The 57,671-nt window shown below is 50.8% G+C and carries 28 protein-coding genes (2 of these 28 cut by a window edge); 27 read left to right on the top strand and 1 reads right to left on the bottom strand.

The genetic code is table 11. From position 1 onward, the window contains the following. On the bottom strand, positions 1-592 hold the start of the coding sequence (gene ltrA / locus O3276_RS02805) for a group II intron reverse transcriptase/maturase (protein ID WP_269673230.1). 794 nt of this gene lie to the left of the window's left edge; only the first 592 of its 1,386 coding nucleotides appear in the window; the start codon lies at positions 590-592; its stop codon lies off the left edge, out of view. Positions 593-1,026: 434 nt separating this feature from the next. On the opposite strand from ltrA (O3276_RS02805), the gene O3276_RS02800 reads away from it, so the two are divergent. From O3276_RS02800 to O3276_RS02670, 27 genes are all read left to right on the top strand, one after another. Beyond that, positions 1,027-2,586, top strand: a complete 1,560-nt coding sequence (locus tag O3276_RS02800; protein ID WP_269674271.1) for a DUF1601 domain-containing protein — start codon at positions 1,027-1,029, stop codon at positions 2,584-2,586. Next, the gene (locus tag O3276_RS02795; protein WP_269674270.1) at positions 2,570-3,325 is read left to right on the top strand and encodes an RAP domain-containing protein; all 756 of its coding nucleotides are present in this window, start codon (positions 2,570-2,572) and stop codon (positions 3,323-3,325) included. The genes O3276_RS02800 and O3276_RS02795 overlap by 17 nt, the downstream gene beginning before the upstream one ends. A 141-nt stretch (positions 3,326-3,466) precedes the next feature. Beyond that, positions 3,467-5,830: a DUF1601 domain-containing protein gene (locus O3276_RS02790; protein WP_269674269.1), complete on the top strand. Its 2,364-nt coding sequence runs from the start codon at positions 3,467-3,469 to the stop codon at positions 5,828-5,830. 233 nt (positions 5,831-6,063) lie between these two features. Beyond that, positions 6,064-9,342 carry a DUF1601 domain-containing protein gene (locus tag O3276_RS02785; RefSeq protein ID WP_269674268.1) on the top strand — a complete coding sequence of 1,093 codons (3,279 nt, stop codon included), beginning with the start codon at positions 6,064-6,066 and terminating at the stop codon, positions 9,340-9,342. A 237-nt stretch (positions 9,343-9,579) separates the two neighbouring features. Further along, positions 9,580-12,858 carry a DUF1601 domain-containing protein gene (locus O3276_RS02780; protein WP_269674267.1) on the top strand — a complete coding sequence of 1,093 codons (3,279 nt, stop codon included), beginning with the start codon at positions 9,580-9,582 and terminating at the stop codon, positions 12,856-12,858. 106 nt (positions 12,859-12,964) lie between these two features. Then, a complete protein-coding gene (locus tag O3276_RS02775; protein ID WP_269674266.1) occupies positions 12,965-15,586 on the top strand; it encodes an RAP domain-containing protein in 2,622 nt (873 codons plus the stop codon). A gap of 107 nt (positions 15,587-15,693) precedes the next feature. Then, positions 15,694-15,855 (top strand): hypothetical protein, encoded by a 162-nt coding sequence (locus tag O3276_RS02770; RefSeq protein WP_269674265.1) that lies wholly within the window; start codon positions 15,694-15,696, stop codon positions 15,853-15,855. A 109-nt stretch (positions 15,856-15,964) separates the two neighbouring features. Beyond that, a complete protein-coding gene (locus O3276_RS02765; RefSeq protein WP_269674264.1) occupies positions 15,965-18,982 on the top strand; it encodes an RAP domain-containing protein in 3,018 nt (1,005 codons plus the stop codon). A gap of 234 nt (positions 18,983-19,216) precedes the next feature. After that, positions 19,217-22,363: an RAP domain-containing protein gene (locus O3276_RS02760; protein ID WP_269674263.1), complete on the top strand. Its 3,147-nt coding sequence runs from the start codon at positions 19,217-19,219 to the stop codon at positions 22,361-22,363. A 230-nt stretch (positions 22,364-22,593) separates the two neighbouring features. After that, entirely contained in the window at positions 22,594-25,242 is a 2,649-nt protein-coding gene (locus O3276_RS02755; protein ID WP_269674262.1) for a DUF1601 domain-containing protein, read from the top strand. Beyond that, positions 25,181-25,717, top strand: a complete 537-nt coding sequence (locus O3276_RS02750) for an RAP domain-containing protein (protein WP_269674261.1) — start codon at positions 25,181-25,183, stop codon at positions 25,715-25,717. The genes O3276_RS02755 and O3276_RS02750 overlap by 62 nt, the downstream gene beginning before the upstream one ends. Positions 25,718-26,109: 392 nt before the next feature. Beyond that, complete coding sequence (locus O3276_RS02745; RefSeq protein WP_269674260.1) at positions 26,110-29,022, top strand: RAP domain-containing protein; 2,913 nt, start codon at positions 26,110-26,112, stop codon at positions 29,020-29,022. Positions 29,023-29,081: 59 nt separating this feature from the next. Then, a complete protein-coding gene (locus tag O3276_RS02740; protein WP_269674259.1) occupies positions 29,082-31,967 on the top strand; it encodes an RAP domain-containing protein in 2,886 nt (961 codons plus the stop codon). Between the two features lie 151 nt (positions 31,968-32,118). Further along, a complete protein-coding gene (locus O3276_RS02735) occupies positions 32,119-34,866 on the top strand; it encodes a DUF1601 domain-containing protein (RefSeq protein WP_269674258.1) in 2,748 nt (915 codons plus the stop codon). A 233-nt stretch (positions 34,867-35,099) separates the two neighbouring features. Continuing rightward, positions 35,100-35,600, top strand: coding sequence for a hypothetical protein (locus O3276_RS02730; RefSeq protein WP_269674257.1), 501 nt, complete (start codon positions 35,100-35,102; stop codon positions 35,598-35,600). Next, on the top strand, positions 35,569-37,128 hold the full coding sequence (locus O3276_RS02725) for a DUF1601 domain-containing protein (RefSeq protein WP_269674256.1): 1,560 nt from the start codon (positions 35,569-35,571) through the stop codon (positions 37,126-37,128). The genes O3276_RS02730 and O3276_RS02725 overlap by 32 nt, the downstream gene beginning before the upstream one ends. Next, complete coding sequence (locus O3276_RS02720; RefSeq protein ID WP_269674255.1) at positions 37,053-37,979, top strand: RAP domain-containing protein; 927 nt, start codon at positions 37,053-37,055, stop codon at positions 37,977-37,979. Before O3276_RS02725 ends, O3276_RS02720 begins: the two co-directional genes overlap by 76 nt. Positions 37,980-38,130: 151 nt before the next feature. Next, positions 38,131-41,937, top strand: a complete 3,807-nt coding sequence (locus tag O3276_RS02715) for an RAP domain-containing protein (protein ID WP_269674254.1) — start codon at positions 38,131-38,133, stop codon at positions 41,935-41,937. Positions 41,938-42,044: 107 nt separating this feature from the next. After that, the gene (locus O3276_RS02710; RefSeq protein WP_269674253.1) at positions 42,045-44,294 is read left to right on the top strand and encodes an RAP domain-containing protein; all 2,250 of its coding nucleotides are present in this window, start codon (positions 42,045-42,047) and stop codon (positions 44,292-44,294) included. 64 nt (positions 44,295-44,358) lie between these two features. Beyond that, positions 44,359-45,135, top strand: coding sequence for an IS5 family transposase (locus O3276_RS02705; protein WP_269671653.1), 777 nt, complete (start codon positions 44,359-44,361; stop codon positions 45,133-45,135). A gap of 103 nt (positions 45,136-45,238) precedes the next feature. Further along, positions 45,239-48,031: a DUF1601 domain-containing protein gene (locus tag O3276_RS02700; protein WP_269674252.1), complete on the top strand. Its 2,793-nt coding sequence runs from the start codon at positions 45,239-45,241 to the stop codon at positions 48,029-48,031. Between the two features lie 59 nt (positions 48,032-48,090). Further along, complete coding sequence (locus O3276_RS02695; protein ID WP_269674251.1) at positions 48,091-48,249, top strand: hypothetical protein; 159 nt, start codon at positions 48,091-48,093, stop codon at positions 48,247-48,249. Between the two features lie 96 nt (positions 48,250-48,345). After that, a complete protein-coding gene (locus O3276_RS02690) occupies positions 48,346-50,445 on the top strand; it encodes a DUF1601 domain-containing protein (RefSeq protein ID WP_269674250.1) in 2,100 nt (699 codons plus the stop codon). A 580-nt stretch (positions 50,446-51,025) separates the two neighbouring features. Next, a complete protein-coding gene (ltrA, locus tag O3276_RS02685) occupies positions 51,026-52,288 on the top strand; it encodes a group II intron reverse transcriptase/maturase (RefSeq protein WP_269672318.1) in 1,263 nt (420 codons plus the stop codon). 27 nt (positions 52,289-52,315) lie between these two features. After that, positions 52,316-53,224 (top strand): RAP domain-containing protein, encoded by a 909-nt coding sequence (locus O3276_RS02680; protein ID WP_269674249.1) that lies wholly within the window; start codon positions 52,316-52,318, stop codon positions 53,222-53,224. A gap of 51 nt (positions 53,225-53,275) precedes the next feature. Then, positions 53,276-56,797, top strand: coding sequence for an RAP domain-containing protein (locus O3276_RS02675; RefSeq protein ID WP_269674248.1), 3,522 nt, complete (start codon positions 53,276-53,278; stop codon positions 56,795-56,797). Positions 56,798-56,856: 59 nt separating this feature from the next. After that, positions 56,857-57,671, top strand: partial view of an RAP domain-containing protein gene (locus O3276_RS02670; RefSeq protein ID WP_269674247.1) — the 5' end (the start) only. The gene runs 2,773 nt beyond the window's last position; 815 of the gene's 3,588 nt are visible here — the first part of the coding sequence; it begins with the start codon at positions 56,857-56,859; the stop codon falls past the right edge of the window.

Genomic DNA, 57,671 nt, shown 5'->3' with positions numbered 1-57,671 from the left:
TCACCCGATGCTCTAAAAACATGATCAGCCACTCATGTTCGACCTGTTCGAAGAATTTCCGAATATCCAGATCCAGCACCCAGTTCACCGGATTACGTTTGATTCCCACCGTCAGAGCATCCAATGCATCATGTTGGCTTTTCAAAGGTCGGTAACCGTAAGAAAAACCACGGAAATCATTCTCGTAAATCCCCTCCAATACCTTGACTACTGCCTGCTGGACTATCTTATCTTCCAGACAGAATACACTGATCGGACGCTCACCACCGTCAGCCTTCGGAATCATTATCCTTCTGGCCGCTCGGGGGCGATAGCTTCCTTTATGTAATCGTTCGTGCAAGGATGCCAGCCGGTTATCCAAATCCCGCTGATAGGTTTGCCATGTAACACCATCTACCCCCGCTGCCGACCTCCGTTTCAATTGAAAGAAACAGTCTTTCAACAGATAAGGTGTAATATGGTGAAACAAGGCCGTGAACTGTAAACGACGATCCTTTGCCGCAGCCTGACGTATACCCAACAGATTGGACATAGTGCTATTCCCGCGCTGAGTCGGGTCACGGACATCCTGTTGGATATTCCTCTTGGTCAAACCCCTTTCCTCCACAACCTCCGCCACAGATCTCTCTGCTTTGTTCGGCGCTTCTCAGGTACTATGGGCTTGTCCGACTTCCTGCCGACGACAATAGGCGTATGGCTATTAACCTTCCCTACTGCGTCTCCTATGGCTAAACAGGAGAAACCAGCAGGATCTCCCGAGTTCCGCACAAGATGCGTACCTGCATGCACAAGGTCTCCGACTGCGCGAGGCCCACAGGTCACTTGCGGTGTAGTGCAACCTGCAATATTGCTTTCTGCATCGCTTAACAACATCAGCACCTCGGATTATTGGATTTCGCAGCTCAATACTTAGCCTACAGGCTCCCCTGTCAACGCTTCACCGGATACCTTACGATATACGGCGCATGACTCGAGGCTGGGGCGACCCGCCAGTCTTACCCCACAGGGACTTTCACCCTTAACATCTTGCCGATTTATCTCGGCACACTAAACGTACAAAAAGCTCATTTTAAACCCCAGGAAATCGCCAGCCTGCTGTGGGCCATGGCGAAACTGGTGGACATTGGCCAGCAGCACACACCAGGGTTCAACGAGCCCGTGGCCGCGCTGTTGCCCTACGTGAATGCACAAAAAAACCAATTTAACCCTCAGCATATCGTCAACCTGCTGTGGGCCATGGCGAAATTGGTGGACAACGGCCAGCAGCAGAAACCAGCGTTCAACGAGGCCGTAGTTGCGCTGTTGCCCCAGGTAAAAGCACATAAAGACCGGTTTAATACCCAGAGTATTGCCAACCTGCTGTGTGCCATGGCGAAATTGGTGGACAACGGCCAGCGGCAGACACCAGGGCTCAAAGAGGCTGTGGCCGTGCTGTTGACCAACGTGAACGCACAGAATGACCAATTTAATGTCCAGAGTGTCGCCAAGCTGCTGTGGGCCATGGCGAAACTGGTGGACAACGGGCAGGAGCAGACACCAGAGCTCAAAGTGGCCGTGGCCGCGCTGTTGCCCCAAGTAAAAGTACATAAAGACCGGTTTAATGCCCAGGGTATTGCCAACCTGCTGTGGGCCATGGCGAAACTGGTGGACAACGGGCAGGAGCAAACACCAGAACTCAAAGAGGCCGTGGCCGCGCTGTTGCCCCACGTGAACGCACAAAAAGACCAATTTATTCCTCAGGGTATCGCCAACCTGCTGTGGGCCATGGCGAAACTGGTGGACAAAGTGCAGGAGCCGACACCAGGGCTCAAAGAGGCTGTGGCCGCGCTGTTGCCCCACGTGAACGCACAGAAAGACCAATTTAATGCCCTGGCTATTGCCAACCTGCTGTGTGCCATGGCGAAACTGGTGGACAACGGGCAACAGCAAACACCAGGGCTCAACGAGACCGTGGCCGCGCTGCTGCCCCTCGTGAACGCACAGAAAGCAAACTTTAAACCACGGGGTATCGCCAACCTGCTGTGGGCCATGGCGAAATTGGTGGACAACGGGCAAAAGCAAACACCAGGGCTCAACGAGACCGTGGCCGCGCTGCTGCCCCTCGTGAACGCAAAGAAAGACCAATTTAAAGCCCAGGGAATCACCAACCTGCTGTGGGCCATGGCGAAACTGGTGGACAACGGGCTGGAGCAAACACCAGAGCGCAAAGAGGCCGTGGCCTCACTATTGCCTTACGTGAACGCAGCGAAAGCTAACTTTAAACCACAAGAAATCGCCAACCTGCTGTGGGCCATGGCAAAACTGGTGGCCAACGGGCAGGAGCGAACACCAGAGTTTAACGAGGCCGTGGCCGCGCTGTTGTCACACGTGAACACACAAAAAGACCAATTTATTCCTCAGCATATCACCAACCTGCTATGGGCCATGGCGAAACTGGGTGAACTCCTTGAGCTGAACGTGGTTATCTCTGCGTTTGAATCGCTTGTCTACCGAATCAGTGAAAATCCTCAGCTCTCTCAGCAGGTCATATCAATGTCTCTATGGGGGGGTAATGGTATGCTGTGCCAGATTGTCTCTGGTCTCTGATGCCAATAACAATAACGTGCTTGAAAAGCACATGGATGACCTGTTTACTCGTCTGGAAAATACATTCCCAGACAATGAAGAGGAACAATCCGTTATTGCCATGGCCGCAAGTTGGCTTGGGAGATCGTGTCCGTTCGTCCCCCATTACCAGACCACCATGTCAAAACGTCAATCCGACTTTCGCGATCAACTCCGGTCATGCTTTCCCTCTTTGAGGATTGAAGAAGAAAAGAGTCTGAACTCATTGCCTCCGGTTGACCTGCTACTGCCAGATTACAATATGGTGATTGAAGTTCAGGGACCGTCTCATTACGTGGGTGGTGATTTCAACACCAGGAATGGTTCGACTCTGCTGAAAATCGCACTGTGGCAAAAAGCAGGATTTGAGGTCATTGAAGTTCCGGTTAACAGGCTTTGGAGTCAGGATTTAATGAAACCATACATTGATCAAATAAAGAGCAGGACAGGCTTATCGCCACGGGGGCATGGCTCCGTACCACTTAAAAGAAGGTGGGCAGATGATTCATACGTTAATGCTGATAAAGGCAGGCAACCCTCAGATCATTTTTACTTAACTGCTGAAGAACATTCAAAAGAGCAAACCGGCAAACCAGCAAAACGGAGAAAACAACCAGCCAGTAATCGCCTTCCTCCCATCATGACTCAAGAACCGTTTTCACATTCCGGGAAGGAATGTCAGTGTTCAACACCTGTTGCCCATACATCTTGCCCCGGATGATTTGAAAATAATGGATTAGGAGCATCATGAGTAGATGTATTTCCCCCAACTGTTTACGTTTATAAACGTTTCAACAAAATGAACTTCTGAACAAAACAGCAGTCTGCTTTTTATATTTTCATGAATTAATGAAATGTAACTATGGATAGAAGCTATGCTGGTATCAGTGGTCAATGCACAAGATCAAATAATGATTACAACCAACCGAATGACCATGCCGATTCTTCAAGGCGTGTGCAATATAGACATGGCACAGTCAGACAGTGGGATAATACCCTACGCACTACCCCGGGGCGTAATAAATTTTACCGTTCTTCTGACGCATGCCCCTCTCAACATTTACAGCACCGTTCCGTAAACTTTGCTCAGGATTTTAATACGCTCATCAAGCAGGAAATAATGGATGATCTGGTGAGTAAATCTTATCGTTTCGGTCATCGCTATGATGGGAGGCATCACGGTCGATATGCCAGTTCAATTAAAAAATACACGTCAGCTTCTAAAAGACCATTAAATCAAGCCGAACAAAGCCAGCTGATACGTTTACTGCAAAATTTTTCCGTAACACGGAGCTGGAATTGGCTAAGCCTGACGACAACACTTCATTCATTGACTTCAGCAGGTGTTTTTACCCCTCATAAACCCATGGATGAGCGTGTAAAGCTTACTCAAGCTAACTTATTGTCAACGCTACTGGATGCAATAATATTTAACTGCAACCAAAAACCTGAAGCCAGGGATATTGATGCCCGGGGAATCGCCAACCTGCTGTGGGCCATGGCGAAACTGGTTGACAACGGGAAAAATCGGACTCCAGAGCTCAACGAGGCCGTGGCTGCGCTGTTGCCCCACGTGCACGAACAGAAAGACCAACTTAATGCCCAGGGAATCACCAACCTGTTATGGGCCATGGCGAAACTGGTGGACAACGGGCAGGAGTTGACACCAGAGTTCAACGGGGCTGTGGTCGCTCTGCTAGCCCACGTGCACGCACAGAAAGCTAATTTTAACCCACAGGAAATCGCCAACCTGCTGTGGGCCATGGCAAAACTGGTGGACAACGGGCAGGAGCCGACACCAGAGCTCAAAGAGGCCGTAGCTGCGCTGTTGCCCCATGTGAACGCACAGAAGGACCAATTTGATGCCCAGGGTATCGCCAACCTGCTGTGGGCCATGGCGAAACTGGTGGACAACGGGCACGAGCAGACACCAGAACTCAACGAGACCGTGGCCGCACTGTTGCCCCACGTGAACGCACAGAAAGACCAATTTAATCATCAACATATTGCCAACCTGCTGTGGGCCATGGCAAAACTGGTGGACAACGGGCAGGAGCCGACACCAGGGCTCAAAGAGGCCGTGGCCGCGCTGTTGCCCCATGTAAACGCACAGAAAGCCAACTTTAAACCACAGGAAATCGCCAACCTGCTGTGGGCCATGGCAAAACTGGTGGACAACGGACAGAAGTGGTCACCAGGGCTCAACGATGTCGTGGCCGCGCTGTTGCCCCACGTGAACGCACAGAAAGGCCAATTTAATGCCCAGGCTATTGCCAACCTGCTGTGGGCCATGGCGAAACTGTTGGACCACGGGCAGGAGCAGACACCAGAGCTCAAAGAGGCCCTGACCACGCTGTTGTCCCTCGTGAACGCACAGAAAGGCCAATTTAATGCCCAGGCTATTGCCAACCTGCTGTGGGCCATGGCGAAACTGGGTGAGCTCGTTGAGTTGAACGTGGTGACATCCACGTTCGAGTCGCTGGTCTACCGAATCAGTGAAAACCCTCAGCTCTCTCAGAAAACCATATTGATGTCTCTCTGGGGAGTAGTGGTCTGCTGTGCCAGGCTGTCCCTGGTCTCCACTGCCAATAAAAATCACATGCTTGAAAAGCACATGGATGACCTGTTTACTCGTCTGGAAAATACATTCCTGCACAATGAAGAGAATCAACGCACCATTGCCCAGGCCGCAAGTTGGCTTGGCAGAGCGTGTCCGGTCGTCCCCCATTACCACACAAACATTTCAAACACGCAGGTCGACTTTCGCGATCAACTCAAATCTTCTATTCCATCTTTGAGGATTGAAGAAGAAAAGAGTCTGATCTCATTACCTCCGGTTGACCTGCTACTGCCAGATTACAATATGGTGATTGAAGTTCAGGGACCGTCTCATTACGTGGGTGGTGATTTCAACACCAGGAATGGTTCAACTCTGCTGAAAATCGCACTGTTGCAAAAAGCAGGATTTGAGGTCATTGAAGTTCCGGTTAACAGGCTTTGGAGTCAGGATTTAATGAAACCATACATTGATCAAATAAAGAGCAGGACAGGCTTCCCGCCACGGGGGCATGGCTCCGTACCACTTAAAAGAAGGTGGGCACATGAAGCATACGTTACGGCTGATAAAGGCGGACAACCCTCAGATCACGGTTGCTTGACTGCCGAAGAACATTCAGAGGAGCAGGCCGGCAAACCAGCCAAGAGGAAGAAAACAAACAACCAGTAATTACCTTCCTCGTATCATGACGCAAGAACCTTTTTCCCATAACGGGAAAGAATGACAGTGTTGAACACCTGTTGCCCATACATCTCGCCCCGGATGATTTGCAAATAACGGATTGATGGCATCAGGAGTAGATGTGTTTCCCCGTTTACATTTATATACATTTCAGCAAAGTGAACTTCTGAACAAAACAGCAGTCTGCTTTTTATATTCTCATGAATTAATGAAATATAATTATGAACAGCAGCTCTACTGGTATCAGTGGTCAATACCCAAGATCAGATAATGATTATAACCAACCGAATAACCATGCTGCTTCTTCAGGGCGCGGACGATATAGACATACCACAGTCAGACAATGGGATAATCCCCCCCGCACTGCCCCGGGGCGTAATGAATTTTACCATTCTTCAGCTGCACGTTCTTCTCAATATTTACTGTGCCGTTCAATAAACAATGCTCGAGATTTTAATGCTCTCATCAAACAGGAGATAATGGATGGTCTGGTGAGTAAATCGGAACGTTTCGGTCATCGCTATGATGGGAAAGATCACGGTCTATATGCCAGTTCAATTAAAAAATACACGTCAGCTGCTAAAAGACCGTTAAATCGAGCGGAACAAAGCCAGCTAATGCGTTTGCTGCAAAATTTCACAGCAACGCGGAGCTGGAATTGGCGAAGCCTGACGACAACACTGCACTCATTTACTTCAGCGGGTGTTTTTACCCCTCATAGACCCTTGGATGAGCGTGTTAAGCATACTCAAACTGCCTTATTGTCAACACTGCTTGATGCAATAATATTCAAGTGCCACCAAAAACCTGAAGCCAGCTATATTGGTGCCCAGGGTGTCGCCAACCTGCTGTGGGCCATGGCGAAACTGATAGACAGCGGGCAGGAGCGAAAACCAGGGCTCAACGAGGCTGTCGCCGCACTGTTGCCCCACATGCACGCACAAAAAGACCAATTTATTCCTCAGCATATTGCCAACCTGCTGTGGGCCATGGCGAAACTGGTGGACAACGGGCAGGAGCGGACCCCGGGGCTCAATGAGGCCGTGGCCGCGCTGTTGTCCCAGGTAAACGCACATAAAGACCGATTTAATGCACAGGGTATTACCAACCTGCTGTGGGCCATGGCGAAATTGGTGGACAACGGCCAGCAGCTGACACCAGGGCCCAACAAGGCCCTGGCCTCGCTGTTGCCCCACGTGAACGCACAGAAAGACCAATTTAATGCCCAGGGTGTCACCAACCTGCTGTGGGCCATGGCAAAACTGGTGGATAACGGGCAGGAGCAGACGCTAGAGCTCAACGAGGCTGTGGTTGCGCTGTTGCCCTGCGTGAACGCACAGAAAGCTCACTTTAACCCACAGGAAATCACCAACCTGCTGTGGGCCATGGCGAAACTGGTGGACAACGGGCAGGACCGAACACCCGGGCTCAACAAGACCGTGGCCGTGCTGTTACCCCAAGTGAACGCACAGAAAAACCAATTTAATGCCCAGGGTATCGCCAACCTGCTGTGGGCCATGGCGAAACTGGTGGACAACGGGCAGGAACAAACACCAGAGTTCAAAGAGGCTCTGGCCGCGCTGTTGCCCCTCGTGATTGCACAGAAGGCTAATTTTAAACCACGGGAAATCGCCAACCTGCTGTGGGCCATGGCGAAACTGGTGGATAACGGGCAGGAGCAGACGCCAGAGCTGAACGAAGCTGTGGTTGCGCTGTTGCCCTGCGTGAACGCACAGAAAGCTCACTTTAAACCACAGGAAATCACCAATCTGCTATGGGCCATGGCGAAACTGGTGGACAACGGGCAGGAACGGACGCCAGAGCTCAATGATGTAGTGGCTGCCCTGTTGCCCCATGTAAACGCACAAAAAGCTCATTTTAAACCCCAGGAAATCGCCAACCTGCTGTGGGCCATGGCGAAACTGATGGATAACGGGCAAAAGCAGACGCCAGAGCTCAACGAGGCTGTGGTTGCGCTGTTGCCCTGCGTGAACGCACAGAAAGCTCACTTTAAACCACAGGAAATCACCAGCCTGCTGTGGGCCATGGCGAAACTGGTGGACAGCGGACAGGAGCAAACACCGGGGCTCAACAGGGCCGAGGCCGCACTGTTGCCCCACGTGAGCGCACAGAAAGCTAACTTTACAGCACAGGGTATCGCCAACCTGCTGTGGGCCATGGCGAAGCTGGTGGACAACGGGCAAAAGCGAACACCAGAGTTCAACGAGGCGATGGCTGCGCTGTTGCCTCACGTGAGCGCACAGAAAGCAAACTTTAAACCACAGGGTATCGCCAACCTGCTGTGGGCCATGGCGAAACTGGTGGACAACGGGCAGGAGCGCACCCCAGAGTTCCAGGAGGCCGTGGCCGCGCTGTTGCCCCTCGTGAACGCACAGAAAGACCAATTTATTCCTCTGCATATCGCCAACCTGCTGTGGGCCATCGCGAAACTGGTGGACAACGGGGAGTGGATACCAGAGCTCAACGAGGCCGCGACCGCGCTGTTGCCACACGTCAACACAGAGAAAGCTAACTTTAAACCACAAGAAATCGCCAACCTGCTGTGGGCCATGGCGAAACTGGTGGACAACGGGCAGGAGCAGACACCGGGACTCAAACAGACTGTGGCCGCACTGTTGCTCCTCGTGAACACACAGAAAACCAACTTTAAACCACAGGAAATCGCCAATCTGCTGTGGGCCTCTGCGAAACTGGGTGAGTTCGTTGAGCTGAACGTGGTTACCTCTATGTTTGAATCGCTTGTTTACCGAATCAGTGAAAACCCTCAGCTCTCACAGCAAGACCTATTGATTTCTCTCTGGGGAGTGATGGTTTGCTGTGCCAGATTGTCTCTGGTTTCCATTAACAATAACTGGCTTGAAAAGCAAATGGATGCCCTGTTTACTCGTCTGGAAAATACATCCTCAGACAATGAAGAGAATCAACGCATCATTGCCATGGCCGCAAGTTGGCTTGGGAGAGCGTGCCCGGTCGTCCCCCATTACCAGACTATCAGGTCAAAACGTCAATCCGACTTTCGCGATCAACTCCAGTCACGCTTTCCCTCCTTGAGGATTGAAGAAGAAAAGAGTCTGAACTCATTGCCTCCGGTTGACCTGCTTCTACCAGATCACAACATGGTGATTGAAGTTCAGGGACCGTCTCATTACGTGGGTGGTGATTTCAACACCAGGAATGGTTCAACTCTGCTGAAAATCGCACTGTTGCAAAAAGCAGGATTTGAGGTCATTGAAGTTCCGGTTAACAGGCTTTGGAGTCAGGATTTAATGAAACCATACATTGATCAAATAAAGACCAGGATAGGTTTCCCGCCACAGGGTCATGGCTCTGTATCACTTAAAAGAAGGTGGGCAGATGCTGCATACGTTACTGCTGATAACGGCAGGCAACCCTCAGATCATGGATACTTAACCGCCGAAAAGCATTCAAAAGAGCCAACCGGCAGACCAGGAAAGAGGAAGAAAACAAACAGCCAGTAATCGCCTTCCTCCCATCATGACTCAAGAACCTTTTTCACATTCCGGGAAGGAATGCCAGCGTTGAACACCTGTTGCCCATACATCTTGCCCCGGATGAGGTGAAAATAATGGATGGGTGGTATCATGAGTAGATGTATTTCCCCAACTGTTTACGTTTATAAACGTTTCAGCAAAATGAACTTCTGAACAGAACAGTAGTCTGCTTTTTATATTCTCATGAATTAATGAAATATAGTTATGGATAGAAGCTCTGCTGGTGTCAGTGGTCAATACGCAAGATCAGGCAATGATTACAACCAAACAGATGACCAGGCCGCTTCTTCACGGCGTGGACGATATAGATATAAAACAGTCAGACAATGGGATACCCTCTCCCGCACTGCCCCGGGGCGTCATGAATTTTACCACGCTTCTTTCAAACGCTCTTCTCAACATCTAAAGAACCGTTCAGTAAACCCTGCTCAGGATTTTAATGCTCTCACCAGACAGAAAATAATGGATCGCCTGGTGAATAAATCTTATCGTTTTGGTGATCGCTATAATGGGAGACATCACGGTCAATATGCCAGCTTAATTAAAAAATACACGTTAGCTGCTAAACGACCGTTGAATCGAGCGGAACAAAGCCAGCTGATGCGTTTGCTGGAAAATTTTACCGCAACACGGAGCTGGAATTGGCGAAGCCTGACGACAACATTTCATTCATTGACTTCAGCGGGTGTTTTTACCCCTCATAGCCCCATGGATGGGCGTGTTAAGCGTACTCAAGCTGCCTTATTGTCAGCGCTACTTGATGCCATCATATTCAAGTGCAACCGAAAACCTGAAGCCAGGGATATTGATGCCCAGGGAATCGCCAACCTGCTGTGGGCCATGGCGAAACTGGCAGACAGAGGGCTGGAGCGAACACCAGGGCTCAACGAGGCTGTGGCCGCACTGTTGCCCCACATGAACGCACAGAAAGACCAATTTATTCCTCAGCATATTGCCAACCTGCTATGGGCCATGGCGAAACTGGTGGACAACGGACAGGAACAGACGCCAGAACTCAATGAGGCCGTGGCCAGGTTAATGGCCGATGTGGACGCACATAAAGCTAACTTTAATCCACAGGAAATCGCCAACCTGCTGTGGGCCATGGCAAAACTGGTGAACAATGGACAGAAGCGAATACCAGAGTTCAACGAGGCCATGGCATCCTTGTTGCCCCTCGTGAACGCACAGAAAGACCAATTTATTCCTCAACATATCGCCAACCTGCTATGGGCCATGGCGAAACTGGTGGACCACGGGCCAAAGCAGACACCAGGGTGCAAAGGGGCCGTAGCCACGCTGTTGCCCCTCGTGAACGCACAGAAAGACCAATTTAATCCCCAGGGCATTGCCAACCTGCTGTGGGCCATGGCAAAACTGGTGGACAATGGGTACCAACAGACACCAGATCTCAACAAGGCCGTGGCCGCGCTGTTGCCCCACGTGAAAGCACAGAAAGACCAATTTAATAGCCAGGGCATTACCAACCTGCTGTGGGCCATGGCGAAACTGGAGGACAACGGGTACCAACAGACACCAGATCTCAATAAGGCCGTGGCCGCGCTGTTGCCCTACGTGAACGCAAAAAAGAACCAATTTATTCCTCAGCATATCGCCAACCTGCTGTGGGCCATGGCAAAACTGGTGGACCACGGGCAGGAGCACACACCAGGGCTCAACAAGGCCGTGGCCACGTTGCTGCCCCACGTGAACGCACAGAAAGCTAACTTTAAACGACAGGAAATCGCCAACCTGCTGTGGGCTATAGCGAAACTGGTGGACAACAGGCAAAAGCGAACACCAGAGCTCAACGAGGCGGTGGCCACTCTATTGCCTCACGTGAACGCACAGCAAGGTAACTTTAAACAACAGGATATCGCCAACCTGCTGTGGGCCATGGCAAAACTGGTGGACAAGGGGCAGAAGCGAACACCAGTGCTCAAAGAGGCTGTGGCCACACTGTTGCCCCACGTGAACGCAAAAAAAACCCAATTTATTCCTCAGCATATCGCCAACCTGCTGTGGGCCATGGCAAAACTGGTGAGCAAGGGGCAAGAGCGAACACCAGGGCTCAACAAGGCCGTGGCCGCGCTGTTGCCCTACGTAAACGCACATAAAGACCAATTTACTCCGCCGCATATCGCCAACCTGCTGTGGGCGATAGCGAAATTGCTGGACAACGGGCAGGAAAGGACTCCAGAGCTTACAGAGGCCGTGGCCGCACTGTTGCCCCACGTCAACGCACAGAAAGATAACTTTAAACCACAGGGTATCGCCAACCTGCTGTGTGCCATGGCGAAACTGGTGAATAGCGGGCAGGAACGGACATCAGACTTTAACGAAGCCGTGGCTGCGCTGTTGCCTCACCTGAACGCAGGGAAGCACCAATTTAATGCCCAGGGAATCGCCATCCTGCTGTGGGCCATGGCGAAGCTGGTGGACAACGGGCAGGAGCGAACACCAGAGTTTAACGAGGCCGTAGCGGCGCTGTTGCCACAGGTCAACAAAGAGAAAGCTAACTTTAAACCACAGGAAATCGCCAACCTGCTGTGGGCCATGGCGAAACTGGTGGACAGCGGGGAGTGGACATCGGAGCTCAACGAGGCCGTGGCCGCACTATTGCGCCACGTGAACACACAGAAAGCTAACTTTAAACCACAGGAAATCGCCAATCTGCTGTGGGCCACGGCGAAACTGGGTGAGTTCGTTGAGCTGAACGTGGTGACCTCTACGTTTGCATCGCTTGTTTACCGAATCAGTGAAAACCCTCAGCTCTCACAGCAAGACCTATTGATTTCTCTCTGGGGAGTGATGGTTTGCTGTGCCAGATTGTCTCTGAACTCTAAAAACAATAACTGGCTTGAAAAACATCTGGATGACCTGTTTACCCGTCTGGAAAATACATTCCTGCACAATGAAGAAGATCAACGCATCATTGCCATGGCCGCCAGTTGGCTTGGGAGAGCATGCCCGGTCGTCCCCCATTACCCGACTACCAGGTCAAAACGTCAATCCGAGGTTCGCCATCTACTCCAATCATGCTTTCCCTCTTTGCTGATTGAAGAAGAAAAGAGTCTGAACTCACTGCCTTCGGTTGACCTGCTACTGCCAGATCACAACCTGGTGATTGAAGTTCAGGGAGCGTCTCATTACGTGGGTGGTGATTTCAACACCAGGAAGGGTTCGACGCTGCTGAAAATCGCACTGTTGCAAAAAGCAGGATTTGAGGTCATTGAAATTCCGGTTAACAGGCTTGGCAATCAGGATTTAATGAAACCATACATTGATCAAATAAAGACCAGGACATTGTTCCCGCCACAGGGGCGTGGCTCTGTATCACTCAAAAGAAGGTGGGCAAATGCGGCATACGTTACTGCTGATAAAGGCAGGCAGCCTTCAGATCATGGTTACCTAACCGTCGAAAAGCAGTTACAAGAACAAACCGGCAAACCAGCCAAGAGAAAGAGAAAAAACAACCAGTAATTCCCTCCCTTCGCCCCAGGAACCGTTTTCACATTCCAGCAAAATGAACTTCTGAACAGAACCGCAGTCTGCTTCTTATATTCTCATGAATTAATGAAATATAGTTATGGATAGAAGTTCTGCTGGTATCAGTGGTCAATACGCAGGATCAGGCAATGATGACAACCAACCGGATGACCAGGCGTCTTCTTCACGGCATGGACGATATGGATATGCCACAGTCAGACAATGGGATACCCCCTCCCGCACTGCCCCGGCGCGTCATGAATTTTACCATTCTTCTTCCACACGCTCTTCTCAGCATCTACAGTACCGTTCAGTCAACCCTGCTCAAGATTTCAATACCCTCACCAAACAGGAAATAATGGATGATCTGGTGAGTCAATCTTATCGTTTCGGTCAGCGCTATGATGGGAGGCATCACGGTCGATATGCCAGTTCAATTAAAAAATACACGTCAGCGTCTAAAAGACCATTAAATCGAGCCGAACAAATCCAGCTGATACGTTTAATGCAAAATTTTTCCGTAACTCGGAGCTGGAATTGGCGAAGCCTGACGACAACACTCCACTCATTTACTTCAGCGGGTGTTTTTACCCCCCATAACCCCATAGATGAGCGTGTTAAGGGCACTCAAGCAGCCTTACTGTCAACGCTACTTGATGCAATCATATTCAAGTGCAACCAAAAACCTCCAGCCAGGGATATTGATGCCCAGGGTGTCGCCAACCTGCTGTGGGCCATGGCAAAACTGGTAGACAGCGGGCAGGAGCGAACACCAGGGCTCAACAAGGCTGTGGCCGCACTGTTGCCCCACATGAACGCACAAAAAGACCAATTTATTCCTCAGCATATTGCCAACCTGGTGTGGGCCATGGCGAAACTGGTGAACAACGGGCTGGAGCGAACACCAGAGTTTAACGAGGCCATGGCCAGCCTATTGTCCAACTTGAACGCACAGAAAGCTCACTTTAAACCTCAGGAAATCACCAACCTGCTGTGGGCCATGGCGAAACTGGTAGACAACGGGCAGGAACGGACCCCAGAACTCAAAGAGACCGTGGCCGCGCTGTTGCCTCACGTAAACATACAAAAAGCTCACTTTAAACCACAGGAAATCGCCAACCTGCTGTGGGCCATGGCAAAACTGGTGGACAATTGGCGTAAGCAGACACCAGGGCTCAAAGGGACTGTGGCCGTGCTGCTGCCCCTCGTGAACGCACAGAAAAACCAATTTAATGCCCAGGACATTACCAACCTGCTATGGGCCATGGCAAAACTGGTGGACAACGGGCTGGAGCAAACATCAGATCTCAACGAGGCCGTGGCCGCGCTGTTGCTCCTCGTGAACGCGCAGAAAGCTAACTTTAAACCACAGGAAATCGCCAACTTGCTCTGGGCCACAGCGAAACTGGTGGAAAAAGGGCAGGAGTGGACACCGCAGCTCAAAGAGGCCGTGGCCGTGCTGTTGCCACAAGTGAACCCGGAGAAAGCTAACTTTAAGCCACAGGAAATCGCCAACCTGCTGTGGGCCATGGCGAAACTGGTGGACAGCGGGCTGGAGACAACATCAGAGCTCAAAGAGGCTGTGGCCGCGCTGTTGCCCCACGTGAATGCACAGAAAAACCAATTTATTCCCCAGCATATCGCCAACCTGCTGTGGGCCATGGCGAAACTGCTGGACAGTGGCGAGGAGCGGACAACAGAGTTTAATGAGGCCGTGGCCGCGCTGTTACCCCACGTGAACGCACAGAAAGCTAATTTTACACCACAGGGTATCGCCAACCTGCTCTGGGCCATGGCAAAACTGGTGGACAGCGGGCAGGAGCAGACACCAGAACTCAAAGAGACCGTCGCCGCGCTGTTACCCCACGTGAACGCACAGAAAGCTAACTTTAAACCACAGGAAATCGCCAATCTACTCTGGGCCACGGCGAAACTGGGTGAGTTCGTTGAGCTGAACGTGGTGACCTCTATGTTCGAATCGCTTGTTTACCGAATCAGTGTAAACCCTCAGTTCTCACAGCAAGACCTATTGATGTCTCTCTGGGGAGTAATGGTTTGCTGTGCCAGATTATCTCTGGACTCCAATAACAATAACTGGCTTGAAAAGCACATGGATGACCTGTTTACTCGCATGGAAAATACATTCCCAGACAATGAAGAGGAACAATCCGTTATTACCATGGCCGCCAGTTGGCTTGGGAGAGCGTGCCCGGTCGTCCCCCATTACCCGACTACCAGGTCAAAACCTCAATCCGAGGTCCGCCATTTACTCCTATCATGCTTTCCCTCTTTGCAGATTGAAGAAGAACAGAGTCTGAACTCACTGCCTCCTGTTGACCTGTTACTGCCAGATCACAACCTGGTGATTGAAGTTCAGGGGCCCTCTCATTACGTGGGTGGTGATTTCAACACCAGAAAGGGTTCGACTCTGCTGAAAATCGCACTGTTGCAAAAAGCAGGTTTTGAGGTCATTGAAATTCCGGTTAACAGGCTTGGCAATCAGGATTTAATGAAACCATACATTGATCAGATAAAAACCAGGACAGGAATCCCGCCACAGGGGCATGGCTCTGTATCACTTAAAAGAAGGTGGGCAGATGCGCCATACGTTACTGCTGATAAAGGCAGGCAACTCACAGATCACGGTGACTTAACCGCCGAAAAGCAGTTACAAGAACCAACCGGCAAACCAGCCAAGAGAAAGAGAAAAAACAACCAGTAATTCCCCTCCCTTCGCCCCAGGAACCGTTTTCACATTCCAACAAAATGAACTTCTGAACAGAACAGCAGTCTGCTTTTAATATTTCCATGAATTAATGAAATATAATTATGTATAGAACATCTGCTGGTATCAGTGGAGAATATGCAAGACCAGGTAATGATGACAACCAGCCGGGTAACCATACCGCTTCTGCAAGGCGTGGACGATATAAACAGTGTACAGTCAGACATCAGGATAATCCCCCCCCGCCCTGCCTCGGGGCACAATGAATTTTACCATTCTCCTGGTGCATGCCCTCCTCAAAATCTACAGCGCCGTTCAGTAAACCTTGCTCAAGATTTTAATACGCTCATCAAACAGGAAATAATAGATGGTCTGGTGAGTAAATCTTATCGTTTCGGTGATCACTATGATGGGAGAAATCACGGGCAATATGCCAGCTCAATAAAAAAATACACGTTAGCTGCTAAAAGACCGTTAAATCGAGCGGAACAAAACCAGCTGATGCGTTTGCTGCAAAATTTCACAGCAACGCGGAAATGGAATTGGCGAAGCCTGACGACAACACTACACTCATTTACTTCAGCGGGTGTTTTTACCCCCCATAACCCCATAGATGAGCGTGTTAAGCATACTCAAGTTGCCTTATTGTCAACACTACTTGATGCAATCATATTCAAGTGCAACCAAAAAGCTGAAGCCAGCTATATTGGTGCCCAGGGTGTCGCCAACCTGCTGTGGGCCATGGCGAAACTGGCAGACAGCGGGCAGGAGCGAACACCAGGGCTCAACGCGGCTGTGGCCGCACTGTTGCCCCATGTGAACGCACAGAAAGACCAATTTATTCCTCAGCATATTGCCAACCTGCTGTGGGCCATGGCGAAACTGGTGGACAACGGGCAGGAGCGGACACCGAGGCTCAATGAAGCCGTGGCCAGCCTATTGCCCGACGTGAACGCACAGAAAGCTAACTTTAAACCACAGGAAATCGCCAACCTGCTGTGGGCCATGGCGAAACTGGTGAACAACGGGCAGGAGCAGATACCAGGGCTCAACAAGGCCGTGGCCGCGCTGTTGCCCCAAATGAACGCACAGAAAGCTAATTTTAAACCACAGGAAATCGCCAACCTGCTGTGGGCCATGGCAAAACTGGTAGACAACGGGCAGAAGTTGGCACCAGAGTTTAACGAGGCCTTGGCTGCGCTATTGCCCCACGTGAACGCACAGAAAGACCAATTTAATGCCCAGGGCATTACCAACCTGCTGTGGGCCATGGCAAAACTGGTGGACAACGGCCAGAAGCAGACACCAGGGCTAAAAGGTGCCGTGGCCGTGCTGTTGTCCCTCGTGAACGCACAGAAAGACCAATTTAATGCCCAGGGCATTACCAACCTGCTGTGGGCCATGGCAAAACTGGTGGACAGCGGGCAGGAACAGACACCAGAACTCAACGAGGCCGTGGCCGCGCTGTTGCCCCACGTGAAAGTACAGAAAGACCAACTTAATTCCCAGGGCATTGCCAACCTGCTGTGGGCCCTGGCGAAACTGGTGGATAACAGGCATGAATTGACACCATGGCTAAAAGAGGCTGTGGCCACACTGTTGCCCCACATGAAAGCACAGAAAGACCAATTTAATACTCAGGGCATTGCCAACCTGCTGTGGGCCCTGGCGAAACTGGTGGATAACAGGCATGAATTGACACCATGGCTCAAAGAGGCTGTGGCCACACTGTTACCCCACGTGAACGCACAGAAAGCTGGCTTTAACCCACAGGAAATCAGCAATCTGTTGTGGGCCATGGCAAAACTGGTGGACAACGGGCAGGAGCAGACACCAGAACTCAACGAGGTCATGGCTGCCCTGTTGACCCGCGTGAACGACGAGAAAGCAAGCTTTACACCACAGGGTATCGTCAACCTGCTGTGGGCCATGGCAAAACTGGTGGACAAGGGACAGGAGCGTACACCAGGGCTCAAAGAGACCGTAGCCGCGCTTTTATCCCATGTGAACGCACAGAAAGACCAATTTATTCCTCAGCATATCGCCAACCTGCTGTGGGCCATGGCAAAACTGGTGGACAAGGGGCATGAGCGAACACCAAGGCTCAACAAGGCCGTGGCCGCGCTGTTGCCCCACGTAAACGCACAGAAAGCCAACTTTAAACCACAGGAAATCGCCAGCCTGCTGTGGGCGATGGCGAAACTGGTGGACAACGGGCAGGATAGGACTCCAGAGCTTAAAGAGGCCGTGGCTGCGCTGTTGCCTCACGTGAACACTGGGAAGCACCAATTTAATGCCCAGGGACTCGCCAACCTGCTGTGGGCCATGGCGAAACTGGTGGACAACGGGCAGGAGCGAACACCACAGTTTAACGAGGCCGTGGCCGCGCTGTTGCGACACTTCAACACAGAGAAAGCTAACTTTAAACCACAGGAAATCACCAACCTGCTGTGGGCCATGGCGAAACTGGTGGATAGCGGGCAGGAGCGGACATCAGAGTTCAACAAGGCCGTGGCTGCGCTGTTGCCCCAGGTAAACGCACAGCAAAACCAATTTATTCCTCAGCAAATTGCCAACCTGCTGTGGGCCATGGCGAAACTGGGTGAACTCCTTGAACTGAACGTGGTTATCTCTACGTTCGAATCGCTTGTCTACCGAATCAGTGACAATCCTCAGCTCTTTCAGCAAGACATATTTATGTCTCTCTGGGCGTTAATGGTGTGCTGTGCCAGATTGTCCCTGGTCTCTGATGCCAACAAAAATAACTGGCTTGAAAAGCACATGGATGACCTGTTTACCCGTTTGGAAAATACATTCCTGCACAATGAAGAGGATCAACGCATCATTGCCATGGCCGCCAGTTGGCTTGGGAGAGCCTGTCCGGTCGCCCCCCATTACCAGACTACCATATCAAAAAGTCAATCCGAGGTTCGCGATCAACTCCAATCATGCTTTCCCTCTTTGCGGATTGAAGAAGAAAAGAGTCTGAATTCATTACCTCCGGTTGACCTGCTCCTGCCAGATCACAACATAGTGATTGAAGTTCAGGGACCGTCTCATTACGTGGGTGGTGATTTCAACACCAGGAATGGTTCGACTCTGCTGAAAATCGCACTGTTGCAAAAAGCAGGTTATAAGGTCATTGAAATTCCGGTTAACAGGCTTTGCCATCAGGATTTAATGAAACCATACATTGATCAAATAAAGACCAGAACAGGCATCCCGCCACAGGGGCATGGCTCTGTATCACTTAAAAGAAGATGGACAGATGCGGCATACGTTATTGCTGATAAAGGCAGGCAACCCACAGATCACGGTGACTTAACCGCCGAAAAACAGTTACAAGAACAAACCCGCAAACCAGCCAAGAGAAAGAGAAAAAACAACCAGTAATTCCCTCCTTCTGACGACCCGGGAACAGTTTTCTTATTCCAGGAAAGTTCTACCAGCGTTAAACCCTGTTACCCCTGAATTTTGCCCCGGATGTTTTGAAGATAACGAATTGGTGGCATCAGGAGCAGATGCGTTTCACTGACTGCTTACATTTATCGATATTCCAACAAAATGAACTTCTGAACAGAACAGCAGTCTGCTTTTAATATTTTCATAAATTAATGAAATATAGTTATGGATAGAAGCTCTGGTGGTATCAGTGGTCAATACGCAGTATCAGGCAATGATGACAACCAACCGGATGACCAGGCGTCTTCTTCACGGCATGGACGATATGGATATGCCACAATCAGACAATGGGATCCCACCTCCCGCACTGCCCCGGCGCGTCATGAATTTTACCATGCTTCTGTCACGCGCTCTTCTCAACCTCTACAGTACCGTTCAGTAAACCCTGCTCAGGATTTCAATAGCCTCACCAAACAGGAAGTAATGGATGGCCTGATGAGTAAATCTTACCGTTTCGGTGATCGCTATGATGGGAGACTTCACGGTCAATATGCCAGTTCAATTAAAAAATACACGTCAGCTGCTAAAAGACCGTTGAATCGAGCGGAACAAAGCCAGCTGATGCGCTTGCTGGAAAATTTTACCGCAACACGGAGCTGGAATTGGCGAAGCCTGACGACAACATTTCATTCATTGACTTCAGCGGGTGTTTTTACCCCTCTTAAACCCTTGAATGAACGTGTCAATCTTACTCAAACTGCCTTATTGTCAACACTGCTTGATGCAATCATATTCAAGTGCAACCAAAAACCTGAAGCCAGGGATATTGATGCCCTGGGAATCGCCAACCTGCTGTGGGCCATGGCGAAACTGGTAGACAGCGGGCTGGAGCGAAAACCAGGGCTCAACGAGGCTGTGGCCGCACTGTTGCCCCTCGTGAACGCACAGAAATACCAATTTATTCCACAGCATATTGCCAACCTGCTGTGGGCCATGGCGAAACTGGTGGACAACGGGCGGAAGCAGACACCAGGGCTCAAAGGAGCCGTAGCCGTGCTGTTACCCCTCGTGAACGTACAGAAAGACCAATTTAATGCCCAGGGCATTACCAATCTGCTGTGGGCCATGGCAAAACTGGTGGACAACAGACAGGAGCGGACACCAGGTCTCAAAGAGACCGTGGCTGCGCTGTTACCTCACGTGAACGCAGGGAAGGACCAATTTAATGCCCAGGGCATTACCAACCTGCTGTGGGCCATGGCCAAACTGGTAGACAATGGGCAGGAGCGAACACCAGAGTTCAATGAGGCCGTGGCCGCGCTGTTGCCCCACGTGATCGCACAGAAAGCTAACTTTAAACCACAGGAAATCGCCAACCTTCTGTGGGCCATGGCAAAACTAGTGGACAACGGGCAGGAACAAACACCAGAACTCAACGAGGCCGTGGCCGCGCTGTTGCCCCGCGTGAACGCACAGAAAGCTAATTTTAAACCACAGGAAATCACCAACCTGCTGTGGGCCAAGGCGAAACTGGTTGATAAGGGGCTGGAGCGAACAGCACAGCTCAAAGAGGCCGTGGCCACGCTGTTGCCCTTCGTGAACGCACAGAAAGCTAACTTTAAACCACAGGAAATTGCCAACTTGCTCTGGGCCACAGCGAAACTGGTGGAAAAAGGGAAGGAGTGGACACTGCAGCTCAAAGAGGCCGTGGCCGTGCTGTTGCCACAAGTGAACCCGGAGAAAGCTAACTTTAAACCACAGGAAATCGCCAACCTGCTGTGGGCCATGGCGAAACTACTGGACAACGGGAAGGATAGGACACCAGAGCTTAAAGAGGCCGTGGCCGCGCTGTTGCCACACGTGAACGCACAGAAAGATAACTTTACACCACAGGCTATCGCCAACCTGCTGTGGGCCATGGCGAAACTGGTGGATAGCGGGCAGGAGCGGACACCAGAGTTTAACGAGGCCGTGGCTGCACTGCTGCAACATGTGAACGTACAGAAAGACCTGTTTAATGCCCAGCATATCGCCAACCTGCTGTGGGCCATGGCGAAACTGGTGGACAATGGGCAGGAGCGGACACCAGAGTTTAACGAGTCCGTGGCTGCGCTGTTGCCTCAGGTGAACGCAGCGAAGGACCAATTTAATGCCCAGGGAGTCGCCAACCTGCTGTGGGCCATGGCAAAACTGGTGGACAACGGTGAGCGGACATCAGAGTTCAACGAGGCCGTGACCACGCTATTGCGCCACGTGAACACACAGAAAGCTAACTTTAAACCCCAGGGTATCACCAACCTGCTATGGGCCACGGCGAAACTGCTGGACAATGGCGAGGAGCGGACAACAGAGTTCAATGAGGCCGTGGTCGGGCTGCTGCACTACGTGAACCCACAGAAAGCTAACTTTAAACCACAGGAAATCGTCACTCTGCTCTGGGCCATGGCAAAACTGGTTGACAGCGGGCAGGAGCAGACACCAGAACTCAATGAGGCCGTGGCCGTGCTGTTACCCTACGTGAACGCACAGAAAGCTAACTTTAAACCACAGGAAATCGGCAATCTGCTGTGGGCCACGGCGAAACTGGGTGAGTTCGTTGAGCTGAACGTGATGACCCCTATGTTCGAATCGCTTGTTTACCGAATCAGTAAAAACCCTCAGCTATCACAGCAAGACATATTGATGTCTCTCTGGGGAGTAATGGTTTGCTGTGCCAGATTGTCTCTGGACTCCAATAACAATAACTGGCTTGAAAAGCACATGGATGACCTGTTTACTCGCCTGGAAAATCCATTCCCAAACAATGAAGAGGAACAATCCGTTATTACCATGGCCGCCAGTTGGCTTGGGAGATCATGCCCATTCGCCCCCCATTACCAGACAATCAGGTCAAAACATCAAGCCGACTTCCGCGATCAGCTCCAATCATGCTTTCCCTCTTTGCGGATTGAAGAAGAAAAGAGTCTGAATTCATTACCTCCGGTTGACCTGCTCCTGCCAGATCACAACATAGTGATTGAAGTTCAGGGACCGTCTCATTACGTGGGTGGTGATTTCAACACCAGGAATGGTTCGAGTCTGCTGAAAATCGCACTGTTGCAAAAAGCAGGCTTTGAGGTCATTGAAATTCCGGTTAACAGGCTTGGCAATCAGGATTTAATGAAACCATACATTGATCAAATAAAAATCAGGACAGGCATCCCGTCACAGGGGCATGGCTCTATATCACTTAAAAGAAGGTGGGCAGATGCGGCATACGTTACTGCTGATAAAAGCGGGCAACTCACAGATCACGGTGACTTAACCGCCGAAAAACAGTTAGAAGAACAAACCGGCAAACCAGCCAGGAGAAAGAGAAAAAACAACCAGTAATTCCCTCCCTTCGCCCCAGAAACCGTTTTCATATTCCAGTAAAGTTCTACCAGAGTTGAAGACCTTTTACCCCTGAATTTCGCCCTGATGATTTGAAGATAACGGATGGTTGGCATCAGGAGCAGATGCTTTCTCCAACTGCTTACATTTATCAATATTCCAACAAAATGAACTTCTGAGCAGAACAGCAGTCTGCTTGTTATATTTTCATGAATTAATGAAATATAATTATGGATAGAAGTTCTGCTGGTTTCAGTGGTCAATACATAAGATCAGGTAACGATGACCACCAACCGGATGACCATGCCGTTTCTTCATGGCATGGGCGATATAGACATACCACAGTCAGACAACGGGATAATCCTCCCCGCACTACCCCGGGGCATAATGAATTTCACCATTCTTCTGCCGTACGCTCTTCTCAATATCTACTGTGCCGTTCAGTAAAGCATGCTCAAGATTTTAATGCCCTCATCAAACAAGAAATAATGGATGGTCTGGTGAGTAGATCGGTTCGTTTCGGTCATCGCTATGATGGGAGAAATCACGGGCAATATGCCAGTTCAATTAAAAAATACACGTCAGCGGCTAAAAGACCGTTAAATCGAGCGGAACAAAGCCAGCTGATGCGTTTGCTGCAAAATTTTAAAGCAACACGGAGCTGGAATTGGCGAAGCCTGACGACAACACTTCATTCATTTACTTCAGCGGGTGTTTTTACCCCGCATAAACCCATGGATGAGCGTGTTAAGCGTACACAAGCTGCCTTATTGTCAACGCTACTGGATTCAATAATATTTACCTGCAACCAAAAAACTGAAGCGAGGAATATTGATCCCCAAGGCATAGCCAATCTGCTATGGGCCATGGCGAAACTGGTGGACAAAGGGCAGAAGCAGACACCAGAGTTCAACGGGGCTGTGGCCGCTCTTTTGCCTCACATGAAGACAGCTAACTTTAAGCCACAGGAAATCACCAACCTGCTGTGGGCCATGGCGAAACTGGTGGACAACGGGCTGGAGCAGACACCAGAGCTCAACGAGGCCGTGGCCGCGCTGCTGCCTCGGGTGAACGCACATAAAGACCAATTTATTCCTCAGCATATCGTCAACCTGCTGTGGGCCGTGGCGAAACTGTTGGACAACGGGCAGGAGCGGACACCAGGCCTCAAAGAGGCCGTGGCCGCGCTGTTGCCCCATGTAATCGCACAGAAAGTTAACTTTAAACCACAGGAAATCGCCAACCTGCTGTGGGCCATAGCGAAACTCGTGGACAATGGGCAGGGGCAGACACAAGAGCTCAACGAGGCAGTGGCCGCACTGTTGCCCCACGTGAGCGCACTGAAAGCTAACTTTTCACCACAGGGTATCGCCAACCTGCTGTGGGCCATGGCGAAACTGGTGAACAACGGGCAGGAGTTGACACCAGAGCTCAAAGAGACCGTTGCTGCGCTGTTGCCTCACGTGAGCGCACTGAAAGCTAACTTTAACCCGCGGGAAATCGCCAACCTGCTTTGGACCACGGCGAAACTGGTCGACAACGGGCAGAACCGAACAGCAGAACTCAGCGATGCCGTGGCCGCGCTGCTGCCCCTCGTGAACGCACAGAAGGACCAATTCAAGACACAGGGTATTGCCAACCTGCTGTGGGCCATGGCGAAACTGGTGGACAACGGGCAAAAGCAAACACCAGGGCTCAACGAGACCGTGGCCGTGCTGTTGCCATACGTGAACGTACAGAAAGCTCACTTTAAACCTCAGGAAATCACCAGCCTACTGTGGACCATGGCGAAACTGGTGGACAATGGACAGGAGTGGACACCAGAGCTTAAAGAAGCCGTGGCCGCGCTGTTACCCCAAGTGAACGCACAGAAAAACCAATTTAATGCCCAGGGTGTTGCCAACCTGCTGTGGGCCATGGCGAAACTGATGGACAACGGGCTGGAGCAGACACCAGAGCTCAACGAGGCCGTGGCCGCGCTGTTGCCCCACGTGAACGCACAGAAAGCTCACTTTAAACCACAGGAAACCACCAACCTGCTGTGGGCCATGGCGAAACTGGTGGACAACGGGCTGGAGCAGACACCCGAGCTCAACAAGGCCGTGGCCGAACTATTGTCACACGTGAACGCACAGAAAGACCAATGTATTCCTCAACATATCGCCAACCTGCTGTGGGCCATGGCGAAACTGGTCGACAGTGGGCAGGAGCGAACACCAGCACTCTACGAGGCCGTGGCCGTGCTGTTGCCCCATGTGAACGTACAGAAAGCTAACTTTAAACCACAGGGTATCGCCAACCTGCTGTGGGCCATGGCAAAACTGGTGGATAACGGGCTGGAGCAGGTACCAGGGCTCAACGAGGCTGTGGCCGCGCTGTTGCCCCACGTGAACGCACAGAAAGACCAATTTAAGACACAGGCTATTGCCAACTTGCTGTGGGCCATGGCAAAACTTGCAGACAAAGGGCATGAGGGGACACCAGAGTTCAAAGAGGCCTTGACCGCGCTATTGCCACAAGTGAAGGCACAGAAAGCTAACTTTGAACCACAGGAAATCGCCAACCTGCTGTGGGCCATGGCAAAACTGGTGGACAACGGACAGGAACAGACACCGGGGCTCAACGAGACCATGGCCGTGCTGTTGCCCCACGTGAACGCACTGAAAGAGCAATTTATTCCTCAGCAAATCGCCAACCTGCTGTGGGCCATGGCGAAACTGGGCGAGCTCGTTGAGCTAAACGTGGTTAAATCCACGTTCGAGTCTCTTGTCCACCGAATCAGTCAAAACTTCTCAGCTCTCTCAGCAAGTAATATTGATGTCTCTCTGGGGAGTAATGGTATGCTGTGCCAGGTTGTCTCTGGCCTCCAATGCCAATAAAAATCTTGAAAAGCACATGCATGACCTGTTTACCCGCCTGGATAATACATCCCCAGATAATAAAGAGAGTCAGTCCATCATTGCCATGGCCGCCAGTTGGCTTGGGAGAGCATGTCCGGTCGTCCCCCATTACCAGACCATCATTTCGAAACTTCAATCCGACTTCCGCGATCAACTCCAATCATGCATTCCATCTTTGAGGATTGAAGAAGAAAAGAGTCTGAATTCATTACCTCCGGTTGACCTGCTACTGCCAGATCACAACATTGTGATTGAAATTCAGGGACCGTCACATTACGTAAGTAATGATTTCAATAACCGAAATGGTTCGACTCTGCTTAAAATCGCATTGCTGCAAAAATCAGGATTTGAGGTTATTGAAATCCCGGTTAACCAGCTTTGGAACAAAGATGTAATGAAACGATGTGTTGATCAAATAAAGATAAGGGTAAGCATCCCCCCCACAGGGTCATGACTCTGTATCACTTAAAAGAGGCTGGACTGATGAGGCATACGTTACTGCTGATAAAGGCAGGCAACCCTCAGATCACGGTTGCTTGACTGCCGAAGAACATTCAGAGGAGCAAACCGGTAAACCGGCAAAGAGGAAGAAAACAAACAGCCAATAATCGCCTTCCTCCCATCATGACTCAATAACCTTTTTCACATTCCAGGGAAGGAGTGCCAGCGTTAAACACCTGTTACCCATGAATCTTGCCCCGGGTGATTTGGAAATAACGGATGGGTGGCATCAGGAGTAGATGTGATTCCCCAACCGTTTACGTTTATAGATATTTCAGCAAAATGAACTTTTGAACAGAACAGCAGTCTACTTTTCATATTTTCATGAATTAATGAAATATAATTATGGATAGAAGCTCTGCTGGTATCAGTGGTCAACACACAAGATCAAATAATGATTACAACCAACTGAATGACCATGTTGCTTCTTCAAGGCGCGGACGATATAGACATACCACAGTCAGACAATGGGATCCTCCCCACCGCACAGCCCCAAGGCGTAATGAATTTTACCATTCTTCTTTCACACACTCTTCACAACATCTACAGTACCGTTCAGTCAACCCTGCTCAAGATTTCAATACCCTCACCAGACAGGAAATAATGTCTGGCCTGCTGAGTAAATCTTATCGTTTCGGTGATCGCTATGACGGGAGACATCACGGTCAATATGCCAGCTTAATTAAAAAATACACGTTAGCTGCTAAACGACCGTTAAATCGAACGGAACAAAACCAGCTGATGCGTTTTCTGCAAAATTTCACAGCAACGCGGAGTTGGAATTGGCGAAGCCTGACAACCACACTTCATTCATTGACTTCAGCGGGTGTTTTTACCCCCCACAGACCCTTGAATGCGCGTGTCAAACTTACTCAAACAGCCTTATTATCAACACTGCTTGATGCAATAATATTCAAGTGCAACCAAAAAACTGAAACCAGCTATATTGGTGCCCAGGGTGTCGCCAACCTGCTGTGGGCCATGGCGAAACTGGTAGACAGCGGGCAGGAGCGAAAACCAGGGCTCAACGAGGCTGTGGCCGTACTGTTGCCCCACATGAACGCACAGCAAGACCCATTTATTCCTCAACATATTACCAACCTGCTGTGGGCCATGGCGAAACTGGTGGACAACGGGCGAAAGCAGACACCAGGGCTCAAAGGGGCCGTGGCCATGCTGTTGCCCCTCGTGAACGCACAGAAAAACAAATTTAATGCCCAGGGCATTACCAACCTACTATGGGCCATGGCAAAACTGGTGGATAACGGGCTGGAGCAGACACCAGATCTCAACGAGGCCGTGACCGCGCTGTTGCCCCTCGTGAATGCGCAGAAAGACCAATTTAATAACCAGGGCATTACCAACCTGCTGTGGGCCATGGCGAAACTGGTGGACAACGGGCAGGAGCGAACACCAGGGCTCAGTGAGGCCGTGGCCGCACTGTTGCCCCTCGTGAACGCGAAAAAAAACCAATTTATTCCTCAGCATATCGCCAACCTGCTGTGGGCCATGGCAAAACTGGTGGACAACGGGCAGGAACAGACACCAGAACTCAACGCGGCCGTGGTCGCGCTGTTGCCCCACGTGAAGGCACAAAAAGCTAACTTTAACCCACAGGAAATCGCCAATCTTCTGTGGGCCATGGCGAAACTGGTGGACAACGGGCAGGAGCAAACACCAGAACTCAACGAAGCCGTGGCCGCACTGCTGCCCCACGTGAGCGCACTGAAAACTAACTTTTCACCACAGGGTATCGTCAACCTGCTGTGGGCCATGGCGAAACTGGTGGACAACGGACAGGAGCAGACACCAAAGCTCAATGAGGCCGTGGCCAGCCTATTACTCGACGTGAACGCACAGAAAGCTCACTTTAAACCACAGGAAATCGCCAATCTTCTGTGGGCCATGGCGAAACTGGTGGCCAACGGGCAGGAGCAGACACCAGAGCTAAATGAAGCCGTGGCCAGCCTATTGCTCGCCGTGAACGCACAGAAAGCTCACTTTAAACCACAGGAAATCGCCAACCTGCTATGGGCCACGGCAAAACTGGTGGACAACGGCCAGGAGCAGACACCAGAGCTCAATGAGGCCGTGGCCTGCCTATTGCTCGACGTGCACGCACAGAAAGCTAACTTAAAACCACAGGAAATCGCCAACCTGCTATGGGCCACGGCAAAACTGGTGGACAACGGGCAGGAGCAGACACCGCTGCTCAAAGAGGCCGTGGCCGTGCTGTTGCCACAAGTGAAAAAACAGAAAGACCGATTTAATGCCCAGGGCATTACCAGCCTGCTGTGGGCCATGGCGAAACTGCTGGATAGCGGGCAGGAGCGGACACCAGAGTTTAATGAGGCCGTGGCCGCGCTGTTGCGCCACGTGAACACACAGAAAGCTGACTTTAACCCACAGGAAATCGCCACTCTGCTGTGGGCCACGGCGAAACTGGTGGATAGCGTTCAGGAGCGGACACCAGAGTTTAACGAGGCCGTGGCCGCGCTGTTGCGCCACGTGAACACACAGAAAGCTCACTTTAAACCACAGGAAATCGCCAACCTGCTGTGGGCCACTGCGAAACTGGGTGAGTTCGTTGAGCTGAACGTGGTTACCTCTATGTTTGAATCGCTTGTTTACCGAATCAGTAAAAACCCTCAGCTCTCACAGCAAGACATATTGATGTCTCTCTGGGGAGTGATGGTGTGCTGTACCAGGTTGTCTATGGACTCCCGAAGCACTAACTGGTTTGAAAAGCAAATGGATGACCTGTTTACTCGCCTGGAAAATACACCCTCAGACAATGAAGACGATCAACGCATCATTGCCATGGCCGCCAGTTGGCTTGGGAGAGCGTGCCCGGTCGTCCCCCGTTACCCGACTACCATGTCAAAACGTCAATCCGAGGTTCGCGATCAACTCCAATCATGCTTTCCCTCTTTGCAGATTGAAGAAGAAAAGAGTCTGCACTCATTGCCTCCGGTTGACCTGCTCCTGCCAGATCACAACATGGTGATTGAAGTTCAGGGGCCCTCTCATTACGTGGGTGGTGATTTCAACACCAGGAATGGTTCGACGCTGCTGAAAATCGCACTGTTGCAAAAAGCAGGATTTGAGGTCATTGAAATTCCGGTTAACAGGCTATGGAATCAGGATTTAATGAAACCATACATTGATCAAATAAAGACCAGGATACAGGAAGAACACAAACAGTCAGTAATCCCTGCCCTACGCCCCAGGAACCGTTTTCACATTCCAGCAAAATGAACTTCTGAACAGAACAGCAGTCTGCCTTTTATATTCTCATGAATTAATGAAATATAGTTATGGATAAAAGCTCTGCTGGTATCAGTGGTCAATACGCAAGATCAGGTAATGATGACAACCAACCGGATAACCAGGCCGCTTCTTCACGGCGTGGACGATATAGATATGCCACAGTCAGACAATGGGATAACCCATCTCGCACGGCGCCGACGCGTAATGAAATTTACCATTCTTCTGCTACACACTCTTCTCAATATCTACTGTGCCGTTCAATAAGCAATGCTCGAGATTTTAATGCTCTCATCAAACAGGAAATAATGGATGGCCTGGTGAGTAAAGCTTATCGTTTCGGTCATCGCTATGATGGGAGAGATCACGGTCTATATGCCAGTTCAATTAAAAAATACACGTCAGCGTCTAAAAGACCGTTAAATCGAGCGGAACAAAGCCAGCTGATACGATTGCTGCAAAATTTCACAGCAACGCGAAGCTGGAATTGGCTAAGCCTGACGACAACACTGCACTCATTCACTTCAGCAGGTGTTTTTACCCTCCATAAACCTATGGATCAGCGTATTAAGCGTACACAAGCTGCCCTGTTGTCGACACTGCTGGATGCAATAATATTCAAGTGCAACCAAAAAGCTGAAGCCAGCTATATTGGTGCCCAGGGTGTCGCCAATCTGCTGTGGGCCATGGCGAAACTGATAGACAGCGGGCAGGAGCGAAAATCAGGGCTCAACGAGGCTGTGGCCGCACTGTTGCCCCACGTGAACACACAGAAGGACCAATTTATTCCTCAACATATTGCCAACCTGCTGTGGGCCATGGCGAAACTGGTGGACAACGGGCAGGAGCGGACACCAGGGCTCAATGAGGCCGTGGCCAGGCTATTGCCCTACGTGAACGCACAGAAAGCTCACTTTAAACCACAGGAAATCGCCAACCTGATGTGGGCCATGGCGAAACTGGTGGACAACGGGCAGGAGCGGACACCAGGGTTCAATGAGGCCGTGGCCAGGCTATTGCCCTACGTGAACGCACAGAAAGCTCACTTTAGCCCACAGGAAATCACCAACCTGATGTGGGCCATGGCGAAACTGGTGGATAACGGGCAGGAGCAGACACCAGAGTTCAACGAGGCTGTGGTCGCACTGTTACCCCACGTGAACGCACAGAAAGAACAATTCAATGCCCAGGGTGTCACCAACCTGCTGTGGGCCATGGCAAAACTGGTGGATAACGGGCAGGAGCAGACGCCAGAGCTCAACGAGGCTGTGGTTGCGCTGTTGCCCTGCGTGAACGCACAGAAAGCTCACTTTAAACCACAGGAAATCGCCAACCTGCTGTGGGCCATGGCGAAACTGGTGGACAACGGGCAGGAGCAGACACCAGAGTTCAACGAGGCCGTGGCCGCGCTGTTGTCTCGGGTAAACGCACATAAAGACCGATTTGATGCACAGGGTATTACCAACCTGCTGTGGGCCATGGCGAAATTGGTGGTCAACGGCCAGCAGCGGATACCAGGGCTCAACGAGGCCGTGGCCGCGCTGCTGCCCTGCGTGAATGCACAGAAAGACCAATTTATTCCTCAGCATTTCGCCAACCTGCTGTGGGCCATGGTGAAACTGGTGGACAACGGGCAGGAGCGGACATCAGAGATCAAAGAGGCCGTGGCCGCGTTGTTGCCCCACGTGAACGAACAGAAAGACCAATTTAATGCCCAGGGTATCACCATCCTGCTTTGGGCCATGACGAAACTGGTTGACAGCGGGCAGAAGCGGACACCATCGCTCACAGAGGCCGTGGCCGCACTGTTGCCCCACGTGGATACACAGAAAGATAACTTTACACCACATGAAATCGCCAACCTGCTGTGGGCCATGGCGAAACTACTGGACAACGGGCAGGATAGGACACCAGAGCTCAAAGAGGCCGTGGCCACGCTGTTGCCACACGTGAACGCACAGAAAGATAACTTTACACCACAGGCTATCGCCAACCTGCTGTGGGCCATGGCGAAACTGGTGGATAGCGGGCAAGAGCGGACACCAGAGTTTAACGAGGCCGTGGCCGCGCTGTTGCGCCACGTGAACACACAGAAAGCTAACTTTAAACCACAGGAAATCGCCAATCTGCTGTGGGCCACGGCGAAACTGGGTGAGTTCGTTGAGCTGAACCTGGTTACCTCTATGTTCGAATCGCTTGTTTACCGAATCAGTGAAACCCCTCAGCTCTCACAGCAAAACATATTGATGTCTCTCTGGGGAGTCATGGTTTGCTGTGCCAGGTTGTCTCTAGACTCCAATAACAATAACTGGCTTGAAAAGCACATGAATGACCTGTTAACTCGTCTGGAAAATACATCCTCAGACAATGAAGAGGAGCAACGCATCATTGCCATGGCCGCCAGTTGGCTTGGGAGAGCGTGTCCAGTCGTCCCCAATTACCCGACAAACATTTCAAAAATCCAGGCCGACTTTCGCAATCAACTCCAATCATGCATTCCCTCTTTGCAGATTGAAGAAGAAAAGAGTCTGAACTCACTGCCTCCGGTTGACCTGCTACTGCCAGATCACAACATGGTGATTGAAGTTCAGGGACCCTCACATTACGTGGGTGGTGATTTCAACACCAGGAATGGTTCGACTCTGCTGAAAATCGCACTGTTGCAAAAAGCAGGATTTGAGGTCATTGAAATCCCAATTAACATGCTTTGGAACCGGAATTCAATGAAACGATGTATTGATCAAATAAAGGCCAGGGTAGACATCTCGTCACAACGCCATGGCTCTGTATCACTTAAAAGAAGGTGGGCAGATGAGGCATACGTTACAGCTGATAGAGGCAGGCAACCCTCAGATCATGGTTACTTAACCGCCCAAGAACATTCAAAAGAACAAACCGGCAGACCAGGAAAGAGGAAGAAAACAACCAGCCAGTAATCCTCTCCCTTCGACCCAGGAACCGTTTTCACATTCCAGGAAAGTTCTACCAACGTTGAAGACCTGTTGTCGCTGAATTTCGCCCCAAATGAACTTCTGAACAGAACAGCAGTCTGCTTTTTATATTCTCATGAATTAATGAAATATAATTATGGATAGAAGCTCTGCTGGTATCAGTGGTCAATACGCAAGATCAGGCAATGATTACCACCAATCGGATAACCAGGCCGCTTCTTCACGGCGTGGACGATATAGATATGCCACAGTCAGACAATGGGATAACCCCTCCCGCACGGCCCCGGTGCGTCATGAATTTTACCATTCTTCTGTCACACGCTCTTCTCAACATCTACAGTACCGCTCAGTAAACCCTGCTCAGGATTTTAATGCTCTCATCAAACAGGAAATAATGGATGACCTGGTGAGTAAATCTTATCGTTTCGGTCATCGCTATGATGGGAGAGATCACGGCGTGTATGCCAGTTCAATTAAAAAATACACGTCAGCGTCTAAAAGACCGTTAAATCGAGCGGAACAAAGCCAGCTGATGCGTTTGCTGCAAAATTTTACTGCAACACGGAGCTGGAATTGGCGAAGCCTGACGACCACACTTCACTCATTGACTTCAGCGGGTGTTTTTACCGCCCATAACCCCATAGATGAGCGTGTCAAGCATACTCAAGTTGCCTTATTGTCAACACTACTTGATGCAATAATATTCAAGTGCAACCAAAAACCTGAAGCCACCTATGTTAGAGCCCAGGAAATCGCCAACCTGCTGTGGGCCATGGCGAAACTGGTAGACAGCGGGCAGGAGCGGATACCAGGGCTCAACGAGGCTGTGGCTGCACTGTTGCCCCACATGAACACACAGAAGGACCAATTTATTCCTCAACATATTGCCAACCTGTTGTGGGCCATGGCGAAACTGGTGGACAACGGGCAGGAACAGACGCCAGAACTCAATGAGGCCGTGGCCGGGTTACTGGCCAATGTGAACGCACAGAAAGGTAACTTTAAACCACAGGAAATTACCAACCTGCTCTGGGCCATGGCGAAACTGGTGGACAACGGGCAGGAGCAAACACCGATACTAAGCAGAGCCGAGGCCGTACTGTTGCCCCATGTGAGCGAACAGAAGGCTGACTTTACACCACAGGGCATCGTCAACCTGCTTTGGGCCATGGCGAAACTGGTGGACAACGGGCAAAAGCGAACACCAGAGTTCAACGTGGCGTTGGCTGCGCTGTTGCCCCACGTGAGTGCACAGAAAGCAAACTTTACACCACAGGGTATCGCCAACCTGCTGTGGGCCATGTCAAAACTGGTGGACAACGGGCAGGAGCAGACACCAGGGTTCAAAGAGGCCGTGGCAGCGTTGTTGCCCCACGTGAACACACAGAAAGCTCACTTTAAACCACAGGAAATCGCCAGCCTGCTATGGGCCATGGCGAAACTGGTGGACAACGGGCAGGAGCAGACACCAGGGCTCAACAAGGCTATAGTCGCCCTGCTACCCCACGTGAACATACATAAAGCTCACTTTAAACCACAGGAAATCGCCAGCCTGCTCTGGGCCACGTCGAAACTGGTGGACAACGGGCAGGAGCGGACACCGCTGCTCAAAGAGGCCGTGGCCGCGCTGCTGCCACTCGTGAACACAGCGAAAGCTAACTTAAAACCACAGGAAATCGCCAACCTGCTGTGGGCCATGGCGAAACTGGTGGACAACGGGCAGGATACACCAAAGCTTAAAGAGACCGTGGCCGCGCTGTTGCCACACGTGAATGCACAGAAAGATAACTTTACACCACAGGCTATCGCCAACCTGCTGTGGGCCATGGCGAAACTGGTGGACAACGGGCAGGAGCGAACACCAGAGTTTAACGAGGCCATGGCCGCGCTGTTGCCACGCGTCAACACGGAGAAAGCTAACTTTAAACCACAGGAAATTGCCAACCTGCTGTGGGCCATGGCGAAACTGGTGGGCAATGGGGAGTGGACTGCAGAGCTCAACGAGGCCGTGGCCGCGCTATTGCGCCACGTGAACACACAGAAAGCTAACTTTAAACCAAAGGAAATCGCCAATCTGCTGTGGGCCACAGCGAAACTGGGTGAGTTCGTTGAGCTGAACCTGGTGACCTCTATGTTCGAATCGTTTGTTTACCGAATCAGTGAACACCCTCAGCTCTTACAGCAAGACCTATTGATGTCTCTCTGGGGAGTCATGGTTTGCTGTGCCAGATTGTCTCTGGACTCCAATAACAATAACTGGCTTGAAAAGCACATGAATGACCTGTTAACTCGTCTGGAAAATACATCCTCAGACAATGAAGAGGAGCAACGCATCATTGCCATGGCCGCCAGTTGGCTTGGGAGAGCGTGTCCAGTCGCCCCCCACTACCAGACAAACATTTCAAAAATCCAGACCGACTTTCGCAATCAACTCCAATCATGCATTCCCTCTTTGCAGATTGAAGAAGAAAAGAGTCTGAACTCCTTGCCTCCGGTTGACCTGCTACTGCCGGATCACAACATGGTGATTGAAGTTCAGGGGCCCTCTCATTACGTGGGTGGTGATTTCACTACCAGAAATGGTTCGACGCTGCTGAAAATCGCACTGTTGCAAAAAGCAGGATTTGAGGTCATTGAAATTCCGGCTAACAGGCTCTTGACTCAGGATTCAATGAAACCATGTATTGATCAAATAAAGTCCAGGATAGGCTTCCCGCCACAGGGGCATGGCTCTGTATCACTTACAAGAACGTGGACAGATGCGGCATACGTTACTGCTGATAAAGGCAGGCAACCCACAGAGCACGGTTACTTAACCGTCGGAAAACAGTTAGAAGAACAAACCGGCAAACCAGCCAGGAGGAAGAGAAAAAACAGCCAGTAATCCCCCCCTCCCTTCCACCCGGGAACCGTTTTCACATTCAAGTAAAGTTCTACCAGCTGAAGACCTGTTGCCCCTGAATTTCGCCCCGGATGATTTGAAGATAATGGATGGTTGGCATCAGGAGCAGATGAGTTTCTCCCACTGCTTACATTGATCAACATTCCAGCAAAATGAACTTCTGAACAGAACAGCAGTCTGCTTTTTATATTCTCATGAATTAATGAAATATAGTTATGGATAGAAGCTCTGCTGGTATCAGTGGTCAATACGCAAGATCAGGCAATGATTACCACCAATCGGATAACCAGGCCGCTTCTTCACGGCGTGGACGATATAGATATGCCACAGTCAGACAATGGGATAACCCCTCCCGCACGGCCCCGGTGCGTCATGAATTTTACCATTCTTCTGTCACACGCTCTTCTCAACATCTACAGTACCGCTCAGTAAACCCTGCTCAGGATTTTAATGCTCTCATCAAACAGGAAATAATGGATGACCTGGTGAGTAAATCTTATCGTTTCGGTCATCGCTATGATGGGAGAGATCACGGCGTGTATGCCAGTTCAATTAAAAAATACACGTCAGCGTCTAAAAGACCGTTAAATCGAGCGGAACAAAGCCAGCTGATGCGTTTGCTGCAAAATTTTACTGCAACACGGAGCTGGAATTGGCGAAGCCTGACGACCACACTTCACTCATTTGACTTCAGCGGGTGTTTTTACCGCCCATAACCCCATAGATGAGCGTGTCAAGCATACTCAAGTTGCCTTATTGTCAACACTACTTGATGCAATAATATTCAAGTGCAACCAAAAACCTGAAGCCACCTATGTTAGAGCCCAGGAAATCGCCAACCTGCTGTGGGCCATGGCGAAACTGGTAGACAGCGGGCAGGAGCGAAAACCAGGGCTCAACGAGGCTGTGGCCGCACTGTTGCCCCACGTGAACACACAGAAGGACCAATTTATTCCTCAACATATTGCCAACCTGCTGTGGGCCATGGCGAAACTGGTGGACAACGGGCAGGAGCGGACACCAGGGCTCAATGAGGCCGTGGCCAGGCTATTGCCCTACGTGAACGCACAGAAAGCTCACTTTAAACCACAGGAAATCGCCAACCTGATGTGGGCCATGGCGAAACTGGTGGACAACGGGCAGGAGCGGACACCAGGGCTCAATGAGGCCGTGGCCAGGCTATTGCCCTACGTGAACACACAGAAAGCTCACTTTAAACCACAGGAAATCGCCAACCTGATGTGGGCCATGGCGAAACTGGTGGACAACGGGCAGGAGCAGACACCAGAGTTCAACGAGGCCGTGGTCGCGCTGTTGCCCCACGTGAACGCACAGAAAGAACAATTTAATGCCCAGGGTGTCACCAACCTGCTGTGGGCCATGGCAAAACTGGTGGATAACGGGCAGGAGCAGACGCCAGAGCTCAACGAGGCTGTGGTTGCGCTGTTGCCCTGCGTGAACGCACAGAAAGCTCACTTTAAACCACAGGAAATCGCCAACCTGCTGTGGGCCATGGCGAAACTGGTGGACAACGGGCAGGAGCAGACACCAGAGTTCAACGAGGCCGTGGCCGCGCTGTTGTCTCGGGTAAACGCACATAAAGACCGATTTGATGCACAGGGTATTACCAACCTGCTGTGGGCCATGGCGAAACTGGTGGACAACGGCCAGCAGCGGACACCAGGGCTCAACAAGGCTATAGTCGCCCTGCTACCCCACGTGAACATACATAAAGCTCACTTTAAACCACAGGAAATCGCCAGCCTGCTCTGGGCCACGGCGAAACTGGTGGACAACGGGCAGGAGCGGACACCGCTGCTCAAAGAGGCCGTGGCCGCGCTGCTGCCACTCGTGAACACAGCGAAAGCTAACTTAAAACCACAGGAAATCGCCAACCTGCTGTGGGCCATGGCGAAACTACTGGACAACGGGCAGGATACACCAAAGCTTAAAGAGACCGTGGCCGCGCTGTTGCCACACGTGAATGCACAGAAAGATAACTTTACACCACAGGCTATCGCCAACCTGCTGTGGGCCATGGCGAAACTGGTGGACAACGGGCAGGAGCGAACACCAGAGTTTAACGAGGCCATGGCCGCGCTGTTGGCACGCGTCACACGGAGAAAGCTAACTTTAAACCACAGGAAATCGCCAACCTGCTGTGGGCCATGGCGAAACTGGTGGGCAATGGGGAGTGGACTTCAGAGCTCAACGAGGCCGTGGCCGCGCTATTGCGCCACGTGAACACACAAAAAGCTAACTTTAAACCACAGGAAATCGCCAATCTGCTGTGGGCCACGGCGAAACTGGGTGAGTTCGTTGAGCTGAACATGGTTACCTCTATGTTCGAATCGCTTGTTTACCGAATCAGTGAAACCCCTCAGCTCTCACAGCAAAACATTTTGATGTCTCTCTGGGGAGTCATGGTTTGCTGTGCCAGGTTGTCTCTAGACTCCAATAACAATAACTGGCTTGAAAAACACATGGATGAGCTGTTTACTCGTCTGAAAAATACATCCTCAGACAATGAAGAGGAGCAACGCATCATTGCCATGGCCGCCAGTTGGCTTGGGAGAGCGTGTCCAGTCGTCCCCAATTACCTGACAAACATTTCAAAAATCCAGGCCGACTTTCGCAATCAACTCCAATCATGCATTCCCTCTTTGCAGATTGAAGAAGAAAAGAGTCTGAACTCATTGCCTCCGGTTGACCTGCTACTGCCGGATCACAACATGGTAATTGAAGTTCAGGGGCCCTCTCATTACGTGGGTGGTGATTTCACCACCAGGAATGGTTCGACGCTGCTGAAAATAGCACTGTTGCAAAAAGCAGGATTTGAGGTCATTGAAATTCCGGCTAACAGGCTCTTGACTCAGGATTCAATGAAACCATGTATTGATCAAATAAAGTCCAGGATAGGCTTCCCGCCACAGGGGCATGGCTCTGTATCACTTAAAAGAGGGTGGGCAGATCAGGCATACATTACTGCTGATAAAGGCAGGCAACCCTCAGATCATGGTTACTTGACTGGCGAAGAACCTTCAGAAGAGCAAACCGGCAACCCAGCAAAGAGGAAGAGAAAAAACAGCCAGTAATCCCCTCCTTTCGCCCCGGGAACCGTTTTCAAATTCCAGGGAAGGTCTACCAGCGTTGAAGATCTGTTGCCCATGAATTTCGCCTCAAATGAACTTCTGAACAGGACAGCAGTCTGCTTTTTATATTTCCATGAATTAATGAAATATAGCTATGGATAGAAGCTCGACTGATATCAGTGGTCAATACGCAAGATCAGGCAATGATGACAACCAACCGGATGGCCAGGGCACTTCTTCACGGCGTGGACGATATAGGCATGCCACAGTCAGACAATGGGATAACCCCTCCTGCACTACCCCGAGGCGTAATGAATGTTACCATTCTTCTTTTACACACTATTCTCAACATCTAGAGTACCGTTCAGTAAACCCTGCTCAAGATTTCAATACCCTCATCAGACAGGAAATAATAGATGGCGTGCTAAGTAAATCTTATCGTTTCGGTGATCGCTATGATGGGAGAGATCACGGCCTGTATGCCAGTTCAATTAAAAAATACACGTCAGCTGCTAAAAGACCGTTAAATCGAGCGGAACAATGCCAGCTGATATGTTCCCTGAAAAATTTTACCGCAACGCGAAGCTGGAATTGGCGAAGTCTGACGACAACACTGCATTCATTTTCTTCAGCGGGTGTTTTTACCCCTCACAGACCCTTGGATACGCGTGTCAAACTTACTCAAACAGTCTTATTGTCAACATTGCTTGATGCAATAATATTCAAGTGCAACCAAAAAACTGATACCAGCTATATTGGTGCCCAGGGTGTCGCCAACCTGCTATGGGCCCTGGCAAAACTGGTAGACAGCGGGCAGGAGCGAAAATCAGGGCTCAACGAGGCTGTGGCCGCACTGTTGCCACACATAAACGCACAGCAAGACCCATTTATTCCTCAGCATATTGCCAACCTGCTGTGGGCCATGGCGAAACTGGTGGACAATGGGCAGGAGCGAACACCAGTGCTCAATGAGGCCGTGGCCGGGCTTTTGCCCCTCGTGAACGCACAGAAAGCTAACTTTAAACCACAGGAAATCGCCAACCTGCTGTGGGCCATGGCGAAACTGGTGAACAACGGGCAGGAGCAGACACCAGAGTTCAACGAGGCCGTGTCATCGTTGTTGCCCCTGGTGAACGCACAGAAAGACCAATTTATTCCTCAGCAGATCGCCAACCTGCTTTGGGCCATGGCGAAACTGGTGGACAATGGGCGGAAGCAGACACCAGGGCTCAAAGGGGCTATTGCCGTGCTGTTGCCCCTGGTGAACGTACAGAAAGACCAATTTAATGCCCAGGGCATTACCAACCTGCTGTGGGCCATGGCGAAACTGGTGGACAACGGACACGAGCTGACGCCGGGGCTCAAACAGGCCGTGGCCGCGCTATTGCCCCACGTAAACGGACAGAAAGACCAATTTAATGCCCAGGGCATTACCAACCTGCTGTGGGCCATAGCAAAACTGGTGGATAACAGGCATGAGTTGACACCTGGGCTCACAGAGGTCGTGGCCACACTGTTGCCCTTCGTGAACGCAAAAAAAAACCAATTTATTCCTCAGAATATCGCCAACCTGCTGTGGGCCATGGCAAAACTGGTAGACAACGGGCAGGAACAGACACCAGAACTCAACGAGGCCGTGGCCGCACTGTTGCCCCACGTGAACGCACAGAGAGCTCACTTTAAACCACAGGAAATCGCCAACCTGCTGTGGGCCATGGCGAAACTCGTGGACAACAGGCAAAAGCGAACACAAGAACTCAGCGAAGCGGTGGCTGCGCTGTTGCCCCACGTGAGTACACAGCAAGCAAACTTTACACCACAGGGTATCGCCAACCTGCTGTGGGCCATGGCAAAACTGGTGGACAATGGGCAGAAACAGACACCAGAACTCAACGAGGCCGTGGCTGCGCTTTTGCACCACGTGAGCGCACAGAAAGACCAATTTATTCCTCAGCATATCCCCAACCTACTGTGGGCCATGGCAAAACTGGTGAACAAGGGGCAGGAGCGAACGCCGGGTCTCAAAGAGACCATCGCCGCGCTTTTATCCCACGTGAACGCACAGCAAGACCAATTTACTCCTCAGCTTATCGCCAACCTGCTGTGGGCCATGGCGAAACTGGTCGACAACTGGCAAGAGCAAACACCAGGGCTCAACAAGGCCTTGGCTTCGCTGTTACCCCACGTAAACGTACAGAGAGACCAATTTAATGCCCAGGGAATCGCCAACCTGCTTTGGGCCATGGCGAAACTGGTTGATAAGGGGCTGGAGCGAACACCACAGCTCAAAGAGGCCGTCGCCACGCTTTTGCCCTTCGTGAACGTACAGAAAGACCAATTTATTCCTCAGCATATCGCCAACCTGCTATGGGCCGCGGCAAAACTGGTTGATAAGGGGCTGCAGCTAACACCACAGCTCAAAGACGCCGTGGCCACGCTGTTGCCCTTCGTGAACGTACAGAAAGCTAGCTTTAAACCACAGGAAATCGCCAACCTGCTATGGGCCACAGCGAAACTGGTGGACAACGGGCAGGAGTGGACACCACAGCTCAAAAAAGCCGTGGCCGTGCTGTTGCCACAAGTGAACACAGAGAAAGCTAACTTTAAACCACAGGAAATCGCCAACCTGTTGTGGGCCATGGCGAAGCTGGTGGGCAACGGGCAGGAGCAGACACCAGGGCTCAAAGAGGCTGTGGCCGCGCTGTTGCCTCGCGTGAACGTACAGGAAGACCAATGCATTCTTCAGGCTATCACCAATCTGCTCTGGGCTATGGCGAAACTGGTGGACAACGGGCAGGAGCAAACACCAGAGCTCAAAGAGGCCGTGGCCATGCTGATGCCGCAGGTGAGCGCTCAGAAAGCTAACTTTGAACCACAGGGAATCACCAACCTGCTGTGGGCCATGGCGAAACTGGTGAACAACGGACAGGAGCGGACACCAGAGTTTAACAAGGCTGTGGCCGCGCTGTTGCCACACGTCAATCCAGAGAAAGCCAGCTTTAAACCACAGGAAATCGCCAACCTGCTGTGGGCCATGGCGAAACTGCTGGACAACGGGGAGTGGACATCAGAGCTCAACGAGGCCGTGGCCGCGCTGTTGCGCCACGTGCACACACAGAAAGCTAACTTTAAACCAAAGGAAATCGCCAATCTGCTTTGGGCCACGGCGAAACTGGGTGAGTCTGTTGAGCTGAACATGGTTACCTCTATATTTGAATCGCTTGTTTACCGAATCAGTGAAAACCCTCAACTCTTACAGCAAGACATATTGATGTCTCTCTGGGGAGTAATGGTTTGCTGTGCCAGATTGTCTCTGGACTCCAATAACAATAACTGGCTTGAAAAGCACATGGATGACCTTTTTACTCGTCTGGAAAACCACTCCCCGGACAATGAAGAAGATCAATCCATCATTGCCATGGCCGCAAGCTGGCTTGGGAGAGCGTGCCCGGTTATCCCCCATTACCAGACTACCATGTCAAAACGTCAATCCGAGGTTCGCGATCAACTCCAATCATACTTTCCCTCTTTGCAGATTGAAGAAGAAAAGAGTCTGAACTCATTGCCTCCGGTTGACCTGCTACTGCCAGATCACAACATGGTGATTGAAGTTCAGGGACCCTCACATTACGTGGGTGGTGATTTCAACACCAGGAATGGTTCGACGCTGCTGAAAATCGCACTGTTGCAAAAAGCAGGATTTGAGGTCATTGAAATTCCGGTTAACAGGCTCTTGAATCAGGATTTAATGAAACCATACATTGATCAAATAAAGACCAGAATAGAGTTCCCGCCACAGGGGCTTGGCTCTGTATCACTTAAAAGAACGTGGGCAGATGCCGCATACGTTACTGTTGATAAAAGCAGTCAAACCTCAGATCACGGTTACTTAAGAACAGAAGAACATTCAGGAGTGCAAACCGGCAAACCAGCAAAGAGGAAGAAAACAAACAGCCAGTAATCCCCTCCCTTCCCCCCCAGGAACCGTTTTCACATTCCAACAAAATGAACTTATGAACATAACCGCAGTCTGCTTTTCATATTTCCATGAATTACTGAAGTATAATTATGCATAGAACCTCGGCTGGTATCAGTGGAAAACACGCAAGATCAGGTAATGATGACAACCAGCCGGATAACCGTACCGCTTCTGCAAGGCGCGGACGATATAGACAGTGTACAGTCAGACATCGGAATAATCCCCCCCGCCCTGCCCCGGGGCACAATGAATTTTACCATTCTCCTGGCGCATGCCCTCCTCAAAATCTACAGCGCCGTTCAGTAAACCTTGCTCAAGATTTTAATGCGCTTATCAAACAGGAAATCGTGGGTGGCCTGGTGAGTAAATCTTATCGTTTCGGTGATCGCTATGATGGGAGAGATCACGGCCTGTATGCCAGTTCAATTAAAAAATACACGTCAGCTGCTAAAAGACCGTTAAATCGAGCAGAACAAAGCCAGCTGATATGTTCCCTGAAAAATTTTACCGCAACGCGAAGCTGGAATTGGCGAAGTCTGACGACAACACTGCATTCATTTACTTCAGCGGGTGTTTTTACCCCTCATAAACTCATGGATGAGAGTGTTAAGCGTACTCAAGCTGCCTTAATGACAACGCTACTTGATGCAATAATATTCAAGTGCAACCAAAAGCCTCACGCCAGGGATATCGATGCCCAGGGTGTTGCCAACCTGCTGTGGGCCATCGCGAAGCTGCTGGACAACGGGCAGGAGCGGACACCGCAGCTCAAAGAGGCCGTGGCCGTGCTGTTGCCACAAGTCAACCCAGAGAAAGCTAACTTTAACCCACAGGAAATCGCCAACCTGCTGTGGGCCATGGCGAAACTGGTGGACAAAGGGCAGGAGCGGACACCAGAACTTAAAGAGGCCATGGCCGTGCTGTTGCCCCTCGTGAACGCACAAAAAAACCAATTTATTCCTCAGGCTATCGTCAACTTACTGTGGGCCATGGCAAAACTGGTGGACAATGGGCAGGAACAGACACCAGAACTCAGCAAGGCTGTGGCCACGCTGTTGCCTCACGTGAACGCACAGAAAGCTAACTTTAAACCACAGGAAATCACCAACCTGCTGTGGGTCGTGGCGAAACTGGTGGACAACGGGCAGGAGCGGACACCAGGGCTCAAAGAGACCGTGGCCACGCTGTTGTCCCAAGTGAGCCCACAGAAAGACCGATTTATTCCTCTGCATATCGTCAACCTGCTGTGGGCCATGGCGAAACTGGAGGACAACGGGCTGGAGCGAACACCAGTGCTGAACGAGGCCGTGGCCGCGCTGTTGCCCCACATAAACGGACAGAAAGACCAATTTAATACCCAGGGCATCGCCAACCTGCTGTGGGCCATGGCAAAACTGGTGGACAACGGGCAGGAGCAGACACCAGAACTTAACGAGACTGTGGTCGCACTGTTGTCCCTCGTGAATTCACTGAAAGACCAATTTATTCCTCAGCATATCGCCAACCTGCTGTGGGCCATGGTGAAACTGGTGGACAACGGGGAGTGGATACCAGAGCTCAACGAGGCCGTGGCCGCGCTGTTGCGCCACGTGAACACACAGAAAGCTAACTTTAAACCAAAGGAAATTGCCAATCTGCTGTGGGCCACGGCGAAACTGGGTGAGTTCGTTGAGCTGAACGTGGTGACCTCTGTGTTCGAATCGCATGTTTACCGAATCAGTGAACACTCTCAGCTCTTACAGCAAGACATATTGATGTCTCTCTGGGGAGTAATGGTTTGCTGTGCCAGATTGTCTCTGGACTCCAATAACAATAACTGGATTGAAAAGCACATGGATGACCTGTTTACTCGTCTGGAATACACCTCCCCAGACAATGAAGAAGATCAATCCATCATGGCCATGGCCGCCAGTTGGCTTGGAAGAGCGTGCCCGGTCGTCCCTCATTACCCGACTACCAGGTCAAAACCTCAAGCCGACTTCCGCAATCAACTCCAATCATGCATTCCCTCTTTGCAGATTGAAGAAGAAAAGAGTCTGAACTCACTGCCTCCGGTTGACCTGCTACTGCCAGATCACAACATGGTGATTGAAGTTCAGGGACCCTCTCATTACGTGGGTGGTGATTTCCACACCAGGAATGGTTCAACGCTGCTGAAAATCGCCCTGTTGCAAAAAGCAGGATTTGAGGTCATTGAAATTCCGGTTAACAGGCTTTGGCATCAGGATTTAATGAAACCATACATTGATCAAATAAAGACCAGGATAGGCTTCCCGCCACAGGAGCAGATGAGTTCCTCCCACTGCTTAGAGACTGTTGTAAAAGTTACTGACCATTAACTCAGGATAAAAAACTCAACGTCGTCTATAACTACAGTATCTGATTAGTTTAAGGAGGATAATTATGTATCCATCCGACCTGACCAATGACGAGTGGGCAATCCTCAAGCCTCTATTCCCTGACCCTGGCTATGATACTCCAAAAAATGGGCGACCACGCGACTGGAGTTATCGTCTGATATTGAATGCCATATTCTATCTCACTAAAACAGGCTGTCAGTGGCGAATGCTGCCTTCTGACTTTCCACCATGGAGTACTGTCTACACCTATTTTCGAATCTGGAAACAAGATGGCACATGGAAGAAGGTGCATGATGCTCTTCGTGACCAGGTGCGAATTCAGGCGGGCAAAGAGCCACAACCAACAGCAGCAAGCATTGACTCCCAATCCGTGAAAACCTCGGTAAAAGGGGGGGATCGAGGCTATGATGGCGGGAAGAAAATAAAAGGCAGAAAACGTCATATAGCTGTTGATACTCTTGGCCTGATTCTGGTGGTATGGGTACACGCAGCCGCATTTAGTGATAGTTTTGCAGGTCAATTCATACTGGCTCACCTTAAGAAATACTTTAAAAACATCCGGAAAGTCTGGGCTGATTGTGGCTACCGGGGTTACCTTGAAGAGTGGTTTTATCGCTTCAAACCCAAAAGGGAACTTGAAATCACAAAACGCCCACGGGGAAAGTTTGTCGTTCAAGCCAGGCGCTGGGTTGTGGAGAGAACCTTTGGCTGGTTTGAAGGATCCAGACGTTTATCTAAAGACTATGAACAGCTGCCAAGGAGTTCAGAAGCCTTCGTTTATATATGCATGATTCGCATAATGCTACGAAGGTTTAAGTAGTTTTAAAACAGCCTCTTAAATTGATCAACATTCCAGCAAAATGAACTTTTGAACAGAACCGCTGTCAGCTTTTTAAATTTTCATGAATTAATGAAATATAGTTATGGACAGAAGCTCTGCTGGTACCAGTGGTCAATATGCTAGATCAGGTAATGGTTACAACCAACCGGGTAGCCGTGCGGCGTCTTCAAGGCGTGGGCGATATAGGCATGCCACCGCCAGACAATGGAATAATTCCTCCCGCACTGCCCCGGGGCGTAATGTTTACCATTCTTTTGGCACAAGCTCTTCTCAATCTCTACAGAGCCGTTCAGTAAACCCTGCTCAAGATTTTAATGCCCTCATCAAACAGGAAGTAATGGATGATCTGGTGAGTCAATCGGCTCGTTTCGGTGATCGCTATGATGGGAGAAATCACGGCTGGTATGCCAGTTCAATTAAAAAATACACATCAGTTACTAAAAGACCGTTAAATCGAGCAGAACAAAGCCAGCTGATGCGTTTGCTGCAAAATTTTACAGCAACACGGAGCTGGAGTTGGCGAAGCCTGACGACAACACTCCATTCATTGACTTCAGCGGGTGTTTTTACCCCTCATAAACCCATGGATGAGCGTGTTAAGCTTACTCAAGCTCACTTATTGTCAACACTACTTGATGCAGTCATATTCAAGTGCAACCAAAAAACTCAAGCCAGGGATGTTGATGCCCAAGGGGTCGCCAACCTGCTGTGGGCCATGGCAAAACTGGTGGACAACGGGCAGGGGCAAACATCAGAACTCAAAGAGGCCGTGGCCGCGCTGTTGCCACACGTGGATGCACAGAAAGACAAATTTATATCTCAGCATATCGCCAACCTGCTGTGGGCCATGGCGAAACTGGTAGACAACGGGCAAGAGCTAACAACAGGGCCCAAAAAGGCCGTGGCCGCGCTGTTGCCCTTTGTGAAGACACAAAAAGAACAATTTAATGCCCAGGGTATCGCCAACCTGCTGTGGGCCATGGCGAAACTGATAGACAACGGGCAAGAGCTAACAACAGGGCCCGAAAAGGCCGTGGCCGAGCTGTTGCCCTATGTGAAGACACAAAAAGGACAATTTAATGCCCAGGGTATCGTCAACCTGCTGTGGGCTATGGCAAAACTGGTAGACAACGGGCAGGAGCGGACACCAGAGCTCAAAGAGGCCGTAGCCGCGCTGTTGCCCTATGTGAAGACACAAAAAGAACAATTTAATGCCCAGGCGATCACCAACCTGCTTTCGGCCATGGCGAAACTGGCGGACAACGGGCTGGAGCAGACACCAGGGCTCAAAGAAGCCGTGGCCGCGTTGTTGCCCTACGTAAACACAAAGAAAGCTAACTTTAAACCACAAGAAATCGCCAACGTGCTGTGGGCCATGGCGAAACTGGGGGATAACGAGCACAAGTGGACAACCGGGTTCAACGAGGCCGTGACCGCGCTTTTGCCCCATGTGATCGCACAGAAAGACCAATTTATTCCCCAGCATATTGCCAACCAGCTGTGGGCCATGGCGAAAGTGGTGGGCAACGGGCTGGAGCAGACACCAGCGCTCAAAAAAGCGGTGGCCGCGTTGTTACCCCATGTGAACACTCAGAAGGAGGAATTCATTCCTCAGCATATCGCCAACCTGCTGTGGGCCATGGCGAAACTGATGGACAAAGGGCAGAAGTGGATACCGGGGCTCAAAAAGGCTGTGGCCGGGCTGTTGCCCCACGTGATCTCACAGAAAGCCAAATTTGAACCACAGGGTACCGCCAACCTGTTGTGGACAATGGCGAAACTGGTGGACAAAGGGCAGAAACAGACGCCGAAGCTCAACGAGGCCGTGGCTGCACTTTTGTCCAACGTGAACGCACAGAAAACTCACTTTAAAACACAGGAAATTTCTAACCTGCTGTGGGCCACGGCCAAACTGGTGGACAATGGGCATAAGCCGACAACAGAGTTCATCGAGGTCATAGCCGAGCTGTTGTCCTGCGTGAACGCACAGGAAGACCAATTGATGCCTCAGCATATCGCCAACCTGCTGTGGGCCATGGCGAAACTGGGTGAGCTCTTTGAGCTGAACGTGGTTACCTCTATGTTTGAACCGCTTGTTTACCGACTCAGTGAAAACCCTCAGCTCTCACAGCAAGACATATCGATGTCTCTCTGGGGAGTAATGGTGTGCTGTGCCAGATTGTCTCTGGACTCTAAAAACATTGACTGGCTTGAAAAGCACATGGATGACCTGTTTACTCGTGTGGAAAATACCTCCTCAGACAATGAAGAGGATCAACGCATCATTGCCATGGCCGCCAGTTGGCTTAGGAGAAAGTACCCGGTCTTCCCCCATTACCCGACTAGCAGCTCAAAACGTCAATCCGAGGTTCGCCATCTACTCCAATCATGCTTTCCCTCTTTGCAGATTGAAGAAGAAAAGCGTCTGAACTCACTGCCTCCGGTTGACCTGCTCCTGCCAGATCACAACATGGTGATTGAAGTTCAGGGACCGTCTCATTACGTGGGTGGTGACTTCAAAACCAGGAATGGTTCGACTCTGCTGAAAATCGCACTGTGGCAAAAAGCAGGATTTGAGATCATTGAAATTCCGGTTGACAGGCTTGACAATCAGGATTCAATGAAACCATACATTGATCAAATAAAAACCAGGACAGGGATCCCGCCACAGGGGAATGGCTCTGTATCAATTAAAAAAAGGCGGACAGATGAGGGATACGTTACTGCTGATGACAGACAACCCTCAGATCACGGTGACTTTACCGCCGAAGAACAGTCAAAAGAACAAACCGGCAAACCAGCCAAGAGGAAGAAAAAAAAGCGAGTAACCCCCTCCTCTCGACCCAGGAACCGTTTTCACATTCCAGCAAAATGAACTTCTGAACAAAACCACAGTCTGCTTTTTATATTTCCATGAATTAATGAAATATAATTATGGACAGAAGCTCTGTCGGCATCAGTGGTCAACACGCAAGATCAGGTAATGGTTGCAACCAACCAGGTAACCATACGGCGTCTTCAAAGCGTGGGCAACATAGGCATGCCACCGTCAGACAATCGAATAATTCCCCCCCCCACTGCCCCGGGGCCTAATGTTGACCATTCTTCTGGCACCCCCCCTTCTCAATCTCTACAGCGCCGTAAAGTAAACCCTGCTCAAGGTTTTAATGCCCTCATCAACAGGAAAAAATGGATGATCTGGTGAGAGCATCGGATCGTTTCGGTCATCGCTATAATGGGAAAAATCACGGTCAATTTGCCAGTTCGATTAAAAAATACACGTCAGCGTCTAAAAGACCGTTAAATCGAGCGGAACAAAGCCAGCTGATGCATTTGCTGCAAAATTTCACCGCAACGCGGAGCTGGAATTGGTTAAGCCTGACGACAACACTTCACTCATTTACTTCAGCGGGTGTTTTCACCCCTCATAAACCAATGGATGAGCGTGTTAAGCATACTCAAGCTCGCTTATTGTCAGCACTACTTGATGCAATCATATTCAAGTGCAACCAAAAAACTCAAGACGAGGATGTTGCTGCCCAGGGGGTCGCCAACCTGCTGTGGGCCATCGCAAAACTATTGGTCAACGGGCACAAATGGACACCCGAACTCAACGATACCGTGACCGCATTGTTGCCTTGCGTTAACAAACAGAAAGCCCAATTTACTCCTCAACATCTCGTCAACCTGCTGTGGGCCATGGCGAAACTGGTAGACAACGGGCAGAAGCGGACACCGGGGCTCAAAGAGGCCGTGGCCGCGCTGTTGCCAAAAGTGAAAGAACAGAGAGCAAATTTTGAACCACAGGGTACCGCCAACATGCTGTGGGCCATGGCGAAACTGGTGGTCAACGGGCAGAAGCAGACACCAGAACTCAAAGAGGCCGTAGCCGCGCTATTACCAGAAGTGAAAAAACAGAAAACAAATTTTGAACCACAGGGTATCGCCAACCTGCTGTGGGCTGTGGCGAAACTGGTGGACAACGGCCAGGATCAGACACCCGGGCTCTACATGGACGTGGCCGGGCTGTTGCCCTATGTGAAGGCACAAAAAGAACAATTTAAAGCCCAGGGAATCGCCAACCTCCTATGGGCCATGGCGAAACTGGTGGGCAACGGGCAGGAGCGGACACCCGATTTCAACTCGGCTGTGACCGCGCTTTTGTCCCAAGTGGACATAAAAGCTAACTTTAAACATCAGGAAATCACCAACCTGCTGTGGGCGATGGCGAAACTGATGGACAACGGGCAGGAGCGGACACCAGAGTTCAACAAGGCCCTGTTCGCGCTGTTGACCTTCGTGAACGCACAGAAAGACCAATTTATTCCTCAGCATATCGCCAACCTGCTATGGGCCATGGCGAAACTGGTGGACAACGGGCAGGAGCGAACACCAGAGTTTAACCAGGCCATGGCCGCGCTGTTGCCACGCATCAACACGGAGAACGCTAACTTTAACCCACAGGAAATCACTAACGTGCTGTGGGCCATGGCGAAGTTGGCAGACAACGGGCTGGAGCAGACACCAGGGCTCGAAGGAGCTCTGGCCGCGTTGTTGCCCCATGTGAACGCTCAGAAGGAGCAATTTAATCCTCAAAATATCGCCAACCTGCTGTGGGCCCTGGCAAAACTGATGGACAAAGGGGAGTCGACACCTGAGCCCAACGCGGTCATTGCCGGGCTGCTGCACCAGGTGAACGCACAGAAAGCCAATTTTAAACCACAGGGTATCGCCAACCTGCTGTGTACCATGGCGAAACTGGTGGACAACGGGCAGGAGCGATCACCAGAGTTTAAGGAGGCCATGGCCGCGCTGTTGCCACGCATCAACACGGAGAAAGCTAACTTTAAACCACAGGAAATCGCTAACGTGCTGTGGGCCATGGCGAAACTGGCGGACAACGGGCTGGAGCAGACACCAGGTCTCAAAGAAGCTGTGGCCGCGTTGTTGCCCCATGTGAACGCTCAGAAGGGGCAATTTATTCCTCAGCATATCGCCAACCTGCTGTGGGCCATGGCGAAGCTGGTGGACAAAGGGCTGGAGCAAACTCAAGAGCTCAAAGAAGCTGTGGCCGCACTGTTGCTCCACGTGAATGCACAGAAAGACCAATTTAATGCCCAGGGTACCGCCAACCTGCTGTGGGCCATGGCGAAACTGATGGACAACGGGCTGGAGCAGACACCAGGGCTCAAAGAAGCTGTGGCCGCGTTGTTACCCCATGTTAACGATCAGAAGAAGCCATTTATTCCTCAGCATATCGCCAACTTGGTACGCCCGGCATGGGCATGAACTGATGGGGTGAAAGTCCCCTGTGGGAGAACCTACATCTGACTGGCGGTAAAGACGCCTGCTGATGACAACCACTAGCTTAAGGCAAGTGCAGTCCCGCGAGGGGCTGTGCGGAGGCAGTCTGAGTGCAAAGGTGCGAGCCGACGTACAGAAATCGCATACAAGGCTGAGTCTCTGGGCGAGTGAGCCAAGGATCACAAAGCCCTCTGGTTCGTGAGACACGGTAAATGCGGCGGTTGTGCACTGAAAGTCCATGTTCTTATCCGGGGAGATCTGTTCAACATGCGATTGGTAAGTTCCCAGTTCTCAGCCACTGGTTACAACAGGCTCGGCGAACAGTGACTCATCATCCTGTTCGAGCAAACCCGATGGCAACCAATAGCGCCAGCAGAGGTAACCCTGCGTGGTGATTGGACAGAAGTCAGCAGAGGCCATAGTAGCTGTACGACAAAAGTCATTAATGGACGGGAAGTCGTCAGCGAAGGGCCGAACATCGATGACAAAGAGGAGACTGATTCCCTCAGGGCGATGCAGCCGTCCGGCGACTCACCGTACCTGGCGACAGAATCTTTGACCAGCTTTGAACCATGATCTACTAAATTGCGTACTTGAACCGGCTAATCTGGCAAGCGCATGGAAACAGGTCAGAAGCAACAAGGGTGCTCCGGGTATCGATGGAGTCACCATTGAAGCTTATCCAGACTTTGCCAAACAGCATTGGCCTTCAGTGCGTCAAGCCTTATTGGACGGAACCTATCAGCCGTCACCCGTGCGCCGGCATGTAATAGAAAAGCCGGACGGCGGTGAACGCTTGCTGGGAATCCCAACCGTGATCGACAGGGTCATACAGCAGGCCATTGTGCAGGTGCTGACGCCTGTCTTTGACCCGGGATTTTCCCCAAACAGCTTTGGCTACCGACCGGGACGGTCAGCACACGACGGAGTCCGTCAGGTTAAGCAGTTGATCAACGGGGGGCTACATTACGCCGTTGACGTTGATCTGAGTAAATTCTTTGATACGGTTAATCACGACGTTTTGATGTCGAGGGTCTCCCGTAAGGTCCGCGACAAACGCCTTCTGAAACTGATTGGTCGCTACCTGCGCTCCGGAGTCATGATTGAGGGCAATGTCTACCCGACCAGGGTTGGCATGCCACAGGGTGGGCCTTTATCACCCTTGCTGTCTAATGTGGTCCTCGACGAACTCGACAAGGAGCTTGAATATCGGGGTCATTGCTTTGCAAGATACTGTGATGATTTTGTGATTCTCGTCAAAAGTCAGCGTGCAGGGGATCGGGTGATGCACAGCATTACCCAATTCATTGAACGCAAATTGAAACTGAAGATTAACTCCCGGAAAAGTAAAGTTGTGAAAGCAACAGAAAGCGAATTCCTGAGTTTCACCTTCACAGGGAAGAAAGTTCGCTGGGCCCAGAAGTGTCTGGACCGATTCAAATACCGGATACTCAAGTTGACCAGTCGTCGCTGGGGTGTCTCAATGCAACATCGGTTACGCAAACTGGCGCAATATATCCGGGGTTGGATGGGGTATTTTCGGTTATCGGAATATTACCGACCAATTCCCCTGCTGGATCAATGGATACGTCGGCGAATCCGTTGCTGTTTTCTGAAGCAATGGCGCAAGCCAAAAACCCGTTTCAAGAATCTGGTCAGGTTAGGCGTTGATAAAGTGAACGCCGCCAAGATCGCAGCCAGCAGCAAAGGGTATTACCGTCTGAGTAAAACTTATGCGGTACAACAGGCACTGAATAACAATTACCTCGCGAAAATTGGGCTTGTTTCATTGAAAGACTTATGGATCAGGTTTCACCATCATCGTTGAACCGCCCGGTGCGGACCCGCATGCCGGGTGCTGTGGGGAGGGCTGGAGAAAGACCAGCCCTTACCCGATTTGTGGGCCATGGCGATGCTGGGTGAACTCGTTGAGCTGAACCTGGTTACCTCTACGTTCGAATCGCTTGTCTATCGAATCAGTAAAAACCTTCAGTTTTCTAATAAGGAAGAGATATCGATGTCTCTCTGGGGAGTCATGGTATGCTGTGCCAGGTTGGCTCTAGACACCAATGCCAATAAAAATAACGTGCTTGAAAAGCACATGCGTGAACTGTTGACTCACCTGGAAAATACATCGCCAGATAAAGAAGAGGATCAATCCATCATGATCATGGCTGCAAGTTGGCTTGGCAGAGACTGTCCGGTCGTTCGCCATTACCAGAAAAACAGTTCAAAAACCCAGGCCGACTTCCGCGATCAACTCCAATCATCTATCCCATCTCTGAAAATTGAAGAAGAAAAGAGTCTGAAATCATTACCTCCGGTTGACCTGCTCCTGCCAGATCACAACCTGGTGATTGAAGTTCAGGGACCGTCTCATTACGTGGGTGGTGATTTCAACACCAGGAATGGTTCGACTCTGCTGAAAATCGCACTGTGGCAAAAAGCAGGATTTGAGGTCATTGAAATTCCGGTTAGCAGGCTTGACAATCAGGATTCAATGAAACTATGCATTGATCAAATAAAAATCAGGATAGGGATCCTGCCACAGGGGCATGGCTCTGTATCACTTAAAAGAGGGTGGGCAGATGCGGCATCCATTACTGCTGATGACAGACAACCCTCAGATCACGGTTACTTAACCGCCGAAGAACAGTCAAAAGAACAAACCGGCAAACCAGCCAAGAGGAAGAAAAAAAAGCGAGTAACCCCCTCCTTTCGACCCCGGGAACCGTTTTCACATTCCAGCAAAATGAACTTCTGAACAAAACCACAGTCTGCTTTTTATATTTCCATGAATTAATGAAATATAATTATGGACAGAAGCTCTGTCGGCATCAGTGGTCAACACGCAAGATCAGATAATGGTTACAGCCAACCGGGTGACCATACCGCTTCTTCAAGGCGTGGGCGATATAGACATACCACCGTCAGACAATGGAATAATCCCCCCCGCACTGCCCCGGGGCGTAATGAATTTTACCATTCTTCTTTCACACGCTCTTCACAGCATCTACAGTACCGTTCAGTAAACCCTGCTCAAGATTTCAATACCCTCACCAGGCAGGCAATAATGGATGGCCTGCTGAGTAAATCGAATCGTTTCGGTGATCGCTATGATGGGAGAGATCACGGACAATATGCCAGTTCAATTAAAAATTACACGTTAGTTTCTAAAAGGCCGTTAAATCGAGCTGAACAAAGCCAGCTGATGCGTTTTCTGCAAAATTTCACAGTAACACGGAGCTGGAATTGGCGAAGCCTGACAACAACACTTCATTCATTTACTTCAGCGGGTGTTTTTACCCCTGATAACACCATGGATCAGCGTGTTAAGCGGACACAAGCTGCCTTATTGTCAACGCTGCTGGATGCAATAATATTCAAGTGCGACCGCAAAGCTGCAGCATGGGATATTGATGCCCGGGGAATCGCCAACCTGCTGTGGGCCATAGCGAAACTGGTGGACAACGGCCAGAAGCACACACCAGAGTTCCGGGAGGCCGTGGCCGCGCTGTTGCCACACGTGGATGCACAGAAAGACCAATTTATACCTCAGCATACCGCCAACCTGCTGTGGGCCTTGGCGAAACTGGTGGAGAACGGCCAGGAGCAGACACCAGAACTCAAAGAGGCCATGGCTGCCCTGTTACCCCACGTGAACGCACAGAAAGCTGACTTTAAACCACAGGAAATCACTAACCTGCTGTGGGCCATGGCGAAACTGGTGGACAACGGGCAGAAGCAGACACCGGAACTCAAAAAGGCTGTGGCTGCGCTGTTGCCCCGCGTAAAGGCAAAGAAAGATCAATTTAATACCCAGGATATCGCTAACCAGCTGTGGGCCATTGCGAAACTGTTGGTCAACGGGCACGAATGGACACCCGAACTCAACGATGCCGTGACCACATTGTTGCCCTGCGTGAACAAACAGAAAGCCCAATGTACTCCTCAACATCTCGTCAACCTGCTGTGGGCCATGGCGAGACTGGTGATCAACGGGCAGGAACAGAAACCTGAGCTAAACGAAGCCGTAGCCACACTGTTGCCCCATATAAACGCACAGAAAGACCAATTTAATGCCCAGCATATCGCCAACCTGATTTGGGCCATGGCAAAACTGGTGAGCAATGGGCAGGAGCAGACACCAGAACTCAAAGAGGCCGTCGCCGCGCTATTGCACAAAGTGAAAGAACAGAAAGCAAATTTTAAACCACAGGGTATCGCCAACCTGCTGTGGGCTGTGGCGAAACTGGTGGACAACGGCCAGGATCAGACACCGGGGCTCAACAAGGACGTGGCCGCGCTGTTGCCCTGTGTTAAGGCACAAAAAGAACAATTTAATGCCCAGGGTGTCGCCAACCTGCTGTGGGCCATGGTGAAACTGATGGACAACGGACAAGAGCGGACACCCGATTTCAATGCGGCTGTGACCGCACTTTTGTCCCAGGTGGACATAAAGAAAGCTAACTTTAAACGTCAGGAAATCGCCAACCTGATTTGGAGCATGGCAAAACTGGTGGACAACGGGCACAAGTGGACACCCGAGTTCAACGAGGCCGTGGCCGCGCTGTTGCCCCATTTGAGTGCACAGAAATACCGATTTATTCCCCAGCATATTGCCAACCAGCTGTGGGCCATGGCGAAACTGGTGGACAACGGGCTGAAGCGGACACCACAGCTCAAAGAGGCCGTGGCCGCGCTACTGGCACACGTGAACGCAGAGAAAGCCAACTTTAAACCACAAGAAATCGCCAACGTGCTGTGGGCCATGGCGAAACTGGCGGACAACGGGCTGGAGCAGACACCTGGGCTGAAAGAAGCTGCGGCCGCGTTGTTACCCCATGTGAACACTCATAAAGAGCTATTCATTCCTCAGCATATCGCCAACCTGCTGTGGGCCATGGCAAAACTGATGGACAAAGGGGAGTCGACACCAGAGCCCAACGCGGTCATGGCCGGGCTGCTGCACCAGGTGAACGCACAGAAAGCCAATTTTAAACCTCAGGGCATCGCCAACCTGCTGTGGGCCATAGCGAAACTGGTGGACAACATGAAGGACCGGATACCAGAGCTCAACGAAGCTCTGGTTGCACTGTTGCCCCACGTGAACGCGCAGAAAGTTAACTTTAAACCACAGGAAATCGCCAACCTGCTGTGGGCCATGGCCAAACTGGTGGACAATGGGCATAAGCCGACAACCGAGTTCATCAAGGCCATAACCGCGCTGTTGCCCTGCGTGAACGCACAGAAAGACCAATTGATTCCTCAGCATATCGCCAACCTGCTGTGGGCCATGGCGAAACTGGTGGACAACGGGCTGAAGTGGATACCAGGGCTCAAAGAGGCCGTGGCCGCGCTGCTGTCCCACGTGAGCCCACAGAAAGCTAACTTTGAACCACAGGGTGTCGCCAACCTGCTGTGGGCAGTGGCGAAACTGGTGGACAACGGGCAGGAACAGACACCAGAGCTCAACGAGGCCGTGGCGGCACTGTTGCCCCACGTGAACACACAGAAAGACCAATTTATTCCTCAGCATATCGCCAACCTGCTGTGGGCCATGGCAAAACTGATGGACAAAGGACAGGAGCAGACGCCAGGGTTCAATGAAGCCGTGGCCGCGCTGTTACCCTATGTGAACGCACTGAAAGACCAATTTACTTCTCAGCATATCGCCAACCTGTTGTGGGCCACGGCGAAGCTGGGTGAACTCGTTGAGCTGAACGTGGTGATATCGACGTTCAAATCCCTCGTCTACCGAATCAGTGGCAACCCCCAGGTCTCCAGGCAAGCGATATTGATGTCTCTCTGGGGAGTAATGGTATGCTGTGCCAGGCTGTCTCTGATCGCCAATGGCAATGAAAGTAATGAGTTTGAAAAGCACATGGATAAGCTGTTTACCCGGCTGAAAACGGACTTCCCGGACAATGAAGAAGATCAATGCATCATTGCCATGGCGGCAAGTTGGCTTGGGGTACCTTGTCCGTTCTTCCCCCGTTACCAGACCGTCATTTCAAAACCTCAAACCTTCTTCCGTGAGCAACTCCAATTATGCCTTCCCACTTTGCAGATTGAAGAAGAAAAGAGTCTGAACTTTTTACCTCCGGTTGACCTGCTTCTGCCAGATCACAACATTGTGATTGAGGTTCAGGGCCCCTTTCATTACGTGGATGGTGATTGCAAAGCCAGGAATGGCTCGACTCTGCTGAAAATCGCACTGTTGCAAAAAGCAGGATTTGAGGTCATTGAAATCCCGGTTAACCAGCTTGGTAACCAGGATTCAATGACATTATGTATTGATCAAATAAAAACCAGGGTAGACCTCTCAGCAAAATGAACTTCTGAACCGCACAGCAGTCTTCTTTTTATATTTTCATGAATTAATGAAATATAATTATGAATAGCAGCTCTGCCGGAATCAGCGGTCAATGCGCACGATCAGGTAATGCTTACAACCAACCGAATAACCATGCCGCTTCTTCAAGGCGTGGGCGATACAGGCATGCCACAGTCAGACAATGGAATCCTTCTCCCCGCACAGCCCCGGGGCGTAATGAAGTTTACCATTCTTCTGCCCCACGCCCTGCTCAATATCTACTGCGCCGTTCAGTAAATCATGCTCACGATTTTAATGCGCTCACCCAACAGGAAATAATGGATGGCCTGGTGAGTAAGTCGTATCGTTTCGGCCATCGCTATGATGGGAGAGATCACGGCCTATATGCCAGTTCAATTAAAAAATACTCGTCAGCGTCTAAAAGACCGTTGAATCGAGCGGAACAAAGCCGGCTGATGCGTTTGCTGCAAAATTTCACCGCAACGCGGAGCTGGAATTGGCTAAGCCTGACGACAACACTGCACTCATTCACTTCAGCAGGTGTTTTTACCCTCCACAAACCTGTGGATCAGCGTATTAAGCGTACACAAGCTGCCCTGTTGTCGACACTGCTGGATGCAATAATATTCAAGTGCAACCAAAAAGCTAAAGCATGGGAAATTGATGCCCGGGGAATCGCCAACCTGCTGTGGGCCATGGCCAAGCTGGTGGACCACGGGCAGGAGCGGATACCAGAGTTCAAAGAGGCCGTGGCCGCACTGTTGCCCCACATGAATGCACAGAAAGACCAATTTATTCCCCAGCATATCGCCAACCTGCTGTGGGCCCTGGCGAAACTGACGGACAGCGGCCAGGTGCAGACACCAGAACTCAA

It is taken from the genome of Endozoicomonas sp. GU-1, from assembly GCF_027366395.1.
Lineage (GTDB): Bacteria > Pseudomonadota > Gammaproteobacteria > Pseudomonadales > Endozoicomonadaceae > Endozoicomonas.
This window is presented reverse-complemented; position numbering and strand designations above follow the sequence as displayed.

Bases quoted from the DNA above. Each gene is read 5' to 3' on its own strand.
- O3276_RS02690 (WP_269674250.1), top strand. From the start codon at position 48,346: ATGGATGATCTGGTGAGAGCATCGGATCGTTTCGGTCATCGCTATAAT.
- O3276_RS02730 (WP_269674257.1), top strand. From the start codon at position 35,100: ATGGATAGAAGCTCTGCTGGTATCAGTGGTCAATACGCAAGATCAGGC.
- O3276_RS02720 (WP_269674255.1), top strand. From the start codon at position 37,053: ATGGCGAAACTGGTGGGCAATGGGGAGTGGACTTCAGAGCTCAACGAG.
- O3276_RS02740 (WP_269674259.1), top strand. From the start codon at position 29,082: ATGGATAAAAGCTCTGCTGGTATCAGTGGTCAATACGCAAGATCAGGT.
- O3276_RS02785 (WP_269674268.1), top strand. From the start codon at position 6,064: ATGAACAGCAGCTCTACTGGTATCAGTGGTCAATACCCAAGATCAGAT.
- O3276_RS02695 (WP_269674251.1), top strand. From the start codon at position 48,091: ATGGACAGAAGCTCTGTCGGCATCAGTGGTCAACACGCAAGATCAGGT.
- O3276_RS02770 (WP_269674265.1), top strand. From the start codon at position 15,694: ATGTATAGAACATCTGCTGGTATCAGTGGAGAATATGCAAGACCAGGT.
- O3276_RS02755 (WP_269674262.1), top strand. From the start codon at position 22,594: ATGGATAGAAGTTCTGCTGGTTTCAGTGGTCAATACATAAGATCAGGT.
- O3276_RS02675 (WP_269674248.1), top strand. From the start codon at position 53,276: ATGGACAGAAGCTCTGTCGGCATCAGTGGTCAACACGCAAGATCAGAT.
- O3276_RS02790 (WP_269674269.1), top strand. From the start codon at position 3,467: ATGGATAGAAGCTATGCTGGTATCAGTGGTCAATGCACAAGATCAAAT.
- O3276_RS02750 (WP_269674261.1), top strand. From the start codon at position 25,181: ATGTCTCTCTGGGGAGTAATGGTATGCTGTGCCAGGTTGTCTCTGGCC.
- O3276_RS02710 (WP_269674253.1), top strand. From the start codon at position 42,045: ATGCATAGAACCTCGGCTGGTATCAGTGGAAAACACGCAAGATCAGGT.
- O3276_RS02715 (WP_269674254.1), top strand. From the start codon at position 38,131: ATGGATAGAAGCTCGACTGATATCAGTGGTCAATACGCAAGATCAGGC.
- O3276_RS02735 (WP_269674258.1), top strand. From the start codon at position 32,119: ATGGATAGAAGCTCTGCTGGTATCAGTGGTCAATACGCAAGATCAGGC.
- O3276_RS02705 (WP_269671653.1), top strand. From the start codon at position 44,359: ATGTATCCATCCGACCTGACCAATGACGAGTGGGCAATCCTCAAGCCT.
- O3276_RS02760 (WP_269674263.1), top strand. From the start codon at position 19,217: ATGGATAGAAGCTCTGGTGGTATCAGTGGTCAATACGCAGTATCAGGC.
- O3276_RS02745 (WP_269674260.1), top strand. From the start codon at position 26,110: ATGGATAGAAGCTCTGCTGGTATCAGTGGTCAACACACAAGATCAAAT.
- O3276_RS02700 (WP_269674252.1), top strand. From the start codon at position 45,239: ATGGACAGAAGCTCTGCTGGTACCAGTGGTCAATATGCTAGATCAGGT.
- O3276_RS02775 (WP_269674266.1), top strand. From the start codon at position 12,965: ATGGATAGAAGTTCTGCTGGTATCAGTGGTCAATACGCAGGATCAGGC.
- O3276_RS02780 (WP_269674267.1), top strand. From the start codon at position 9,580: ATGGATAGAAGCTCTGCTGGTGTCAGTGGTCAATACGCAAGATCAGGC.